Source organism: Nonomuraea thailandensis (assembly GCF_024172165.1).
GTDB classification, from domain to species: domain Bacteria; phylum Actinomycetota; class Actinomycetes; order Streptosporangiales; family Streptosporangiaceae; genus Nonomuraea; species Nonomuraea thailandensis.
This window is the reverse complement of the sequence record NZ_JAMZEB010000002.1, coordinates 7,926,612-7,970,000: the sequence shown is the minus strand read 5'-3', so window position 1 is coordinate 7,970,000 and position 43,389 is coordinate 7,926,612. Positions and strand designations below refer to the sequence as shown.

31 protein-coding genes and 2 rRNA genes (2 of these 33 running past the window's edge) are annotated in these 43,389 nt (G+C 71.2%); 16 read left to right on the top strand and 17 right to left on the bottom strand.

Annotated elements, in window-relative coordinates; translation table 11 throughout:
* The 3 genes from HD597_RS40305 to HD597_RS66170 all read left to right on the top strand — a co-directional run.
* Positions 1 to 2,668: ribosomal RNA gene (locus HD597_RS40305) — 23S ribosomal RNA — on the top strand (it extends 437 nt beyond the left edge of the window).
* 130 nt (positions 2,669 to 2,798) lie between these two features.
* A 5S ribosomal RNA gene (gene rrf, locus HD597_RS40300) occupies positions 2,799 to 2,915 on the top strand.
* A 1,046-nt stretch (positions 2,916 to 3,961) separates the two neighbouring features.
* Entirely contained in the window at positions 3,962 to 7,009 is a 3,048-nt protein-coding gene (locus HD597_RS66170) for a tetratricopeptide repeat protein (RefSeq protein WP_253749617.1), read from the top strand.
* A gap of 32 nt (positions 7,010 to 7,041) precedes the next feature.
* Here the strand turns inward: HD597_RS66170 and HD597_RS40290 are convergent, their stop codons facing one another.
* Entirely contained in the window at positions 7,042 to 7,671 is a 630-nt protein-coding gene (locus HD597_RS40290; RefSeq protein WP_253749615.1) for a LysE family translocator, read from the bottom strand.
* Between the two features lie 98 nt (positions 7,672 to 7,769).
* On the opposite strand from HD597_RS40290, the gene HD597_RS40285 reads away from it, so the two are divergent.
* Complete coding sequence (locus HD597_RS40285; RefSeq protein ID WP_253749613.1) at positions 7,770 to 8,228, top strand: Lrp/AsnC family transcriptional regulator; 459 nt, start codon at positions 7,770 to 7,772, stop codon at positions 8,226 to 8,228.
* Positions 8,229 to 8,265: 37 nt separating this feature from the next.
* Here HD597_RS40285 and HD597_RS40280 read toward each other — a convergent pair whose 3' ends face one another.
* Positions 8,266 to 9,735 (bottom strand): phosphodiester glycosidase family protein, encoded by a 1,470-nt coding sequence (locus HD597_RS40280; protein ID WP_253749611.1) that lies wholly within the window; start codon positions 9,733 to 9,735, stop codon positions 8,266 to 8,268.
* 261 nt (positions 9,736 to 9,996) lie between these two features.
* Between HD597_RS40280 and trpS the strand changes: the two genes are divergently transcribed.
* Positions 9,997 to 10,959 (top strand): tryptophan--tRNA ligase, encoded by a 963-nt coding sequence (gene trpS, locus HD597_RS40275; RefSeq protein ID WP_253749609.1) that lies wholly within the window; start codon positions 9,997 to 9,999, stop codon positions 10,957 to 10,959.
* A 26-nt stretch (positions 10,960 to 10,985) separates the two neighbouring features.
* On the opposite strand, the gene HD597_RS40270 is transcribed toward trpS, so the two are convergent.
* The 5 genes from HD597_RS40270 to HD597_RS40250 form a co-directional block, all read right to left on the bottom strand.
* Complete coding sequence (locus tag HD597_RS40270; RefSeq protein WP_253749607.1) at positions 10,986 to 12,017, bottom strand: methyltransferase; 1,032 nt, start codon at positions 12,015 to 12,017, stop codon at positions 10,986 to 10,988.
* A gap of 30 nt (positions 12,018 to 12,047) precedes the next feature.
* Positions 12,048 to 12,434, bottom strand: a complete 387-nt coding sequence (locus tag HD597_RS40265) for a cupin domain-containing protein (protein ID WP_253749605.1) — start codon at positions 12,432 to 12,434, stop codon at positions 12,048 to 12,050.
* An 18-nt stretch (positions 12,435 to 12,452) separates the two neighbouring features.
* Entirely contained in the window at positions 12,453 to 14,069 is a 1,617-nt protein-coding gene (locus HD597_RS40260) for a PucR family transcriptional regulator (RefSeq protein ID WP_253749603.1), read from the bottom strand.
* A gap of 66 nt (positions 14,070 to 14,135) precedes the next feature.
* The gene (locus HD597_RS40255) at positions 14,136 to 15,764 is read right to left on the bottom strand and encodes an AMP-binding protein (RefSeq protein WP_253749601.1); all 1,629 of its coding nucleotides are present in this window, start codon (positions 15,762 to 15,764) and stop codon (positions 14,136 to 14,138) included.
* 13 nt (positions 15,765 to 15,777) lie between these two features.
* Positions 15,778 to 16,479 (bottom strand): TetR/AcrR family transcriptional regulator C-terminal domain-containing protein, encoded by a 702-nt coding sequence (locus HD597_RS40250; protein WP_253749599.1) that lies wholly within the window; start codon positions 16,477 to 16,479, stop codon positions 15,778 to 15,780.
* A gap of 55 nt (positions 16,480 to 16,534) precedes the next feature.
* Here HD597_RS40250 and HD597_RS40245 point away from each other — a divergent pair, with 55 nt between their 5' ends.
* The gene (locus HD597_RS40245; protein ID WP_253749597.1) at positions 16,535 to 17,983 is read left to right on the top strand and encodes an MFS transporter; all 1,449 of its coding nucleotides are present in this window, start codon (positions 16,535 to 16,537) and stop codon (positions 17,981 to 17,983) included.
* Here HD597_RS40245 and HD597_RS40240 read toward each other — a convergent pair.
* Complete coding sequence (locus tag HD597_RS40240) at positions 17,980 to 20,103, bottom strand: NACHT domain-containing protein (protein ID WP_253749595.1); 2,124 nt, start codon at positions 20,101 to 20,103, stop codon at positions 17,980 to 17,982. The genes HD597_RS40245 and HD597_RS40240 overlap by 4 nt on opposite strands.
* Before the next feature lie 138 nt (positions 20,104 to 20,241).
* On the opposite strand from HD597_RS40240, the gene HD597_RS40235 reads away from it, so the two are divergent.
* The 3 genes from HD597_RS40235 (at position 20,242) to HD597_RS40225 (ending at position 24,243) form a co-directional block, all read left to right on the top strand.
* Entirely contained in the window at positions 20,242 to 21,522 is a 1,281-nt protein-coding gene (locus HD597_RS40235) for an aspartate aminotransferase family protein (protein ID WP_253749593.1), read from the top strand.
* Positions 21,519 to 23,027: a CoA-acylating methylmalonate-semialdehyde dehydrogenase gene (locus HD597_RS40230; RefSeq protein WP_253749591.1), complete on the top strand. Its 1,509-nt coding sequence runs from the start codon at positions 21,519 to 21,521 to the stop codon at positions 23,025 to 23,027. The genes HD597_RS40235 and HD597_RS40230 overlap by 4 nt, the downstream gene beginning before the upstream one ends.
* Before the next feature lie 67 nt (positions 23,028 to 23,094).
* Entirely contained in the window at positions 23,095 to 24,243 is a 1,149-nt protein-coding gene (locus HD597_RS40225) for an extracellular solute-binding protein (RefSeq protein WP_253749589.1), read from the top strand.
* A gap of 67 nt (positions 24,244 to 24,310) precedes the next feature.
* On the opposite strand, the gene HD597_RS40220 is transcribed toward HD597_RS40225, so the two are convergent.
* Positions 24,311 to 24,562, bottom strand: coding sequence for a hypothetical protein (locus tag HD597_RS40220; RefSeq protein ID WP_253749587.1), 252 nt, complete (start codon positions 24,560 to 24,562; stop codon positions 24,311 to 24,313).
* Positions 24,563 to 24,718: 156 nt separating this feature from the next.
* Positions 24,719 to 26,047, bottom strand: coding sequence for a 4-aminobutyrate--2-oxoglutarate transaminase (gabT, locus tag HD597_RS40215; protein ID WP_253749585.1), 1,329 nt, complete (start codon positions 26,045 to 26,047; stop codon positions 24,719 to 24,721).
* A gap of 92 nt (positions 26,048 to 26,139) precedes the next feature.
* Here gabT and HD597_RS40210 point away from each other — a divergent pair, with 92 nt between their 5' ends.
* Positions 26,140 to 27,855 (top strand): PucR family transcriptional regulator, encoded by a 1,716-nt coding sequence (locus HD597_RS40210; RefSeq protein WP_253749583.1) that lies wholly within the window; start codon positions 26,140 to 26,142, stop codon positions 27,853 to 27,855.
* On the opposite strand, the gene HD597_RS40205 is transcribed toward HD597_RS40210, so the two are convergent.
* A complete protein-coding gene (locus HD597_RS40205) occupies positions 27,821 to 28,447 on the bottom strand; it encodes a TetR/AcrR family transcriptional regulator (protein ID WP_253749581.1) in 627 nt (208 codons plus the stop codon). The genes HD597_RS40210 and HD597_RS40205 overlap by 35 nt on opposite strands.
* Positions 28,448 to 28,739: 292 nt before the next feature.
* Here HD597_RS40205 and HD597_RS40200 point away from each other — a divergent pair, with 292 nt between their 5' ends.
* On the top strand, positions 28,740 to 30,167 hold the full coding sequence (locus tag HD597_RS40200; protein ID WP_253749580.1) for an aldehyde dehydrogenase family protein: 1,428 nt from the start codon (positions 28,740 to 28,742) through the stop codon (positions 30,165 to 30,167).
* Positions 30,168 to 30,209: 42 nt separating this feature from the next.
* Here the strand turns inward: HD597_RS40200 and HD597_RS40195 are convergent, their stop codons facing one another.
* Positions 30,210 to 31,301, bottom strand: a complete 1,092-nt coding sequence (locus HD597_RS40195; protein ID WP_253749578.1) for a trypsin-like serine peptidase — start codon at positions 31,299 to 31,301, stop codon at positions 30,210 to 30,212.
* Positions 31,302 to 31,356: 55 nt separating this feature from the next.
* Positions 31,357 to 32,325 (bottom strand): trypsin-like serine peptidase, encoded by a 969-nt coding sequence (locus tag HD597_RS40190; protein ID WP_253749576.1) that lies wholly within the window; start codon positions 32,323 to 32,325, stop codon positions 31,357 to 31,359.
* 197 nt (positions 32,326 to 32,522) lie between these two features.
* Between HD597_RS40190 and dxr the strand changes: the two genes are divergently transcribed.
* Both dxr and ispG read left to right on the top strand, forming a co-directional pair.
* Positions 32,523 to 33,713, top strand: coding sequence for a 1-deoxy-D-xylulose-5-phosphate reductoisomerase (dxr, locus tag HD597_RS40185; protein ID WP_253749574.1), 1,191 nt, complete (start codon positions 32,523 to 32,525; stop codon positions 33,711 to 33,713).
* Positions 33,714 to 33,752: 39 nt separating this feature from the next.
* A complete protein-coding gene (ispG, locus tag HD597_RS40180) occupies positions 33,753 to 34,919 on the top strand; it encodes a flavodoxin-dependent (E)-4-hydroxy-3-methylbut-2-enyl-diphosphate synthase (RefSeq protein WP_253749572.1) in 1,167 nt (388 codons plus the stop codon).
* Between the two features lie 100 nt (positions 34,920 to 35,019).
* On the opposite strand, the gene HD597_RS40175 is transcribed toward ispG, so the two are convergent.
* Complete coding sequence (locus HD597_RS40175; protein WP_253749570.1) at positions 35,020 to 37,188, bottom strand: fibronectin type III domain-containing protein; 2,169 nt, start codon at positions 37,186 to 37,188, stop codon at positions 35,020 to 35,022.
* A gap of 343 nt (positions 37,189 to 37,531) precedes the next feature.
* On the opposite strand from HD597_RS40175, the gene HD597_RS40170 reads away from it, so the two are divergent.
* The 3 genes from HD597_RS40170 to HD597_RS40160 all read left to right on the top strand — a co-directional run bounded on the left by HD597_RS40170 (position 37,532) and on the right by HD597_RS40160 (position 40,850).
* Complete coding sequence (locus tag HD597_RS40170) at positions 37,532 to 39,103, top strand: alpha/beta hydrolase (protein WP_253749568.1); 1,572 nt, start codon at positions 37,532 to 37,534, stop codon at positions 39,101 to 39,103.
* Positions 39,104 to 39,175: 72 nt separating this feature from the next.
* Positions 39,176 to 40,018: a GNAT family N-acetyltransferase gene (locus HD597_RS40165; RefSeq protein ID WP_253759674.1), complete on the top strand. Its 843-nt coding sequence runs from the start codon at positions 39,176 to 39,178 to the stop codon at positions 40,016 to 40,018.
* 10 nt (positions 40,019 to 40,028) lie between these two features.
* Positions 40,029 to 40,850 carry an NAD(P)H-binding protein gene (locus HD597_RS40160; RefSeq protein WP_253749566.1) on the top strand — a complete coding sequence of 274 codons (822 nt, stop codon included), beginning with the start codon at positions 40,029 to 40,031 and terminating at the stop codon, positions 40,848 to 40,850.
* Between the two features lie 59 nt (positions 40,851 to 40,909).
* Here HD597_RS40160 and HD597_RS40155 read toward each other — a convergent pair whose 3' ends face one another.
* The 3 genes from HD597_RS40155 to HD597_RS40145 form a co-directional block, all read right to left on the bottom strand.
* Positions 40,910 to 42,592 (bottom strand): SpoIIE family protein phosphatase, encoded by a 1,683-nt coding sequence (locus tag HD597_RS40155; RefSeq protein WP_253749564.1) that lies wholly within the window; start codon positions 42,590 to 42,592, stop codon positions 40,910 to 40,912.
* 98 nt (positions 42,593 to 42,690) lie between these two features.
* Positions 42,691 to 43,068 carry a DUF3037 domain-containing protein gene (locus HD597_RS40150; protein ID WP_253749562.1) on the bottom strand — a complete coding sequence of 126 codons (378 nt, stop codon included), beginning with the start codon at positions 43,066 to 43,068 and terminating at the stop codon, positions 42,691 to 42,693.
* On the bottom strand, positions 43,065 to 43,389 hold the 3' end of the coding sequence (locus HD597_RS40145) for a HipA family kinase (protein ID WP_253749560.1). It continues 488 nt past the right edge of the window; 325 of the gene's 813 nt are visible here — the last part of the coding sequence; the start codon falls outside the window, past its right edge — the gene reads right to left on this strand; it ends in the stop codon at positions 43,065 to 43,067. The genes HD597_RS40150 and HD597_RS40145 overlap by 4 nt, the downstream gene beginning before the upstream one ends.

Below are 43,389 nucleotides of genomic sequence, written 5' to 3'. Positions count from 1 at the left end.
CTTCCTGAGGGGATCCCAAGTAGCACGGGGCCCGAGAAATCCTGTGTGAATCTGCCAGGACCACCTGGTAAGCCTAAATACTCCCTGATGACCGATAGTGCACGAGTACCGTGAGGGAAAGGTGAAAAGTGCCCCGGTGAGGGGTCGTGAAATAGTACCTGAAACCGTGTGCCTACAAGCCGTAGGAGCTTAGCTGATTTTCGGATCGGCTGTGATGTGACTGCGTGCCTTTTGAAGAATGAGCCTGCGAGTTATGGTGTGTGGCGAGGTTAACCCGTGTGGGGGAGCCGTAGCGAAAGCGAGTCTGAAGAGGGCGTTTGAGTCGCATGCTGTAGACCCGAAGCGGAGTGATCTACGCATGGGCAGGTTGAAGCTCAGGTAAGACTGGGTGGAGGACCGAACCCACCAGGGTTGAAAACCTGGGGGATGATCTGTGTGTAGGGGTGAAAGGCCAATCAAACTCCGTGATAGCTGGTTCTCCCCGAAATGCATTTAGGTGCAGCGTCGCGTGTTTCTTGCCGGAGGTAGAGCACTGGATGGCCGATGGGCCCGACAAGGTTACTGACGTCAGCCAAACTCCGAATGCCGGTAAGTGAGAGCGTGGCAGTGAGACTGCGGGCGATAAGGTTCGTAGTCGAGAGGGAAACAGCCCAGATCACCGACTAAGGCCCCTAAGCGTGTGCTAAGTGGGAAAGGATGTGGAGTCGCAGAGACAACCAGGAGGTTGGCTTAGAAGCAGCCACCCTTGAAAGAGTGCGTAATAGCTCACTGGTCAAGTGATTCTGCGCCGACAATGTAGCGGGGCTCAAGTACACCGCCGAAGTCGTGGCATTGATCCCCATGTGGGGTTGATGGGTAGGGGAGCGTCGTGCAGCCGGTGAAGCAGCAGAGTGATCTAGTTGTGGAGGCTGTGCGAGTGAGAATGCAGGCATGAGTAGCGAATCGAGGGTGAGAAACCCTCGCGCCGGATGACCAAGGGTTCCTGGGCCAGGCTAATCCGCCCAGGGTAAGTCGGGACCTAAGGCGAGGCCGACAGGCGTAGTCGATGGACAACGGGTTGATATTCCCGTACCCGCTTCAATGCGCCCATACTGAACCTCGTGATGCTAAGAGTCCTTAACTCGGGTTGTCCTTCGGGACGACCGTCAGAGTGAACGCTCGGTCCGATCGGGTAGTAGGTAAGCGATGGGGTGACGCAGGAAGGTAGTCCAGCCCAGGCGATGGTTGTCCTGGGGTAAGCATGTAGGGCGGGACGTAGGCAAATCCGCGTTCCTTCAGCCTGAGATGTGATGCCGAGCCGATTGTGGTGAAGTGGATGATCCTATGCTGCCGAGAAAAGCCTCTAGTGAGTGTTGTGGCGGCCCGTACCCTAAACCGACTCAGGTGGTCAGGTAGAGAATACTAAGGCGATCGGGTGAACTGTGGTTAAGGAACTCGGCAAATTGCCCCCGTAACTTCGGGAGAAGGGGGACCTCTGCTGGTGATGAGTCTTGCACTCGGAGCTGGTGGGGGTCGCAGTGGCCAGGGGGAAGCGACTGTTTACTAAAAACACAGGTCCGTGCGAAGTCGTAAGACGATGTATACGGACTGACGCCTGCCCGGTGCCGGAACGTTAAGGGGACCGCTTAGCTGTGGTAACGCAGCGAAGGTGAGAACTTAAGCGCCGGTAAACGGCGGTGGTAACTATAACCATCCTAAGGTAGCGAAATTCCTTGTCGGGTAAGTTCCGACCTGCACGAATGGCGTAACGACTTCCCCGCTGTCTCAACCGCAGACCCGGCGAAATTGCACTACGAGTAAAGATGCTCGTTACGCGCAGCAGGACGGAAAGACCCCGGGACCTTCACTACAGCTTGACATTGGCGTTTGGAGCGTCTTGTGTAGGATAGGTGGGAGACTGGGAAGCTCGGACGCTAGTTCGGGTGGAGTCATTGGTGAAATACCACTCTGGTCGTTTTGAACGTCTAACTCTGGTCCGTGATCCGGATCGGGGACAGTGTCTGGTGGGTAGTTTAACTGGGGCGGTTGCCTCCCAAAGAGTAACGGAGGCGCCCAAAGGTTCCCTCAGCCTGGTTGGCAATCAGGTGTTGAGTGTAAGTGCACAAGGGAGCTTGACTGTGAGACTGACGGGTCGAGCAGGAGCGAAAGCTGGGACTAGTGATCCGGCATCGGCGTGTGGAAGCGGTGTCGCTCAACGGCTAAAAGGTACCCCGGGGATAACAGGCTGATCTTCCCCAAGAGTCCATATCGACGGGATGGTTTGGCACCTCGATGTCGGCTCGTCGCATCCTGGGGCTGGAGTAGGTCCCAAGGGTTGGGCTGTTCGCCCATTAAAGCGGTACGCGAGCTGGGTTTAGAACGTCGCGAGACAGTTCGGTCCCTATCCGCTGCGCGCGCAGGAGACTTGAAAGGGGCTGTCCCTAGTACGAGAGGACCGGGACGGACGAACCTCTGGTGTGCCAGTTGTACCGCCAGGTGCACGGCTGGTTGGCTACGTTCGGAAGGGATAACCGCTGAAAGCATCTAAGCGGGAAGCTCGCCTTGAGATGAGGTCTCCCACCACGAGAGTGGGTAAGGCTCCCGGTAGACGACCGGGTTGATAGGCCGGAGGTGGAAGCACGGTAACGTGTGGAGCTGACCGGTACTAATAGGCCGAGGACTTGACCACAAAGCATTGTGCTTGGTGTGTGCTGCGCTCTGTTACTCTTCGCCGGGTCCAGAGCTGCGCCGCATCAAGGTACTTCTTGCTCGCGTCCACTACGCAATTCTGAGACAGCAAACAGGCTGTTTCGCAGGGTTACGGCGGTTATGGCGGGAAGGAAACACCCGGTTACATTCCGAACCCGGAAGTTAAGCTTCTCTGCGCCGATGGTACTGCACTCGGGAGGGTGTGGGAGAGTAGGTCACCGCCGGACAATCTTTATAGGGAAGAGCCCCGACCAGTACTGGTCGGGGCTCTTTTCATTTCACCGTGCATAGGGCGCTTTCCGGGCATGACGGAGTTCCGGTGGCGACCCTCTGAGGTGCGGGTCACTCTGGAACAGTGACGGCTTCGCCCCCTTCAAGAGACACCTCCGGGCCGGCTCGGCGTAATCGCCGGCGCCGGAGTCTTCTCGTCTGGACCCTTACCCCGATTTCGCTCACTTTGGTGGCAGCGGGAGTGACCGACTATGTCGCCGACATGTATGGGATGCCTGGCTCGTTGTTAATGGTGCTGGGTGAGCAGGACAGCCTGATCAGTGTCTCCTTGGGGATGTTCGGGCTGTTCCTGGCGGCTGTGCTGGTCCTGGTGCGGCGCCGGATCGCCGCGCGGTCGTCGCCGCGAGGGGGCGCGCTCGTCGGATGCGGCATGGGGCGGCCGGTCGATCCTGCGCTGGCGGGAGGGGCCGGCATGACAGGGGAGGCGGCGACGCCGGCGGGGCCAGGGGTCGCGGTCGGCGGGGATGGGGCATCCGGAGCGACAGGTGACGCTCCGGCAGGCACATCCTCTCTGAGAGGCGACGCCGCATCATCAGCCACCCCCGCCGCGCAGGCAGGTTCCCCTCCGGTACAGGCCGGCGTCCCCGTCGAGCATGCGGGCTTCCTGGCCGCTCAGGCTGGGGCATCTCCCGCGCAGGCGGACTCTCACCCCGCTCAGGCTGGGGAGCCGTCCGCGCACGCGGGCGCTGATGCCGATCCGGTTGGGGCATCCGATCCGGCTGGGAAGGCTTCTGGGCAGGCGGGCTCGGATGCCGATCCGGCTGGGGTGCCTCCCGGGCAGGGGGGCTCTGGCGGCGCGCAGGCTGAGTCGCCCGCGGCCGGGAGCGGGTCGCCCGCCGGGACCGGGTCGCCCGCCGGGACCGGGTCGCCCGCCGAGACCGGGTCGCCCGCTGGGCAGGAGGGGCGCCACGCCACGCAGGGCGGGTCGGTTGGTCCGCCGGTTGTGCGGAATCCCGGGCGGAGGGAGCGGCGCCTCGGACGGGTGGAGCGTTCCATCGAGGTGGGGGGTGACAACACCGGGGTGGCGATGACCGGTGACAGGGCCACGGCCGTGAACGTCGGGCACGTGGACGTCGCCGGGGATGTGCGGCTGCCGCCACGCCCCCAGGTCCCCACCCGCCCGGTGCAGCTCCCGCCGCGCCCTCCGAGCCTGCTCGGGCGGGACGAGACGGTGGCGGAGCTGCGGGCGCGGCTGGCCGGGGGCCGGACCCAGCCGTGCGTGGTGGCCGTGCACGGGCTGGGCGGGGTGGGAAAGACGAGCCTGGTCCTGGAGTACGCCCACCGCAACCTGCGGGAGTACCAGCTCGTGTGGCAACTGCCGGCCGCCGACCCGGCCGTGTTGTCCGCCGCGTTCGCCCGGCTGGCGGCGCTGCTGGGGTTACGGGACAGCGTGGACGCCGCCGACCCCGTCGACCAGGTGCACGCCGCGCTGGCGGCCCGTACCGACCCCTGGTTGCTGATCTTCGACAACGCCCCGGAGGCTGATGCCCTGCGCCCTTTTCTACCCCCGGCGGGGCCGGGGCACGTGCTGGTCACGAGCAGGTCCGGGAGCTGGCCGCGCGAGCAGGGGCTGGAGCTGCCGGTGCTGGAGCCGGAGCCGGCGGTGGCGCTGGTGCTGGCCCGGTCGGGGCAGGACGACGCCGAGGCGGCCTCGGCCGTGGTGGCGGAGCTGGGCGCGCTGCCGCTGGCGCTGGAGCAGGCGGCGGCGTTCATGGCCGAGACCGGGCTGGCCCTGGGCGAGTACCTCGACCTGCTTCACGACCAGCGGGCCGGGCTGCTCGCGCAGGGGCAGGCCTGGGGGTACGAGGAGCGGATCACCACGACGTGGCAGCTCGCGTTCAGGAACCTGGCGGGCACCAGCCGGCAGGCGATCGCGTTGCTGCGGGTGCTGGCCTGCTACTCGCACGAGGCCATCCCGTACCATCTGCTGCTGTCGCCGCTCGAAGGGCGTACAGCGCGGGAGCTGTTCGCCGACGACGTGCAGCGGCAGCGGGCGTACGGACGGGTGGCGGGCTCGCGGGTGCGGCTGTTGCGGGACTTCCGGCCCTGGATGAGCGCGGTCGCGGTGCTGCAGGAGCTGCCGCGCGACCCGCTCGCGATCAACGCCGCCGTCGGCGCGCTGCGCGGCCACAGCCTGATCGGGCAGCCGATGGAGGGCACGGTGTCGGTGCACCGCCTGGTCCAGGCCGTCACCCTCGACCAGCTCGCGCCGCACGAGCAGCAGCGCTGGCGGGACGCGGCCGCGGTGCTCCTGGAGTCGGTGCTGCCCGACGATCCCACCCGGCTCAGGTCCTGGCCCCGGTACGCCCTGCTCCTGCCGCACATCCTGGCCGCGCTGACGCCGATCTCGCCGGGCATGGACAAGACCGCCCAGTACCTGGGGGCGAGCGGCGACTACCGTACGGCGAGGTCGTTGTCCCGGGAGATCTGCGACGCGCTGACCGTGAAGCTGGGGGCCGAGCATCCGTCCACGCTGACCGCGCGGCACGAGCTGGCCCGCTGGACGGGGGAGCTGGGCGACGCGGTGGCGGCGCGCCGGCAGTACGCGGAGCTGCTGCCCATCCGGATGGGCCAGCTGGGCGCCGAGCATCCGATCACCCTCACCATCCGGCACGAGCTGGCCCGCTGGACGGGCGAGCTGGGTGACGCGGCGGCGGCCGGGGACCAGTACGCCGAGCTGCTGCCGGTGAGCGAGCGGGTGCAGGGGCCCGAGCATCCGAACACGCTGACCATCCGGCACGAGCTGGCCCGCTGGACGGGCGAGCTGGGGGACGCGGAGGCGGCCAGGGACATGTACGCCGAGCTGGTGCCCATCAGGGAACGCGTCCAGGGCCCCGACCACCCTGACACCCTGGCGGCCAGGGCGAACCTGGCGCAGTGGACGGGGCAGGCGGGCGACCCGGCGGCGGCCCGCGACCAGTACGCGGCGCTGCTGCCGATCCGCGAGCGCGTCCAGGGCCCGGAGCACCCGTCCACGCTGATCAACCGGCACGAGCTGGCGCGGTGGACGGGCGAGCTGGGCGACGCGGAGGCGGCCAGGGACCAGTACGCGGCGCTGCTCGTCGTGCGCGGGCGCGTGTCCGGCCCCGAGCATCCCGACACGCTGACGATCCGGCACGAGCTGGCGCGGTGGACGGGCGAGCTGGGCGACGCGGAGGCGGCCAGGGACCAGTACGCGGCGCTGCTGCCGATCAGGGAACGCGTCCAGGGCCGCGACCACCCGGACACTTTGATGGCCAGGGCGAACCTGGCGCAGTGGACGGGGCAGGCGGGCGACCCGGCGGCGGCCCGCGACCACTACGCGGCGCTCCTGCCGATCCGCGAGCGCGTCCTCGGCCCCCAGCACCCCGCCACCCTGATCACCCGGCACGAGCTGGCCCGCTGGACCGGCGAGCTCGGCGACACCGTCTCCGCCCGCGACCAGTACGCCGAGCTGCTCATCCGCCGTGAGCACGCCTCGGGCGGCGAGCATCCGGACACCCTGACCACCCGGCACAATCTCGCCTACTGGACCGGCCAGGCGGGTGACGCGGTGGCGGCCCGCGACCAGTGCGCGAGCCTCCTGCTCACCAGGGAACGCGTCCTCGGGCCCGAGCACCCGGACACCCTGATCACCCGGCACAACCTGGCGTACTGGACGGGGCAGGCGGGGGACGCGGAGGCGGCCAGGGAGCAGTACGCGGCGCTGCTCGCCGTGCGGGAGCGGGTGCTCGGCCCCGAGCATCCCGACACGCTGACGATCCGGCACGAGCTGGCGCGGTGGATCGGCGAGCTGGGGGACGCGGGGGCGGCCAGGGACGCGTACACGGCCCTGCTGCCCCTGCGCGAGCGGGTCTCCGGGCCCGAGCACCCCGACACGCTGACCGCCCGCGCCAACCTGGCGTACTGGACGGGGCAGGCGGGGGATCCGGCGGCGGCGCGCGACCAGTACGCGGCCCTGCTGCCCATCAGGGAGAGGGTGCTCGGCTCCGGCCATCCGGCGACCCGCACCACCAGGGAGCAGCTCGCCTACTGGGGCGGGCGTGCCTAGCCCACTGATCAGCCGCTGCCCGAAGTGGCGGGTCAGTGGGCGCCGAGGGTGGCCGCGGCGACCACGAGCAGCAGCGTGCCCGAGACCGCCGAGATCCGGCGCGCCGCCTTCGGGGTGCCGGTCAGGGTGGTGCTCGCCCGCGCCGTGGCGACCGCGACGAGGCCGTAGAGCAGGGCGCAGTTGACGACGTGCAGCAGGCCGAGCGCGGTGAGCTGGAGCCCGAGCGGCACGCCGGTCCCGGTCGAGATGAACTGCGGCATCAGCGACAGGTAGAGCAGCAGGCCCTTCGGGTTGAGCAGGGCCGTGAGCGCGCTCTGCCGCAGCACCCTGCGGCGCGGCTCGGCGGCCGGCGCGCCGAGCGGCCGGGGCTCGCGGGAGCGCAGCGACATCAACGTCCTGACGGCCAGGAAGACCAGGTACGCCGCCCCGGCGTAACGCATCACGGGCAGCGCGGCGGGCACGGCGCGCAGGGCGGTGGCCAGTCCCGCGGCGGCCAGGGCGGTGTGCACGGCGTACCCGCAGCAGATGCCCGCCACCGCCGTCAGCCCGGTCCTGCGGCCCTGGCCGAGGGAGCGGGCCAGCACGTAGAGCATGTCCGGCCCCGGGGTGCAGATCAGCAGCAGATCCATGCCGAGGAACAGGAGCAGCAGCTCGGTGTCCATGATGTCTCTCCTCCTGCTTGCGACGGTAGCCGAGCAGGGGTGGCACACGATGGTGGATTCGTGCCGGTGGACCAGCATCCGTGGCACGATGTTGCGCCATGGACGCTATTGACCACAGGATCCTCCAAGAGCTCCAGCGGGACGGGCGGCTGAGCAACACCGAGCTGGCCGACCGGGTGGGGCTGACGCCGTCGCCGTGCCTGCGGCGGGTGCGGCAGCTGGAGGAGAGCGGGGTGATCCGCGGGTATCGGGCGCTGCTCGACGGTGACGCCGTGGGGCGGGGGTTCCAGGCGTTCGTCACCGTGGTGATGAGGTACGAGGATCACGACACGGTGGCTGAGTTCGAGCGGCGGGTGTCGGAGATGCGGGAGGTGGTGGAGGCGTACCGGCTGTTCGGGGATCCGGACTTCCTGCTGCGGGTCGCGGTGGCGGATCTGGCGGCGTACGAGCGGTTCTACTCCGAGACGCTGTCCGGGCTGCCGGGGGTGGCACAGGTGACCTCGCACCTGGCGATGAAGGCCGTGAAGGCGGACGTCGGGCTGCCGGTGACCGGCTGACCGGCGAGGGCTCGCTGGAGCCCCCGCCGGACCTGTGTTACTGCGGCAGGACGAGCAGGGCGTCGCCGACTGCGCGCTCCGCGCCGTCGGACGGGCGGTTGACGACCTTGTTGCCGACGACCATGGCCGTGGAGCCGCCGCCGTCCAGGTTGATCGCCTGCGTGGCTCCCATCCACCGCATGAACTGGGCCGCCTCCACGAAGTTGGCGCCCACCGTCACCCCGGGCTGGCGCCCGTCGATGGTGGCCAGGATCAGGCTGCCGTTGCGGGTGGTGCCGAGCAGCGTGCGCGGGTGGCGGCGCAGGATCATGTTGATCGAGTCGTGCCCGTCGAGCTTGGCGGTGATCTTCACCTTGCCGTTGCGTACGAGGCCGACGCCGCCCGCGACCACGTTCAGCTCAGGGGTGAGCTGGAGCGCCCGCTTCGTCCGCAGGTCCACGAGCTTGGTGTCGATCTCGACCTTCCAGTCCTGCCACGCGTGCTCGTTGAGCCAGTCGGCGGCCACGCCGTTGCCGTGCAGCACCCGCATGCCGGCGGTCACCGCGCCGCCCGAGGCGCGCAGCCCGACGACCTTGTTGCTCGCGTCGATGACGGCGTCGACCCCGCCGGTGGGCGTCTTGGCGCCGTACTCCTCCGTGTAGAGCACCAATTCGTCCGTCGTGGCGGCTCGGTTGATGCCGTTGACCTCGACCTTCTCGCCGTCCTGTGAGATCGCCGTCACGGTCGACCTCAGCTCGGTGATCTTCGCGGTACGGCCCTTCAGCACGACGGCGGAGCGGCCGGGCACGGCCTCGCTGAGCAGCTTGCCGCCCACGACGGACGCGCCGAGGGGCTCGCCGCGCAGTGCCGGGGAGGTGTGGATGTTGAAGAAGCCGCCGTTGACGCCGAGCAGGGCCTTGCGGCCCTTGACCATCGAGGAGACGGTCTCCCGCTTGGCCACGCTGGCGCCGAGCGAGGCGGCGTACGAGCCGCGGAACGTCCTGACGTCGATCAGCGCGACCTTGACGTTCCACGGGCCGGTGGTCTTGACCCCGTCGTCACCCAGGTAGTCGACCTTGACCTTCAGGCCCGCGTCCTTGAGCTTCTTGCCCATCTCGTCGGCCTTCTTCTTGTCCCTTAACGGCCACAGGCCGACGCGGACCATGTAGACGGTCTGGGAAGGGGAGTCGGCCACCGCCGGCCGCACCACCTCCTGCACGCTGGGCGTCTCGCCGGCGGCCTCCACCTGCGCGGCCACGGACTCGGCCGTCGAGAGCGACCCGGCGTCACGGCCGTTGGGCATCAGGATGCTCACCGTGTAGCCGTCGGTGGACGTGCCGGCCTTCACGTCGTACAGGTCGACGCCCTGCGCCACGGTGGTCATCGTCTTGGTCGGCACGGGCCGCGCGCCCAGCGGGAACTTCGCCGACGGGAACCGCACCGACTGCTGCTCCGCTGTCGCGGGCAACGCGGTGAGGGTGAGCGCCGCGGCTATGGCCAGGCCGCCGGCGAGGGTGCGTCGAGACATGAACTCTCCAGAGGGCGGAAAAGGGACCGCACCATAGTGGCGAGATCAAGGTCTCCGGGGCAGCCGAACGCGCCAAAGGAGTAAAGAGGTTACGGAATCGTCACAAGAACCGGGTAGCCTACGAGCATGACTCGCTTCCGCATGTGGTGGCGGCCGGCAGACGGCCGCTGATTTCCCCTGTGCGGGCCGTCCCTGAGACGGCCCGCGGAAGCGAAGGGTCTCCTCTCCGGGACGGTCGTGATCCCGAAGGAGAGAGACCTGATGAACGACGTGGTGCTGACCGGTGACCGGCCGACGGGGCCGCTGCATCTGGGCCACTATTTCGGCTCGCTGGCCAACCGGGTCCGGCTGCAGGACCTCCACCCCATGTACGTGCTGATCGCCGACTACCAGGTGATCACCGACCGCGACCTGCCGGGCGAGATCCGGCGGTACACGACCGAGCTGCTGCTCGACTACCTGGCGGTCGGCCTCGACCCCGCCAAGGTCACGATCTTCCAGCACAGCGCGATCCCCGAGCTGAACCAGCTGCTGCTGCCGTTCCTGAGCCTGGTGTCGGTGGCGGAGCTGCGGCGCAACCCCACGGTGAAGGACGAGATCGCGCACAGCTCCCAGTCGGCCGTGAACGGCCTGATGTTCACCTATCCGGTGCACCAGGCGGCCGACATCCTGTTCTGCAAGGGCACGCTGGTGCCCGTCGGGAAGGACCAGCTCCCGCACCTGGAGGTGGCCCGGCTGGTGGCGCGCCGCTTCAACGAGCGCTACGGCGAGGTGTTCCCGCTGCCCGAGGCCATGATGGGCGCGCAGCCGCTGCTGAGGGGCCTCGACGGCGGCAAGATGAGCAAGAGCCGCGGCAACGCGATCGCGCTGTCGGCCACGGAGGACGAGACCGCCGCCCTCATCCGCAAGGCCCGCACCGACGCGGAGCGCCTGATCACCTTCGACGAGGAGCGCAGGCCCGAGGTGGCCAACCTGCTCACGCTGGCCGGGCTGTGCCTGGGGCGCGGGCCCGCCGAGCTGGCCGGGGAGATCGGCGACGGCGGGGCCGTCACGCTCAAGCGGGTGGTCACGGAGGCGGTCAACGAGTTCCTGCGGCCGATCAGGAAGCGCCGGGCCGAGCTCGCCGGGGGCGATGTCAGGCGGATCCTGGCCGAGGGGAACGAGCGGGCCCGCGAGCGCGCGGTCCGCACGCTGGAGGAGGTCCAGGCAGCGATGGGCTTCTGACGGCGACGTACGCGGCCCGGGGGGCTTCAGCGGTGCCCTGGGCGCCAGGCCACGGCCAGCTCCGTGGTGGGGGAGCCGAGCGGGCGGCGGTGGCGGATCCGGTGGAAGCCCGCCGCCCGCAGCAGCCCGGCCACCTCGTGCAGCCCGCGCACCCTGCCGCCGACCGCGGCCAGGTAGTTCAGGTCCAGCAGGCGCAGCAGGGTGCGGCTGGCCCGGCCGGGCATGAGGCTGTCGGCGAACTGGTCGCCGACCACGAGCACGCCGCCCGGCCTGAGCGCCGCCGCCAGGCGGCGGAGCAGCCGGGCCGCCTCCTCGTCGCTCAGCCCGTGCACGATGTTGAACAGCAGGATCACGTCGTGCCCGGCGCCCAGGTCGTCCTCCAGGAACGAGCCGGCCCGCAGCGTCAGGCGGGGGTGGGCGGCGGCGGCTTCGAGCGCGTCCGGCAGGTCGATCACGGTGGCGCGCAGGCGGGGATGGCGGCGCAGCAGGGCCAGGCTGAACAGGCCGTGCCCGCCGCCCACATCCAGCACGTGCCGGGCGCCGCGCGGCACGGGCACGCCGCGCGCCGCGGCCGGCGCCTGCCGGGCGGCCATCGCCGCCGTCCACGCGTGGAACGAGCGCGACAGCTCGGGATCGGCCGCCAGCGACGCGTAGAACGGCGTGGCCGGGGTGCCGTCCCGTACCGCCTTCTCCAGGCCGGGCCAGATCACGCAGGCCGTGCGCTCCCAGAACGCCAGGCCGGGCAGCAGCGACGCCGGCGAGCCGGTGGTGAGCCAGCGCCGCGCGGTGCGGGTCAGGCGGTAGCGGCCGTCCCTGACCCGCAGGTAGCCGAGGCCGGTCAGGGCGCGTAACAGCACGCCGGTCGCGTGGGGTTCGAGGTCGAGCGCGGCGGCCAGCTCGCCGCCGGTGGACGGGCGCTCCCCGAGGGCGTCGAAGATCCCCGTCCTGGCCGCCGCGACGATCGCGTGCAGGCCCATGGCGCCGAAGTAGTCGAACATCGGAGGCACGATCGACAGCCGGTGGGCCGCGGCTTCGAGAGCGTTGAAGAAGAGGGGCACACTTGCGACGGTAGGTCGCCCATGGCTCGCCTACGCGGCGCCCGCCCGCGTCTGGTACACCTTGCGCAGCGTCTCGTGCACGATCCAGGTGGTCTTCGCGCCCTCGGCCAGCAGGCACACGTCGCCGGGGCCCACCTCGATCGTGGCGCCGCCCTCGACGGCGATCGTGGCGCGCCCCGACAGCACGACGAAGATCTCGTCGCTCTCCACGTCCGTCACGACGCCCGGCGTGATCTCCCAGATGCCCCGGCCGTCGCTCAGCTCCAGCGAGGAGGTGACGGGGTCGCCCGCGACGATCTGCGCGGGGTCGAGCTCGTCGGGGGTCAGCCGTACGTCGTGGACGGGCACGGCGAAGGCTCCCGCGGTGGCGAGCATCCGGCTGAGATCGGCCACGTCGGGCACCAACACATCAGACATATCGCCCATTCCAGCACATCAGCGGCTCTCCCGTCGGAACGACTCCAGCGCCAGCAGTGCCACGTGCAGCGACAGGCACGACTCGACGTCGTCCAGATCGGTGTCGAGGATGCGTTCGAGGCGGCGCAGGCGGTCGTAGAAGGCGGGCCTGGACAGGTGGGCCTTCTGCGCCGCGACGGCCTTGTTGCGGCCCGAGTCGAGGTAGACGCGCAGGATCCGGGTCAGGTCGCCGCCGCGCTGCGCGTCGTGGGCCAGCAGCGGGCCCAGCTCGCGCTCGGCGAACGTCTGCAGCCGCGCGTCGTCGCGCAGCAGGTGGAGCAGGCCGCGCAGGCGCAGGTCGGGCAGCCGGTAGAAGGGGCGGCCGTCCGGCTGGCGGACCGCCACGTCCGCCACCTGCTCGGCTTCGAGGAAGCTGCGGCGTACGTCCCTGATCGACTCCACCACCGAGCCCGCCGCCAGCACGAACGCCGAGCCGGGGCCCCACAGCACGCGCAGCCGCTCGGCCAGCGAGGTGAGCGCGGGCTCCGCCTGGGTGCGCGGCGGCAGCGGCAGCAGCACCCCCACCCGCTCCTGGTCGAGCGCGCCCACCAGGGCGGGCAGGCGGGCGTCGCGGCAGGCGGCGGCGGTCGCCTCGGCCAGCTCGCCGAGCTGCGCCTGGCCGTCGAGGGCCTGGTCGATGTGCTCGGTCGGGCGGATGACCACGCTGATCAGCTTGCGCCCCGTGAGCGGCACGCCCACCGCGCGGGCACGGGCGGCGGCCTCGTCGGGGTCGGCGTAGGCGTGGGTGAGGATGCCGGTGATGATCGTGCCGTGCGCCTGGCGTTCGAGCGACTCCTGGTGGCGCTCCAGCAGGCGGCCCAGCGCGAGCGTGGTGGCGGCGCGCTCGGCCAGCACCATGTCGCGCGGCGACGGCGCGGCGTCGCAGAGCAGGATGAGCCGCCCCCAGTCCTGCCCGCGCGCGCCGACCGTGGTCACCAGCCAGCCGGAGGCCGGGTCGTACGCGGTGCGCTCGGCCGGGGCCACCGTCCGCGACCTGGTCTCCCAGCCCGCCAGCAGGGCCCCCGCGTCGCGCCCCGCGGACTCGGCGGCGAGCACCTGGTGCGCGAGGTTCTCCAGCAGCACGGGACGCCCCGACAGGCGCGCCACCTGGGCCAGCACCTCGGCCGGCGAGGCGCCCTCGACCGACAGCTCGGTGAAGACCTCGTGCAGTTGCTCGGAGGCGCGCAGCTCTTCGAGCTGGATGTCGATGATCCGCTCGTGCACCGACTCGGTGATCTGCACGAACGGCGTCTCGCGGGTCAGCACGATGACCGGGAACCCGAGCTCCTCGGCCGACTTGACCACGGCCCGCGGCAGCTCGCGGACGAACCTGCGGCCCAGCTCCACGATCAGCCCGGACGCCCCGACGGAAGAAAGCTCGCCGATGTAGTCGGCGAGCTTCTCCGGGTCCTCCGGCAGGGCCACTCCCGTGGTGAGCACCAGCTCCCCGCCGCGCAGCAGGTGGGCGATGTCGGCGATCTCGCCCACGTGCACCCACCGCACCTTGGTGTCGAGCCGGTCGGCGCCCGCGACCACGCGCGGGCTGCCCCGGCGCACGGTGTCCAGGGCGAGGACGTCGGCGATGGTGGGCAACACGGGGCAGAGCCTAGCCGATCAGCCTGTAAGAACGGCCATGGGTCAATTTACACTTTGCGCCCCTTGTCATGGATTGAGGTCCTCCTCGCGGTACTCCTTGCGGGGCTCGCGTACGCGCAGCTCAACGCGGCGGATCTTGCCCGAGATGGTCTTGGGCAGCTCGTCGAACTCCAGCCGCCGCACCCGCTTGTACGGCGCCAGCTCCCTGCGGCAGTGCTCGAAGATGGACCGGGCCGTCTCCTCGCCCGGCTCGAACCCCGGGGCGAGCGTCACGTACGCCTTCGGCACGGCCAGGCGCACCGGGTCGGGCGCGGGCACCACGGCGGCCTCGGCGACGGCGGCGTGCTCAAGCAGCACGCTCTCCAGCTCGAACGGCGAGATGCGGTAGTCGGAGGCCTTGAAGACGTCGTCGGTCCTGCCCACGTAGGTGATGTAGCCGTCGTCGTCGCGGGTGGCGACGTCGCCCGTGTGGTAGAAGCCGTCGCGCATGGCCTCCGTCGACCCGCCGACATATCCGGACATGAGGCCCAGGGGGCGGCGGTCGTCCAGCGGCAGGCAGATCTCACCGTCGTTGCCCTGCTCGCCCGTGATCGGGTCGATCAGCACGACGTCGTACCCGGGCAGCGGCAGCCCCATGGAGCCCGCCTTGACCGCCTCGTCAGGGACGTTGCCGATCTGCGCCGTCGTCTCCGTCTGGCCGTAGCCGTCCCTGATCGTGATGCCCCACGCCTTGGCCACCTGGTCGATGATCTCGGGGTTCAGTGGCTCGCCGGCGGCCACGGCCGTGCGCAGGGGCAGCTTCCAGGCGGCCAGGTCCTCCTGGATGAGCATCCGCCACACCGTCGGCGGCGCGCAGAACGTGGTCACCCGCTCCTCGCGCAGCACCTCCAGCAGCGCGGGCGCGGAGAAGCGCCGGTAGTCGTGGACGAGCACGGTGGCCCCGGCGTTCCACGGGGCGAACACGTTGCTCCACGCGTGCTTGGCCCACCCCGGCGAGGACACGTTCAGGTGCACGTCGCCGGGCCGCACCCCGATCCAGAACATCGTCGACAGGTGCCCGGCCGGGTAGGAGGCGTGCGTGTGCTCGACCAGCTTGGGCTGCGAGGTGGTGCCGGAGGTGAAGTAGAGCAGCAGCGTGTCGCCCGCGCGGGTCTGCTCGGCCGGGGTGAACCGGTCGTGCGCGTGATAGGCGTCGTGGTACGGCAGCCAGTTGTAGGCGTCGCCCACGGCGATCCGGGTGTACTCGCCGGCCGGGAACTTGCCCGCGTCGGAGGCGTTGGCGATGACGTGGGCCACGCGCCCGCGCTCGATCCGCTCCACGATGTCCTTGCGGGTCAGCAGCGTGGTGGCCGGGATGACGACCGCGCCCAGCTTCATCACGGCCAGCAGCGACTCCCACAGCTCGGCCTGGTTGCCCAGCATCAGCAGGACCCGGTCGCCCCGGCGCACCCCCTGCTCGTGCAGCCAGTTGGCGACCTGGTTCGAGCGCTCCGACAGCTCGGCGAAGGTGTAGACGGCACTGCTCTCGCCCACGATCCTGAGCGCGACGGCGCCGGGCGTCTCGGCGGCCAGCACGCCGTCGAACCAGTCGAGCGCCCAGTTGAACGCGTCCAGCTCGGGCCAGCGGAAGTCGCGGCGGGCGGTGGCGGCGTCGGCGCCGAGCAGGAAGTCACGGGCGGCACGGAAATCGCTCATGTCGTGGATCCTGCTACGTCGGCAGCCGCCGCTCAAGACCGTCGAGCACCGACACGAGCCCGAAGTCGAAGGCGACCTCCCGCACGACGCGCGGATCCTCCATCTCGGTCATCTCGAAGCTCTCCCGCATGTGCGGGTACCTCCCGGCGACCTGGGTGACCGCCGACTTCATCTGCTCGACGTCGAACTGCTCGGCGCCCGACTTGGCGGCCCAGGCGATCTCGGGGATCGTCATGCCGAAGATGAAGGCCGTCAGCGTGGCGATGGCGTAGTCGGTGTCCAGCCCGGTGAACCCGGCCTGCTTGAACATCCTGCGCATCTCGCTGGCGACGTGCATCGCGTTGGGGCCGAGCGCGGGCAGGCGGCCGATCAGGTCGGCCGACCAGGGGTGGCCGAGGATCACCTGGCGCATGCTGTGGGCCAGGACGGAGGCGGCCTCCCGCCAGCCCACCTCGTCGGGGTCGGGGACCATCATCTCGCCCCACACCTCGTCGTAGACCAGCTCCAGGAGCTCGTCCTTGTTGGCGACGTACCAGTAGAGGCTGGTGGCGCCCGCGCTCAGCTTCGCGCCGAGCTTGCGCATGCTCAGCCCGGACAGCCCCTCCTCGTTGAGCAGCTCGACGGCGGCTCTGACGATCTCCTCCCGGGTGCGGCCGGGACTGGCGGCCTTGCGGGGTTCGCGCAGCCACACCGAGGAGAACGTCTTGCCTGTCATCCTCCAAGGATAAATCCACTCGCACAGTGTTCGAGAGCTGTCGTACGCTGTGCGAGTGAACTCGAACACCGTACGAGACCCCCGTCGATGGTGGATCCTCGCCGTTCTCTGCCTGGCGCTCCTGGTCCTCGGCATCGACAACACCGTGCTGAACCTGGCCATCCCCTCGCTGAACCAGGAGATGGGCGCGACGCCGTCCGACATCCAGTGGATCATCGACGCCTACGTGCTGGCCTTCGCCGGCCTGCTGCTCACCTCGGGCAGCCTGTCCGACAAGTACGGCCGCCGCCGCTTCCTGATCATCGGCCTGGTCTTCTTCGGCGGCGCGTCCCTGCTCGCCGTGCTCGTCACCGAGCCCTGGCAGCTCATCGCCGCCCGCGGCCTCATGGGCGTCGGCGGCGCGCTCGTCATGCCCTCCACGCTGTCGATCCTGATGACCGTGTTCGACGAGGAGGAGCGGCGCAAGGCCATGGCGGCCTGGAGCGCCGTGGCCCTGATCAGCCTGGTCTCCGGGCCGACCGTGGGCGGTTTCCTGCTGGAGCACTACTGGTGGGGCTCGGTCTTCCTGCTGAACATCCCCATCGCCGCGGTCGCCGTCGTGGCCGCCGTCGTCCTCATGCCGGAGACCCGCAGCGAGGGCAGGAAGATCGACCCGGTGGGCGTGGTGCTGTCCATCGTCGGCCTGACCGCGGCCGTCTACGTGATCATCGAGCGGGAGTGGAACATCCCCGTGATCGCGCTGGCCGTCGTGGCCCTGCTGGCGTTCGTGGTCTGGGAGCGCCGCCAGGCCGAGCCGATGTTGCCGCTCTTCCTGTTCGCCAGCCGCAACTTCAGCGGCGCGTCGTTCTCGATCCTGCTCATGTCGTTCGGCGCCGGCGCCGTGATGCTGATCCTGACCCAGTACCTGCAGTTCGTGCTGGGGTACGGGGAGATGCAGGCCGGCCTGGCCATGCTGCCGTACGCGGTGGCCGCCGCGATCTTCAACGGCGTGGGCGCGGGGCTCGGGAAGAAGGTGAGCAACCGGGTGCTGGTGTCCTCCGGGCTGCTGCTGATGGCCGGTGGCTTCGTCGTCATGGCGCTGACGACGGGCTTCCTGCCTCTGGCCACCGGACTGGTGATCATGGGGATGGGCGGCGGCCTGGCCGGTCCCGCCGCCTACACCTCGCTCATGGCGGCGATCCCCGTGGAGCGCGCCGGCGTCGGCTCCGCGCTCAACGACACGGTCCAGCAGGTCGGCATGGCGCTCAGCATCGCCGTCCTGGGCAGCGTGCTGGCCACCCGGTACACCTCCGAGATGCCCGCCGGCCTGCCCGCCCTGGCCAGGGAGTCGATCGGCGGCGCCCACACCCTGGGCTTCGCCGAGGCCGGCAACCAGGCCTTCACCTCGGCCATGCACCTCGGCTCGTGGGTGGGCGCCGCCTTCTGCGTGGCCGCCGCGCTGCTCGCCGTCACGGTGCTGCGACCCACGCCGGCTCCCGCGATGCCCGAGCCGGTGAAGGTCTAGGGCTCGGCGAGACGGTCCTGCAGGGCGGCGTGCCGGAACTGGTAGAGCCGCCCTGTCTGCCGCAGGAGGCCGACGCGGTGCATGTCCGACAGGAAGGCCATCAGCCGCCAGGGCAGGCGCCGGGACAGCGCCAGCAGCGCGCACGTGACGGTGAAGGCCGGCCAGGCGACGTTGGCGAAGGCGAAGACGGCGGCGGCCATCACGGTGACGACGATGCCTCCCACGGCTCCGCCCGCCGCCGCCCGCGGCGTCGCGTCGAGGTCGGAGAGGAAGAACAGCGCGCCCAGCCATCCGGCGATCGCGCAGGCGGCGGCGAACAACACTGCCAGCGCGAGCGTGAGCAGGCCCTGTCCCCTGTACGAGGCGGCGGGACGCAGGAGCACGCTCACCCGGTAGAGCCAGAGCAGGAACGCCATCGCCAGCGGCACGGCGAGAAGGATGGGCAGGCAGAACGCCGAGGCGAAGGCCATGGCGTCGGCCAGGCTCATCAGTGCGGCGCCGCCCAGCCACCCGCCCAGCAGCCCGCCCGCCCAGATTCCGACGCCGCCGAACGTCCCCAGCGCCGCCCAGGCCGCGAAGGCGCGCGCCGCGTTGCCGAGCAGGCCGGAGCGCAGGTCGCCGACCTCGAAGTCGTCGTAGTCCTCGAATTCGAGGATGTCGCCGGCATCGTCCAGCGACACGGTCCCCCTCTCCCTGGACAGGGCCACGCCGCTGGCAGCCCCCACCAGGAGCCCCAGGCCGGTGCTCACGGCGATCGACGAGCCGGGACCGCCGCCCGCGGCCCACCAGCCGGCGCCGGCGGCCACCGCGGCCAGCAAGCCGGACGCCAGCCCGAGACCGGCCGCGACCCTCCTGCGGGGAACCAGGTCGTGGAGCTTCCACCACGCCAGGTCGCGGCTCTCCCAGACGGACAGGAACGCGGCGAGCAGGGCGAGCCACCGCAACACCCGCCGCACCGGCCAGGCCCGGCGGGAGCGGAACGGCCCGGGTGCGGGGTCGGTGGCGAGCAGCGCGGGCACCGCGTGGTCCAGGAGGTGCAGCCGCACGGCCCGGGCGTCGGGCAGCTCCAGCAGCCGCGCCGGGTCCTCGCCGGGATCCACGTACCCGACGCGGACCAGCCAGACCGTCAGGGCGGTGTCGACGCTCCCGTACAGGACGTCATCGGGATCGCCCAGCCTGCGCAGCAGTTCGGGCCAGCTTCCGCCGGGGTCGGGCGGGAGGCAGGAGGCGAGGTAGCTCACGACCTCCCCTGGGCCGAGCTCCTCGGGCTCGATCACCGCGGCGGCGCTGAGCACGTGGGCGCCCTGCTCCTTGACGGTCTCCCTGAACTCGGACGTGCGGCAGGTCAGCACGAAGCCGTCCCGGTCGGTCAGGGTCGTGTTGAGCGCCCGGACCACCAGGTTGCGCTCGTGCACGAGCAGCTCGTCCAGCCCGTCGAGGACCGGCAGCACCCGTCCTCCCTCCACCAGGTCCTTCACCGCCGTGGGGCCGAACTCCTCGGTGCGCAGCTCCGGATAGTCCCTGGCCAGCCGGCGGGTCAGCCACCCCGGGAACTGCTCGCCCGACCGCTCCCAGCCGGACAGCGTGAGCAGCACGGGGACCGGCTCGCCCGGCTCGCGATCGAGCAGGAGGCGGCGCAGCAGCAACAGGGCCAGCGTGGTCTTGCCGGTGCCCGCCTCCCCGAGCACGACCAGCCGTGGCCGCCGCAGCCCGCGCAGGGCCGTCACCATCTCGCCCACCTGGTCGGCGGCCCCCGTGAAGTGCAGCCGTTCGCCGGTCGTGATGTGCCGGGCGTGGTCCATGAGGCCCGGCTCGCCCAGCCGCCACCGCACCGACAGCGGGTCGGGCGAGAACAGGCCGCGGAGCTTGGCCTCCTCCTCCCACTGCCGCAGCACCCGATCGGCCAGGAGCTGCTGGGCGGCCTCCACCTGCTCGGGGGTGGAGACGCCGAGGGCGGGCGGGCGGCGGGCCCAGCCGACGATCGCCGCCACGATCGCGGCCGCGCCGACGACCGCCGCCACCCAGCTCGCCGCCTCCAGTCCGTCGGGGGAGAGCCAGGCGACGACGATCGAGGTGGCGATCACCGCGATGGCCAGGCCGGCCAGGAGTTTGCGAAGCACGCGGACATGGTGGCGTGCGCCGCGCGCTCATGGGAAGGTGTATCACCAAGATCGCGTTGACATCATGTAAGGCATGCTGCCTCCTCGCCGACAGTTTGCAGGTAGGAGGCTTCGGAGCGAAAAGGGATACTCGGTAACATGTCGGAGCTTCTCGCGCGCCACCGGGCAGTGATGCCGAACTGGCTGGCCCTCAACTACAACGACCCCATCGAGATCGTCAGCGGCAAGGGCAACCGCGTCATCGACGCTGACGGCAAGAGTTACCTCGACTTCTTCGCCGGGATCCTGACCAACATGATCGGGTACGACGTCCCCGAGGTACGTGAGGCCGTCGAGCGCCAGCTCGCCACCGGCGTGGTCCACACCAGCACCGTCTACCTGCTGCGCGGCCAGATCGAGCTGGCCGAGAAGATCGCGCGCCTGTCCGGCATCCCCGACGCCAAGGTGTTCTTCACCAACTCCGGCACCGAGGCCAACGAGACCGCGCTGCTGCTGGCCACGTACGCGCGCAAGAGCGACCAGGTGCTGGCCATGCGCCAGAGCTACCACGGGCGCAGCTTCGGCGCGATCAGCGTCACCTCCAACCGGTCCTGGAAGAACAACTCGCTCTCCCCGCTCAACGTGCACTTCCTGCACGGCGCCGACCGGCACCTGACCCAGTTCAAGGGCCTGTCGGACGCCGACTACATCCAGGCCTGCGTGGACGACCTGCGCCACGTGCTGGCCACGTCCGTCTCCAACGACGTGGCGGCGCTGATCGCCGAGCCGATCCAGGGCGTGGGCGGCTTCACGATGGCCCCCGACGGGCTGTTCGCCGCGTACAAGGAGGTGCTGGACGAGCAGGGCATCCTGTTCGTCTCGGACGAGGTGCAGACCGGCTGGGGCCGGACCGGCAGCGCGTTCTTCGGCATCGAGAACCACGGCGTGACCCCCGACATGATCACGTTCGCCAAGGGGCTCGGCAACGGGTTCGCCGTCGGCGGCATCGTCGCGCGCGGCGACCTCATGGACGCGCCGCACGCCGTCGGCCTGTCCACCTTCGGTGGCAACCCGATCTCCATGGCCGCCGCCAACGCCACCCTCGACTACGTGCTCGACCACGACCTCCAGGCCAACGCCGCCAGGACCGGTGAGATCATCATCGGCGGGCTCAAGGCCGCCGCCGAGCGGCTGGCCGTCGTCCAGGACGTGCGCGGCAAGGGCCTGATGTTCGCCGTCGAGCTGCAGAGCCCGGCCCAGGCCGCCCGGTTCATGGAGCTGACCAAGCGGGCCGGCCTGCTGGCGGGCAAGGGCGGCCTCTACGGCACCGCCATCCGCATGGCCCCGCCCCTCACGCTCTCGGTGGACGAGGCCACCGAGGGCCTGGGCATCATCGTGACCGCCCTCGAAACGATCGACGCAGAGGCAGCAGCGCAGTGAAGTCCGTCAAGCACTGGATCAACGGAGCCCTCGCGGACGGCGACGCCGCCCGTACCGCGGAGCTCTTCAACCCCGCCACCGGCGAGGTGAGCGGCGCCGTCGCGCTGGCCTCCGCCGCCGACGTGGACGCCGCCGTGGCGGCGGCCGCCGCGGCCTACCCCGGCTGGCGGGACGCGTCGCTGACCAAGCGGGCGAGCGTGCTGTTCCGCTTCCGCGAGCTCATGTACGCCCACCGCGACGAGCTGGCCGCGCTGATCTCCGCCGAGCACGGCAAGGTGCACTCCGACGCGCTCGGCGAGGTGGCCCGCGGGCTGGAGGTGGTGGAGTTCGCCTGCGGCATCCCGCACCTGCTCAAGGGCGGCTACTCCGAGGGCGTCTCGACCCGCGTCGACTCCTACTCGATCAGGCAGCCGCTGGGCGTGGTGGCCGGGATCACGCCGTTCAACTTCCCGGCGATGGTGCCGATGTGGATGTTCCCGGTCGCGATCGCGTGCGGGAACACGTTCGTGCTCAAGCCGTCCGAGCGCGACCCGTCGGCCTCGCTGCTCATGGCGCGGCTCTGGCAGGAGGCCGGGCTGCCCGACGGCGTGTTCAACGTCGTGCAGGGCGACAAGGTGAGCGTGGACCGGCTGCTGGAGCACCCCGACGTGCGCGCCGTGTCGTTCGTCGGCTCCACCCCCATCGCGAAGTACGTCTACGAGAGCGGCACCGCGCACGGCAAGCGGGTGCAGGCGCTCGGCGGCGCCAAGAACCACATGCTGGTGCTGCCCGACGCCGACCTCGACCTGGTGGCCGACTCGGCCGTGTCGGCCGGGTTCGGCTCGGCGGGCGAGCGGTGCATGGCGATCTCCGTCGTGCTGGCCGTGGAGCCGATCGGCGACGAGCTCGTCGAGAAGATCGTCGAGCGGGTCGGCCGGCTGACCGTCGGCCCCGGCGACGACTCCAGGTCCGAGATGGGGCCGCTGGTGACCGGGCCGCACCGCGACAAGGTGGCCTCCTACCTCGACCTCGGCGTCGAGGAGGGCGCCAAGCTGGTCGTGGACGGCCGCGAGACGCCCGTCCTGGGCGGCGGCAAGGCCGCGCGGACGCCGGGCTTCTGGCTCGGCCCGACGGTGCTCGACCACGTGCCCGCCGGCTCCCGCACGCACACCGAGGAGATCTTCGGCCCCGTGCTGTCGATCGTCCGGGTCCGCTCGTACGAGGAGGGCCTGGAGGTGATCAACGGCGGCGCGTACGGCAACGGCACCGCCATCTTCACCAACGACGGCGGCGCGGCCCGGCGCTTCCAGAACGAGGTCGAGGTCGGCATGGTCGGCATCAACGTGCCGATCCCGGTGCCGATGGCCTTCTACAGCTTCGGCGGCTGGAAGTCCTCCCTGTTCGGCGACACGCACGTGCACGGCACCGAGGGCGTGCACTTCTACACCCGCGGCAAGGTCGTCACCTCCCGCTGGCTCGACCCCTCGCACGGCGGCGTGAACCTGGGCTTCCCCACGAACGGATGACCACGCGCGGCGTCCCCCCTTGTCCTGTCACCGGTAAGCTCCAGCAGACAGGACAAGGGGGGACGACGTGAACCGTCGGCGCACGTACGCACTGGCGCTCGCCGCGACCGCGCTGGTGACCGGCACCGCGGCGGTGACGGACCCGGCGCCGACGGCGACCGCGAGGACCGTCCCCTCCGCCACGGTCACGCCGACGCCCACCCCCACGCCGACCGCGACGCAGAGCGACGGCACCCTGCAGATCCTCACCTACCGGGGCTACGCCGAGTACGGCGGCGTCAGCACCAAGGTCAACTGGGTGGGCAACTTCGAGAAGGAGACGGGCTGCCGCATCGCCCGGCTCGACACCGTGCAGACCGCCGAGGAGATGGCCACCAGGGTCACCCAGCGGCCCTACGACGTGATCACCGCCGGGCCGGTGCTGGCCGCCGGCCTGATCGCGGCCAAGCAGGTGCAGCCCATCGACCCGGCCAAGGTCAGCGACTACAAGGACCTCACCGAGCGCTTCCGCGACATGACAACGGTGTCGGGCAAGGCGTACGGCGTGCCGTACCTGTGGGCCTACCACGAGTTCGTCTACGACTCGGCCAAGGTCAGGGGCGGCGGGCTGGAGCAGGTGTTCGCCTCCGACCGGGCGGCGCTGCGGGACACCCCGCTGACGATCGCCGAGGCGGCCCTGGCCGAGGGGTCGGCCAAGGAGCCGTACGAGCTGAGCGAGGCCGAGCTCGGCAAGGCGATGGCGCTGCTGGAGCGCAACAAGGACCGCGCCTACTGGAAGAACCCGGTCGAGCTGGTCAGGGGCTTCGCCACCGGGGCGCTCGACTACGCCCAGGTCACCCCGTACTACCGGATGCTCCTGCAGCAGACGGGCAAGCCGGTCAAGGCGGTCTCGACGCCGCGGACGACCGGCTGGGTCGACTCGTGGATGCTGGGCGCGAACGTGCCCGACACCACCTGCGCCTACCGCTGGCTCAACTGGGTGACGGCGGCCGGCGCGCAGCGCGACGCGGCGGCGTGGGTGGGCATGGCGCCGGCCAATCCCAAGGCGTGCAAGGGGCGGGCCAGGGCGATGTGCGAGGCGTACGGGGTGGGCGACGCCAAGCGGTTCGACCGCGTCGTGTTCGCGGCGCGTCCGCCCGGGGATTGCCGGGCCGAGGACGGGGAATGCCCTGACTACAGCGTGTGGGCCGAACGCTGGGCCGCGCTGCTCAAGTGAGCGGGGCCGGGCGGCGTCGTGGCACGCGCCCGCCCGTCACCCGCCGCCCAGGTGGCCTGGAGGGCGGCTAACGCGACGGGAAGGCCACGACGGTGGCCATGGGCGCGGGCACGAGCGCGTCGGCGCAGTCGGCGCAGGCCAGCACGGGCGCGTCGTCGGGCAGGCGGCCCACGCGCACGCGCGGCCGCGGCCACCTCTTGTGGCAGACGACGCAGGCGTCGCCGTCGCGTTGGGCCCAGGTCAGGCCCTCAGGGTCGAACGTCAACATGTCCCGCGCCGTTCTGGTCGGACCCCAGTTCATCACGCTCCCAGCTGCCATCGCCCCACCGTATGTCGGAACCGTTATAACCCTGACCGCGGCCGTGAGCGTCCAGCTGAGCGTCAAGTCAGGGTGAATTCTCTACCCGCATGACGCCGTTTACACCACAAAAACGGGCATCCAGTGCAAGCTGGATGCCCGTTTCGTTGGTTTACGTCAGAGCTCGGCGATCGCCTTCTCCAGGATCCCCAGCCCCTCCTCCAGGAGGTGCTCGGGGATCACCAGCGGGGGCAGGAAGCGCAGCACGTTGCCGTACGTGCCGGCCGTCAGCACCAGCAGGCCCTCGGCGTGGCAGCGCTTGACGATCTCCTGGACGGCGGTCGGGTTCGGCTCCTTGGTGCCGGGCTCGACCAGCTCGATCGCGATCATCGCGCCGCGCCCGCGCACGTCGCCGATCACGTCGAAGCGCTCCTTGAGCGCCTCCAGCCGGGGCAGCATGATCTCGCCGATGCGGCGGGCCCTGGCGACCAGGTCGTCCGCCTCGATCGTCTCCAGCACGCCCAGCGCGGCCTCGCAGGCGAGCGGGTTGCCGCCGTACGTGCCGCCGAGGCCGCCGACGTGCACCTTGTCCATGAGCTCCGCGCGCCCGGTCACCGCGGCCAGCGGCAGGCCGCCCGCGATGCCCTTGGCGGTGGTGATGATGTCCGGCACGACGCCCTCGTCCTCGCAGGCGAACAGCGTCCCGGTCCGCGCGAAGCCCGTCTGCACCTCGTCGGCCACGAACACGATCCCGTTGGCCCGGCAGAACTCGGCGATCCGCGGCAGGAAGCCCCTGGCGGGCACGATGAACCCGCCCTCGCCCGCGATGGGCTCGATCACCACGGCCGCCACGTTCTGCGCGCCGATCTGCTTGGCGATCAGGTCGATGGCCTGCTCGGCGGCTTCCTCCGCGCAGTTCTCAGGGCCGGTGGGCCAGCGGAACGGGTACGCCAGAGGCACCCGGTACACCTCCGGCGCGAACGGGCCGAACCCCTGCTTGTACGGCATGTTCTTGGCCGTCAGCGTCATCGTGAGCAGCGTGCGGCCGTGGTAACCGTGGTCGAACACCACCACGCCCTGGCGGCCGGTCGCGTGCCGGGCGATCTTGACGGCGTTCTCCACGGCCTCGGCGCCGGAGTTCACCAGGAACGTGCGCTTCTCGTGGTCGCCCGGCGTGAGCTCGTTGAGCTTCTCGCAGACCTGCACGTACGACTCGTACGGGGTGACCATGAAACAGGTGTGGGTGAAGTCCGCGACCTGCTTCCGGACCCGCTCGACGACCCTGGGGGCGGCGTTGCCCACGTTCGTCACGGCGATGCCCGAGCCGAAGTCGATCAGCGAGTTCCCGTCGGCGTCCTCCACGACGCCGCCGCCGGCGCGGGTGACGAAGACCGGCAGCGTGGTGCCGATGCCGGGCGGGACGGCCGCCTGCTTGCGGGCCAGCAACTCCTGGGACTTGGGGCCTGGGATCGCGGTCACGACGCGCCGCTCCTGGGGAATGCTCATGGCTTCGACGGTACGGCGGGCTCCCACCAGCTCCGATACGTCGATATGTCACACTAGGAGTGCTCGTCTTTGCCGGAATGGACAAATAGCTCATGCCGCCTTCGCTGCAGACCGTCGTGCGCCGCATGAACCTCCGGCCGGTCGCCGGGACCATGCGGCCGGGAGTGCTGGACGCGGCGGTGCGCTGGGTCGCGGTCAGCGAGCTCGCGGACCCGACACCGTACCTCGAAGGCGGGGAGCTGCTGCTCACCACCGGCATGCGGATGGAAGGCGACCTGACGGGCTACGTGGCGCGCCTGGTGCGCCGGGGCGTGGCCGGGCTCGGCTTCGGCGTCGGCGTCTCGCACGAGGAGGTGCCGTCCGCCCTCGTCGAGGCGGCGGAGTCGGCCGGGCTGCCGCTGCTGGAGGTGCCGCGCGAGACCCCGTTCATCGCGGTCGGCAAGGCGGTCAGCGAGCTGCTGGCGGCCGAGCAGTACGAGGAGATCAGCCGCGCCTTCGCAGCCCAGGGGCGGCTGACGCGGGCGGCGCTGCGGCCGGAGGGCATGCACGCCGTCATCGACCGGCTGGCCAGGGAGGTCGGCGGCTGGGCCGCGCTGCTGGACGAGTCGGGCGAGGTCCGCCACGCCACGCGCGGCGCCGGCACGGACGCGGTCACGGCCGAGCTGACCCGCCTGCGCGTGGACCGGATGCCGAGCAGCCTGGCGCTGTCCGGGCCCGGCGAGCACGTCGTCGTGCAGCCGCTCGGCGGCGGGACGCGCCCGCGCGGCTTCTTCGCCGTCGGCGCCCCGCACGCCTTCACCCCCGTCACCCACACGGTGATCAACGCGGCGGGCTCGCTGCTCACGCTGGCCATGGAGCAGGGCAGGGCCCAGCTCGCCGCCGAACGGCGCGTCCGCACCGCGGTGCTGGAGCTGCTGCTGGCAGGGGAGGGGGAGCGGGCCCGCGCCGTGCTGGGAGCGCTGGGCGGGCGGCTGCCCGAGGCGCCGCTGGTCGCGCTGGCGGTGGGCGCCGAGGCACTGGAGGCCCTCGAAGCACGCGCCTTCGCCGCACAGCTCAGCGCGAGCTCCGGCAGCGCGGGCTCCGGCAGTGCTGGTTCCGGCAGTGCTGGTTCCGGTGGTGCGGGCTCCGGCAGCGCCGCGGGCGCCGGGCCGACCGGCGCCCGCGATGTCGTCGCGCTGGTGGCCGGGAGCGTGGCCGAGAGCGTGGCGGAGGAGGTGGCGCTGGGCGCGGAGGCACCCGTGGGCGTCAGCCAGCCGTGTGACGGCGCCGCCGCCGGCCTCCGCAACGCGCTCGACCAGGCCGCACGCGCCCTGGAGGCGGCGAGGAGCCGGGGCGGAGCGGGACGCGGGGGCGCGGGGCGGGACGAAGGAGGCGCGGGGCGGGGCGGAAGAGACGGGGTGCGGGCGGAGGAGGCCGGGCCGCGCGGGGCCGGTCGTGTCGTCAGGTTCGCCGAGCTGGCCGGGCAGGGCCTGCTCGGGCTGCTCGAACCCGCCGCCGCCCAGGCGTTCTCGGCGGCGGTCCTGGCCCCGCTGACCGCGTACGGCTCCCGGGCCGACCTGGTCGAGTCGCTGCGCGCGTACCTAGAGAGCAACGGCCACTGGGACGCGGCGGCGCAGAGGCTGGGCGTGCACCGCCACACCCTGCGCTACCGGATGAGACGCGTCGCCGACCTGCTGGGCCGCGACCTCGACGACCCGGGCACCCGCGCCGAGCTGTGGCTGGCCCTGGAGGCGGCCAGGGCAGGCGCCGTTCCCGCCTCCCCGCGAGGAGGCGCTATTCCTGCTTCTCCACGAGGTAGCAGCAGATGATCGCCGTAGTGACCGCCTCGTACGTGCGCCCGTCGCGCAGGTGCCCGGCCCGCTCCAGCGAGATGGCCCCCTGCGCGGCCGCCCACAGCGCGTCGGCGATCTTCCGGGGCTGGGTCGGGATCAGGTAGCCGGCCGAGATGCAGTCGGCGATGACGCGGTCGAGGATGTTCAGGGCGGCGCGGGCCAGTGTCCTGGCGCGCTCGCTGGGCTCGAAGCCGGGGATGGCCCGCTCGAACATCAGGCTGTAGTAGCCGGGCTCCGCCAGGCACGCCTGCCGGTACGCGGGGCCGAGCGCGTTGAGCTGCTCCAGCGGGTTGCGGCGCGGCGGCACCGCCTCCAGAAAGCGGCGGAACCGCTCGAACCCCTCCAGGTAGAGCGCTTCGGCCAGGCCCTCCCGGTTGCCGAACATCGTGTAGATCACGGTCGTCGTGCAGCCCGCCTCCGCCGCGATGCGGCGCATGGTGAGGCTCTCGGGGCCGTCGGTCCGCAGCAGGTTCACCGCGACGTCGAGAAGGCGGGAACGCAGCTCGTCGTGGCCGGCGCGCTCGCCCATGAGGTAGGCGCCCTGCAGCCCCAGAGGCGCCGAGGTCATCTGACCTCCCTTGTGGCCAAGGAACTCTGCGTCCTTGTGACCTCACGCTGTTCGGTCACGGGGCCCACGCCTTTCTGAGTCGGGGGCCCACCGCGCTGGAGACCCGCACCCGATGACTTAGCCATAGCGGAGATCGCTCAAACCACTCCGCATGGTAAACATCCCGAATTGGGTCTACTTCTGTTACATCATGGGTATACAACGGGGCTTGTACTTAACGGTGAGCCCTCGTGGGTGTGTTGTGCATCGTGGTGTAAATCCCCGGTCCATGCCTTGGCATAACGTCGGAGACATGGACGTGCGTACCTTCTGGCTGGCCGGCCGCGCCGCGACCGGGGACACCGAGCTCACTGTCACCAACCCCCATGACGGCCGGGAGGTCGGCAGGCACTCCGTGCCGACCGACGCCCAGGTCGAGGAGGCCGTCGCGGCCGCCTCAGCGGTGGCCGCGCAGGCCGCCGCGCTGCCCGTCCACGTACGGGCGGAGGCCCTGGCCCACGTGTCGCGCCGGATCGCCGAGCGGGCCGACGAGATCGCCCACCTGATCACCGCCGAGAACGGCAAGCCGATCGTGTGGGCCCGGGGCGAGGTCGCGCGGGCGGTGGCCACGTTCCGCTTCGCCGCCGAGGAGACCCGCCGCTGGTCCGGCGGCGTGCAGCGGCTCGACACCGAGCCTGCCGCGGCCGGGCGCCTGGCCTACGTCTCCCGCGTGCCCAAGGGCCCCGTCCTGGCGATCACCCCGTTCAACTTCCCGCTGAACCTGGTCGCCCACAAGGTCGCCCCGGCCATCGCCGTCGGCGCTCCTGTGATCGTCAAGCCCGCCCCCGCCACGCCGCTGTCCTCGCTGCTCCTCGGCGAGATCCTGGCCGAGACGGACCTGCCCGCGGGCATGTTCTCGGTGCTGCCGATCGAGAACGACCGCGCCTCCGCGCTGGTCCAGGACCCGAGGCTGCCCGTGGTGTCGTTCACCGGCTCCGCGCCCGTCGGCTACGCCATCGCCGACCAGGTGCCGCGCAAGCACGTGACGCTGGAGCTGGGCGGCAACGCTGCCGCCGTCGTGCTGGCCGACGCCGACCTCGACTGGGCGGCCCGGCGCATCGCCCTCTTCTCCAACTACCAGGCCGGGCAGAGCTGCATCGCCGTGCAGCGGGTGATCGTCGAGCAGCCCGTGTACGACGCGTTCGTCGAGCGCCTGCTGCCCGCCGTGTCCGCGCTCGTCACCGGTGACCCCGCCGACGAGAAGACCCAGGTGGGCCCGCTGGTCTCGGAGGCCGCCGCCGAGCGGGTCGAGCAGTGGGTGCGGGAGGCCGTCGCCGCCGGGGCGCAGGTGCTGGCGGGCGGCACGAGGCAGGGCGCGACCGTCGCCCCGACGGTGCTGGCCGGCGTTCCGCACGATGCCAAGGTGGCGTGCGAGGAGGTCTTCGGGCCCGTCATGATCCTCCAGCCCGCGGCCTCGATCGACGAGGCGTACGCGATGGTCAACGACTCGAAGTACGGCCTGCAGGCCGGGGTGTTCACCCGCTCGCTGGACGCCGCCTTCCGGGCGAACCGGGAGTTGGAGGTGGGCGGCGTGATCATCGGCGACGTGCCCTCGTACCGGGCCGACCAGATGCCGTACGGCGGGGTCAAGGACTCCGGGATCGGCCGCGAGGGACTGCACTCGGCGATGGAGGACTACACCTACGAGAAGGTCATGGTGCTGACCGGCCTGACGCTCTGACCGCCGGCAGGGCGCCCCGTCCAGGACAGGGCGCCCGCCGGATCAGGCGCGCTGCGCGGTGTCGAAGAGCGCCTTGACGGCGTCGCCGAAGTACGGGCCGTACATCGTGCGCTCGTCGTCGCTGTACTTGAAGCTGCTCAGGGACGTGATCGTGCCCTTGCCGCTGGCCGTGTCGAACCCGGTCATCCACGGCCCGCCGCTGGCGCCCGCCGTCATGTCGCAGCCGAGGCCCTGGTCGCGGGTCTGGCCGTACGGGTCGTTCTTCAGCCGGCCCGCGCAGTAGACCAGGTGGTCCCCGTCGTACGGCGGGTCGGCCGGGTAGCCGAAGCCGAACGCCTGGCCGCCCCGCCCCGCGTTGAACGCGATCTTCTGCGTGCCCACCACGTCGGCCACGTGCCTGCCGTGCGAGGTGGCCAGGGCCACCATGCCGACGTCGTGGTTGTCGTCGCCGCTGCGGGACCAGGGGCCGGCGACGAACATGCGGCGGGCGGTGTACTGGCCGTACGGGCGCAGGCCGCTCGTGCCGTACCCGGGGACGAACGTCCAGTTCGCCGCCCACTCGCCGGCCCCGTCCTTGACGCAGTGGCCGGCGGTGACCACGACGTCCCTGTTGGCGCTGTTCACCGTGCTGGCCGAGCAGACGAAGTCGGCCCCCGCCACGGTCAGGAACACCCGGCCCGTGGTCCTGGCCACCTGGCCGCCGGTGATCCAGCGGGAGCCGATCGTGCTGGTGTCGGGCCTGGCCGCGGTCAGGTGGTGGGAGCCCATGAGCTTGCGCGGCAGCGTCAGGTCGGCCTTCTTGCCCGTCAGGTCGGGGGTGGTGCGGATGCCCCCGCCGCCCGTGACGCCGCCCAGCAGGTCGCCGCCGTCGGTCACGTCCGTCACGATGTCGAGCAGGCCGATCGGCAGGGCCTTGGCCATGCGCTCGGGCGTCCAGTAGTCGAGCACGCGCCGGTGGTCGGCGGCGCTGCGGGCGGCGACGTGCTCGACGATGTCGCTCCGCTTGGCCGTGTGCGCGGGCACGACGGCCGGTTGGTCGGCCTGCTGGCGGCCGGGTGCCGCGCCGAGGAGCGCGGGGCCGATCAGCCCCGCGAGGAGCGGGGCCGCCGCAAGCAGGGGGGTGCTCAAGGTCATGTGCCCCGAGTGTGCACCACGTGATGTGTTCTTGTGACTACTTTCGGTAAATTGCTCAGAGTGCGTTGGCCGTTTGGGCTGATTGGTAGACGGCCTGTGCCTCGTTCCCGAAATAGGGGCCGAGCATCCAGTTCGGGGCGAAGCTGTATTTGAAGCTGTTCACCGAATTCAGGGTGCCGAGCCCGGTCGGCTCGGCGAAATTCAGCATCCACGGCCCGCCGCTCGATCCGCCCGTCATGTTGCAGGTCAGGCCGAGGTCGTCGGTGCCCACGAAGTCGTCGAACGCCCTGCCGCTGCAGTAGATCAGCTTCGAGCCGTCGTACGGGGCGAGCGCCGGGTAGCCGAAGGCGTACATCTGCCGGCGTCGGGGCTGGTTGAAGGCCACGCCCTGGCCGCCGACGACGTCCACCAGCGTCCTGCCGTCGAGCGGCGCCACCACGGCGGCGGCGACGTCGAAGCCGACGTCCTCCCTGGCGTTCCACTGCGGCGTGGTCAGCAGCCTGGTCGCCGGCCAGGTGCCGAACGGGCGGGCGCCCCTGTCGTAGCCGGGCACGAAGACCCAGTTCGTGTGGAAGGCGCCGCTCATCTTCACGCAGTGGCCCGCGGTCAGCACCACGCTCTTGTTGGCACTGGTCACGGCGGTGCCCGAGCAGGAGGAGTTGCGGCCCGCCTGGGTGGTGAAGAAGATCCGGCCGGTCGTGCGCGTCACCGCGCCGCCGCCGGTCCACGCCTCACCCGGGGTCCTGGCCGCCTGCAGGTCGAGGGTGGGCGGGGCGGTGAACGAGGCGCCCCGCTCCGGCTCACCCGCCGTCTCCGCCTTCGGGGCCGGGGCCTTCAGCGGCTGGGCGGCCTCCATGCGGCTCTCGGTCCAGTACGTCAGCACCTGCCGCCGCTCGGCGGCCGTGTCGGCGGCGGCCCGCTGGGCGGGCTTGGGGCGCAGCGTGTGGGCGTCAGCCGTGCTGGCGGGGGTCAAGGTGACGGAGAGCATGGTGGTGACGGAAATCAGGACGAAGCGGCGGCGCATTACGAACCTCCCTAAACCGGACGGTGAGCTTGGAAGGTAGCCGTAGCAATATCCAGATTTCTCAAGATTTGCGCATTCCGATATGGCGATATTCAGTCATAAATTCACTGGGTTCTCGGGTGTCACATAAGCAGGGGAATTCATGGGCACCCGGTCCCGCGTGCCTGAGCGCGCCGCACAGCGGGGAGAATGGACCCGTGCATGAAGAGACCCTCCGCTCCGTCGTCGTGCTCGGCTCCACCGGCTCGGTCGGCACCCAGGCCCTCGACGTCATCGCCGCCGACCCCGGCGGCTTCAAGGTCGCCGCGCTCGCGGCGGGGGGCGGCAGGGTCGAGTTGCTGGCCAGGCAGGCGGCGCGGTTCGAGGCCGAGGCGGTGGCGGTGGCCGACGCGTCGGCCGTCCCGGCGCTGAAGGAGGCGCTGGCCGCGCACGGCGCCAAGGCCACCGTGCTGGGCGGCCCCGAAGGGGTCGCCGAGGCGGCCGGGTGGCCGTGCGACGTGGTGCTCAACGGCATCACCGGCGCGCTCGGCCTGACCTCCACGCTCGTCGCGCTGGAGGCGGGCAGGGCGCTCGCGCTGGCCAACAAGGAATCGCTGATCATCGGCGGGCCGCTGGTCAAGCGGCTGGCCCGGCCGGGGCAGATCCTCCCGGTCGACTCCGAGCACTCGGCGGTGCTGCAGTGCCTGTGGGCCGCCGGGCCGGACGGCTACGACCCCTCGTGCGTCAAGCAGCTCGTGATCACCGCCAGCGGCGGGCCGTTCAGGGGCATGAAGCGCGAGGAGATGGCCGGCGTCACACCCGAGATGGCCCTGGCCCACCCCACCTGGTCCATGGGCCCCTACATCACCATCAACTCCGCCAACCTGGTCAACAAGGGCCTCGAGGTGATCGAGGCGCACCTGCTCTACGACATCGGCTTCGACCGCATCGAAGTCGTGGTGCATCCCCAGTCGATCATCCACAGCATGGTCGAGTACGTCGACGGCTCCACCATCGCCCAGGCGAGCCCGCCCGACATGCGGCTGCCGATCGCGCTGGCGCTCGGTCATCCCCGGCGCGTCCCCGGCGCCGCCCGGCCCATCGACTGGGCCAAGGCGCACACCTGGACGTTCGAGCCGCTCGACGACCTGGCGTTCCCCGCGGTCGCGCTGGCCAGGCACGTCGGCGGGGAGGGCGGCACCGCGCCCGCCGTCTACAACGCCGCCAACGAGGTGTGCCTCGACGCGTTCCTGCAGCGCGGGCTGCCGTTCCTGGCCATCGTCGACACCGTGGCCAAGGTCGTCGAGGAGCACCAGGTCACCCCCGCCGACACCGTTGAAGAGGTGCTGGCGGCCGATGCCTGGGCCCGTGCCCGTGCGGCCGAACTCACAGCCGGGCAGTCCCGCTAGCTACCTAGACTGGATAGCGTCGTCACAGTAAGGGTTGAAATGTCTCCTGTAGCTCTCGGCATCCCGACGGTGCGTCCCAAGCCGCTCGCCGTACGCCGCCACTCCCGCCAGATCATGGTCGGCAGCGTGCCCGTGGGCGGCGACGCCCCCGTGTCGGTGCAGTCGATGACGACGACGGTGACCGCCGACGTCAACGCCACCTTGCAGCAGATCGCCGAGCTCACCGCGTCCGGCTGCCAGATCGTCCGGGTCGCCGTGCCGTCCCAGGACGACGCCGACGCGCTGCCCATCATCGCCAAGAAGTCGCAGATCCCGGTGATCGCCGACATCCACTTCCAGCCGAAGTACGTCTTCGCCGCCATCGACGCGGGCTGCGCGGCGGTCCGGGTCAACCCCGGAAACATCAAGAAGTTCGATGACAAGGTCGGCGAGATCGCCCGCGCGGCCGCCGCCGCCGGCACCCCGATCCGCATCGGCGTCAACGCCGGCTCCCTCGACAAGCGCCTGCTGGAGAAGTACGGCAAGGCCACCCCCGAGGCGCTGGTGGAGTCCGCGCTGTGGGAGTGCTCCCTGTTCGAGGAGCACGGCTTCCGCGACATCAAGATCTCGGTCAAGCACAACGACCCGGTCGTGATGATCAACGCCTATCGCCAGCTCGCCGCCCAGTGCGACTACCCGCTCCACCTCGGCGTCACGGAGGCCGGCCCGGCCTTCCAGGGCACGATCAAGTCCGCCGTCGCCTTCGGCGCCCTGCTCGCCGAGGGCATCGGCGACACCATCCGCGTCTCCCTGTCGGCCCCTCCGGTGGAGGAGGTCAAGGTCGGCGCCCAGATCCTGGAGTCGCTCGGCCTGCGCGAGCGCGGCCTGGAGATCGTCTCCTGCCCGTCGTGCGGCCGCGCCCAGGTCGACGTGTACACCCTGGCCGAGCAGGTCCAGGCGGGCCTGGAGGGCATGAAGGTGCCGCTGCGGGTGGCCGTCATGGGCTGCGTCGTCAACGGCCCCGGCGAGGCCCGCGAGGCCGACCTCGGGGTGGCCTCAGGGAACGGCAAGGGGCAGATCTTCGTCAAGGGCGAGGTCATCAAGACCGTCCCCGAGTCCCAGATCGTCGAGACGCTGATCGAAGAGGCGCTGCGGCTGGCCGAGGAGATGGGCGTCGAGGTCGACCTCGACGACGAGAGCACGGGGCCGACGGTCACGGTCGGCTGAGGTCGCTGCGTGCGGGTGCGGGCCTGTAGCCGGGCCCGCACCCGGTGGCCCCTGCACGGGGCAGGGCTCTGTGACCCGATCGCGCAGGGGCGGAGGGCGGTCAGGCGCAGGCGTAGCCCGACGGGACCGCCGTGCTGCCGCTCGGGCGGGTCACCTGGAAGCCGGCGCTGCTGTTGCTCGCGCCGGCGGCGATCGTGCCGTTGTGGGCGACGTTCCTGATGGTGACGGTCTGGCCGCTGGTGGTGACGGTGCCGTTCCAGGAGCCGGAGAGGGTGTGGCCGGCGGGGAGGGTGAAGGTGACCGTCCAGCCGGTGATGGCCGAGGTGCCGGTGTTGGTGATCGTGAGCGGCTGGATGACGTAGCCGGTCGACCACTGCGTCTGCACGGTCCCGGTGGCCGCGCAGGCGCCGGTGGACGTGCCGGGCTGGGTGGTGATCTGGGCGGTGCCGGAGACCGGTGAGGTGTTGCCCGCGGCGTCGCGCGCCCTCACCTGGTAGCGGTACGTGGTGCTCGGGGTCAGTCCCGTGTCGGTGTACGAGGTGGTGGCCGAGGTGCCTGCCTGGGTGAACGTGCCGCCCGTCGCGCCCGCGGCGCGCAGGATCTCGTAGCCCGCGACTCCGGTGTCGTCCGTCGAGGCCGTCCAGGTCAGCGTCGTGCCCGTGGAGGTGGTCGCCGAGGCGGCCAGGCCGGCCGGGGCCGTCGGCGGTGAGGTGTCACCGCCGGCGCCGGTCGTGGTGAAGGTGACCGGCGAGGAGCTCGCCGACAGGTTGCCCGCGCCGTCGCGGGCCCGTACGTAGACCTGGTACTGGGTGTTCGCCGTCAGCCCCGTGAGGGTGATCGAGTTGGTGGCGGACTGGCCGAGCCGTGGGTCGGTGGCGCCCTGCTCGTGGTGGACGTCGTAGCCGGCCAGGCCGGAGCCGCCCTGGTCGGTGGAGGCGGCCCAGGTGAGGGTGGCGCCGGTGGCCGTGACGCCGGAGGCGGCCGGGGTGCCGGGGGTGCTGGGCGCGGTGGTGTCGCCGCCGCCGTCGGTGAGGGCAGGGGTCGTCCAGTCGCGCCATTCGGCCAGGTTGCCGCTCTTGTTGGACGCGATCCGCATCGAGCCGGTGTAGCTGCCGGTGTTCAGGAGGAACTTCTGGATGTTCTGCTGGAGCGGGGTGCGCCATTCCGGCCTGCCGGCACAGTGGGTGCCGTCCTGGACGGCCGACCAGTACGTGATGTTGCCGCCGGCGCCGAGTGCCTTGTAGACCTCCGCGCCGCCCAGGGCCCCGACGCTCGCGGATCTGGCGGCGAGCCAGTCGATGTGCGGGTTGTCCATGATGAACAGGCCGCGCGGCGCGATCATGCCCACCACCGAGTGCGTGTCCACGGGCAGCCTGCCCGGGCTGCCCGTGAAGGAGCTGAACGCGTCGCCGAGCCACGGCTGCTCGGAGTAGGCGCTGCTCAGCGGCTGGGCGCCGCTCTCGCCGGGGATCGAGCGGAACGCGGCGACCCCGCCGCTGCCGGACTCGATGGGCATGGTCAGCGCGATGCGCTGGTCGAAGGCGCCGACCACGAAGGCGCCCTTGCCGTACCGGGAGCAGCCGGTGACGCCGGTCGCGTCCGCCCGCAGGATGGTGCCGCCCGACTGCTCGATGACGTCGATGATCCGGCTCACGCCCCACGCCCAGGCGGCCAGGACGCCCGTGCCGCTGGAGGCGCCGTAGATGTTGTAGAAGGCGCCCTGCTTGTTGTTGCGCGGCGTGCCCTCCCGGCCGACCGCGAGGGGGTCGTAGCTGATGACGGCGGCGCCGGCCGCCTTGATCGTGGCCGTGTCGGCGCCGAGCCCGCCCAGGACGACGACGGCGGGGAAGGGGCCCGTGCCGCTGGGCAGGTCCACGCCGGCCGAGAAGCCGGCGGTCCTGCCGTTGTGCGAGACGTTCACGCTGATGCCGGTCCTGGTGACCGTGCCCGTGACGCTGGACGGCTTGGGCGGCTTCTCGCCGTAGACGAACTTCTCCGCCAGCTTCTTGATCTCCTGCCACCTGCATCGCCAGTCGGCCCTGGTGGCGATGCGGGTGCCGGTCAGCTTGGTGAAGGGGTCGGGGAGCCTGGAGACGGTGGGTAACGAGCCCGCGTCGGGCAGGCCGGGCACGGCGCAGTCGGCGCCCTCGTCCTCGACTCCGGCCGCCGCCGCGGCCTCGGTGGATGCAACCGTCATCGCTCCGGTGATCGAGAGCGTCGTCGCCACCGCCAGCGCGACGAGTCTGGAGCGGGCCAAGCCGATGATCACAGGGCTCTCCCTTCCGAGTGGGGTGCTGGCGATCAGTTTGGGAAGCTCCTCGAAATATGTCAATAATGTCTCGAAATATTTCGGAAGCGGCGGCACCTTTCCGGTCTTTGTCCTGCTGAGATGGCGGAGGCAGAGCCGAAAGTATCGGAAAATAGCTGAAATAAGAGTGCTGGAAGCCGCGGTGAGTGCAGTTTCCCGAAAGTTTTCAATCCGGATCCGTCACACACTGCCACGGTGACATCACAGAACGGCAAGCATTTCCCCATACTCCGAGTCATCGGCCGGTCGCTCGCGGGAGCATCGCAGGGCCTATGACAAGGAAGGGGGCCGAGTGAAGCGGGTTATGGGGGTTGTCGCCGGGCTGGCGGTGCTCGTCGCGGGGGTCGTGAGCGCGGACGGGGCTGCGGTGGCCGGCAGGAAGGCGCCTGTGGTGTGGGAGGCCTGTCCCAAGGTGGCGGGGAAGACGGCCTCGGTCACCCTCGAATGCGCCACCGTACGCGTGCCGCTCGACTACCGCCACCCCATGGGGCAGTCGATCAAGATCGCGATCAACCGGATCAAGGCCAAGGTCTCCAGGGACGCCGGCCATCTGGGCTCGCTGCTGATCAACCCCGGAGGGCCGGGGTCGTCGGGGCGTGACCTGACCGAGTACGTCGCCACGTCACTGCCCGCGGACGTGGCCGAGCGGTACGACATCATCGGGTTCGACCCGCGCGGCGTCGGCGCCAGCGAGCCGTCCGTGCACTGCGTGGACCCCGCCACGTACTACAAGGCCCCGCGGCCCGACGCGGTGCCGCACGGCAAGGCGGAGGAGAAGGTGCTGCTCGCCAGGGCCGCCGAGTACGCCTCCCGCTGCGGCCAGCGGTGGGCCTGGCTGCTGCCGCACCTCACCACCGAGAACTCCGCCAGGGACATGGACACCATCCGCGCCGCCCTGGGCGAGGGGAAGATCAGCTACCTCGGCTACTCGTACGGCACCTACCTCGGCGCCGTCTACGCCACCCTCTTCCCGGGCCGCGTCAAGCGCATGGTCATGGACAGCAGCGTCGACCCCACAGGCGTCTGGTACGACTCGAACCTCGCGCAGGACCGCGCCTTCGAACGTCGGCACCGCCAGTTCCTGGCCTGGACCGCCAAGCACCACGACGCCTACAAGCTGGGCACCACGCTCAAGCAGACCTCCTTCGCCTACTACGCGATGCGCGACCGGCTGCGCGCGAAGCCGGCCGGGGGCATCGTGGGGCCGAGCGAGCTCGACGACACCTTCACCGTGTCCGGCTACAGCGACAAGGTCTGGCCGCAGTTCGCCCAGGCCTGGTCCGCCTACGTCCGGCAGGGCGACGTCAAGGGTCTCACCGACATCTACGCCAAGCACGGCAAGAACGACGCCGAGGACGAGAACGGCTACGCCATCTACCTCGGCGTCCAGTGCCGCGACGCGCGCTGGCCGCGCCAGTGGGAGGAGTGGCGGACCGACATGAAGGCCCTGCACCGCGACGCGCCGTTCCTGACCTGGCCGAACGCCTGGTTCAACGCCCCCTGCGCGTTCTGGCCGGTGCGGGGCGGCAAGCCGGTGGAGGTGCGCTCCTCGCCGAAGCTGCCGCCGTTCCTCATGCTGCAGTCCCGCTACGACGCGGCGACCCCCTACCAGGGCTCGCTGCAGATGGCCCGGCTCTTCCCCCGCTCCCGCATGGTGCTGGAGCGCGGCGGCAACCACGGGGTGTCGCTGTCGGGCAACAAGTGCCTGGACGGTCACCTGGCCGCGTACCTGCGGGACGGCACCCTGCCGCGCCCCGACACGACCTGCGCCGCCATGCCCGAGCCACGCCCGGCCGCGCGCATGACGTCGGAGAGCCCGCGGCCTCCCGGTCTGCTCGGGATCCTGGGCGTGCTCGAAGGGCTGCCCATCGGCTGACGTCAAGAAAGGGTTACCGTGGGCAGCGCCGGATGCCGCATTCGGTAACCCTTCGCGTAGTCTGACCATGTGATGCTGCGTACATCGGCGTCGCGCGTGCTCGACGACAACGACCGGGACGAGGTTCTCGCCCTTCTGGACTCCGATCCGGTCGCCAACGTCTTCGTGTCCTCTCGGGTGCGGGCCGTCGGACTCAATCCGGCGAGGCTCGGTGGGCAGATGTGGGGGTTCGGGCCGCGCGGTGGCCTTGTGTCACTCTGTTACGCCGGGGCCAACATGGTGCCGGTCAACGCCGGCCCGGAGGCCGTGCACGCGTTCGCCGACCGCGCGCGCAAACAGGGTCGGCGCTGCTCGTCCATCGTCGGGCCGGTCGACGCCGTCTCGCTGCTGTGGGAGCGGCTGGAGCCGCACTGGGGGCGGGCGCGGGCGATCCGCTGGGCCCAGCCCGTCATGGCGACCTCCAGCAAGCCGCCCGTGTCGGCCGACCCGCTGGTGCGGCGGGTGCGGCCCGACGAGTTCGACGTCCTGCTGCCGGCGTGCGTGGCGATGTTCACCGAGGAGGTCGGCGTCTCGCCGAACCTCGGCGACGGCGGCGCCCTCTACCGCACGCGGGTGGCCGAGCTGATCAGGATCGGGCGCTCGTACGCGCGGATCGACGACGGCCGGGTCGTGTTCAAGGCCGAGGTGGGGGCCGTCACGCCGCAAGCCTGCCAGATCCAGGGCGTCTGGGTCGCTCCCGAGCTGCGGGGCAGGGGGTACGCCGTGGCGGGCATGGCCGCCGTGGTGGAGGCGGCGATGAGCTGCTTCGCGCCCGTCGTCTCGCTGTACGTCAACGACTACAACCACCCCGCCAGGGCGGTCTACCGGAAGGTGGGCTTCCGCGAGATCGACACCTTCATGTCCGTGTTGTTCTAGCATCCCGGGCATGATCCTTGTCACGGGTGCAACGGGGAACGCGGGCGGCGCGCTGGTGCGGACGCTGGCCGAGGCGGGCGAGCCGGTGCGGGCACTGGTGCGGCGCGAGGTGGAGCTGCCCGCCGAGCTCGCCATGGGCGATCTGAACGATCCCGAGTCGGTGGCGGGCGCCCTGGCCGGGGTGCGCGGGGTGTTCCTGCTGGCCGGGTACGACCGCATGGACGAGACGCTGGCCGCCGTGGCGCGGGCCGGGGTCCGGCACGTGGTGCTGCTGTCGGCGAGCGCGGCGGAGGCCGCCGACCTGGACAACCCGATCTCGAAGTACCACGTGGAGTCCGAGGCGCTGGTGCGGGCGGCGGGGGTGCCGTGGACGGTGCTGCGGCCGCGCACGTTCATGTCGAACACGTTCCGCTGGGCCGGGCAGCTCAAGGACGGAGACGTCGTACGCGACTCCTGGCCGGGCGCGGCCGTCGCGACCGTCGATCCCCTCGACATCGCCGCCGTGGCCGCCGCGGCGCTGCTGGAGAAGGGGCACGACGGGCAGGTGTACGGGCTGACGGGCCCGCGGGCGCTGCGGCCCGCCGAGCGGCTGCGGATCCTCGGGGCGGCGCTGGGCAGGGAGCTGCGGTTCGAGGGGCTGAGCGACGCCGAGGCCAGGGCCGAGATGCTGGACGGCGGGATGCCCGAGGCGTACGCGGAGGCCTTCTACGGGTTCTTCGCCCGCGGCGAGCTGGACGAGTCGGCGGTGCTGCCCACGGTCGAGCAGGTCACGGGCCGCCCGCCGGGCACGTTCGAGCAGTGGGCGGCGGCCAACGCCGACGCCTTCCGGTGACGGGGACGCGCGGGCGAGCGGCCTCGCTGACCGGGTGACGCGCGAGGCGAGCGGCTGCGCTACCCGGGGACGCGCAGGGTCAGCAGGGCGACGTCGTCGTCGTTGTCGGCGGGGCGGACCCGGGTGAGCAGCCGGTCGCAGTAGGCGCTGAGCGGGTGGCGGGTCAGCGCCGCGGCCTGCCGCCGCAGCCGGTCGAGCCCCTCGTCCAGGGAGTGGCTGGGCGACTCGATCAGCCCGTCGGTGTAGAACAGCACGGTGGAACGGGGCGGCAGGTCGACGACGGCGTCCTCGCGGACCGGCGCGAAGCCGGTGCCCAGCAGCAGGCCGCTCGCGCCCTCCAGGTAGCGGGTACGCCCGTCGCCCTCGACCAGCAGCGGCGGCGGGTGCCCCGCGTTGGTCCAGCGGAGCTGCCAGCCCCCGTCGCCGGGCTCGGCCCTGGCGAAGACGACGGTGGCCATCGTGGTCTCGGCCATGCGCGCCACCGCCTGGTCGAGCCGGTCCACGATCACGCTGGGCGGCTCCTCCACCTCACCGGCGTACGCCCGCAACATGTTGCAGACCTGCGCCATGCCGGACGCGGCGTCGAGGTCGTGGCCCACCACGTCGCCGATCACCAGCCCGGCGGCGCCGCCCGACAACATGAACGCGTCGTACCAGTCGCCGCCGACCTGCGAGGCGCGCGGCGCGGGCACGTAACAGGCGCCCATCTCCAGGCCCGGCACCACCGGCAGCCGGGGGAGCAGATGGCGCTGCATGGTCTCGGCGACCCGGCGTTGCCGCTCGAACAGGCGGGCGTTGTCCAGCGCCAGCCCCGCCCGTCGGGCGATGTCCTCGACGAGCAGGAGGTCGTCGGTGGTGTACGGCTGAGGTTGCTCCGAACGCCCCAGCGTCATCGCGCCGACCACGTCGCGGACGCCGCGGATCGGCGCGGTGCACGCCGACCGGATGCCCGTCGCCTCGAACAGCTCCCGCTGGACGGCCGCCAGCCGCGAATCGAGCGGCCCCTCGTAGTCCCTGGGGCCCACCAGCGCCGCCGTGACGCCGCGCAGCGCCCGCGCCAGCGGCATCGGGGACTCGTGCGGCAGCGGCGGCATCGGCCGCTCCAGGTCGGCGCGGTGCGCCAGGACACCGTTCTCGTGGTGGACGACGGCGGCGCGGGACACCTCGCCCTCCTCGGTCAGCAGGTCCACCACCGCCCAGTCGGCCAGCAGCGGCACCACCAGGCGGACGAGCTGGCGCAGCGTCTCGCTCACGTCCAGGCTGGCGGTGAGCGTCGTGGTCGTCTCCGCGAGCAGCGCCAGCCGTTCGAGCTCCGACATCGACGGGGCGGGGCGCGCCCGCTGCCGCTCGCCGAGCCCGGCCGAGCCGGTCTCGTGGAAGAGCACCAGGGCGCCCGACCCGGCCTCGCCGACCCGGCACGGCGTGACCATCCAGGCGATCTGGACGAGCGAGCCGTCGCCCCGCTCCAGCCACACGTCCTCGCCGTGGGCGGAGTCGCTGGTCAGCAGGGGCTGCCTCATCACGCACCGGCTGCGCGGCAGCGGCTCGCCGCGCTCGCCCCGGTGCAGCAGGTCGTGGGCGTCACGGCCCAGCAGCTCTCCCGCGCTGCGCCGCAACATCCGCTCGGCCCGCGGGTTGACCTCGACGATCCGCCCGCGGTCGTCCACCACGTACGTGCCCGCGTGGGCCAGATCTCCGAGCTGGAAGGAACGCGGCACGGCAGACCGCTCGATGTCCTCCACGGCCGGCCCTCCTTCCCCCTCACCGCACCTCCTACCCAGCGTCACCGCTGGTCAAGGGCCTAAAAGGGGACGAGCTTGGCGAAAGACGGGCCGACGGCCTAGAGGCGCACGAGCTTGTCGAAGAGCCTGGCGAGCTCGGTGCCGGGGTCGGCGGTCAGACCGGCGTGCACCGGGCCGGCCTGCACGATCGTGCTGCGCGGCGCCGTCAGCCAGCGGAAACGGCCGCCGAGCGACTCTCCCGCCAGCGGCCCGCAGTCGGGCCCGCAGGCCAGCTCGTACGCGGCCAGCGCCCTGCGGATCCCGTCGACGTCGGCCTGCGGATCCAGCGCGCGCAGCCGCCCGGGATCCACCTCGACGCGGGCGCACAGGTAGTCGCGGGGCTGGCAGTAGAGCAGCACGCCCGCGTTGATCAGCTCGCCCCGCTCGACCTTGGGCATCACGCGGATCACCGCGTACTCGTAGACGTCCCTGCTCACCGGCCGCCGCCTCCCCGCCAGAACTCGCCGACCGACCCCGGGCCCGCCTTGTGGCCCTCGGGCCGCTGGAACCTCAGCCACTCGCGCGGCCCGTGCGCCCGCTGCAGGAGATGCTCGACGTAGGCCTCGCGGACCTCGCCCGGAGAGCCGAAGCCCGGCTCGCCCGCCAGCCACTCGTCCGGCACCAGCGCCGTCACGCCCTCCAGCAGCTCCCGCGTGATCTTCCCGGACAGCTCCGCGCCCGCCGCCTCGACGTCGCCCGCGTACGGCGCCAGCACGTGGTCGCCCGCGTCGAACGGCCGCTGGGGGTCGGCGGTGCGC

Coding starts and splice junctions, on each gene's coding strand:
- HD597_RS40160 (WP_253749566.1), top strand. CDS start 40,029: ATGATCCTTGTCACGGGTGCAACGGGGAACGCGGGCGGCGCGCTGGTG.
- HD597_RS40200 (WP_253749580.1), top strand. CDS start 28,740: ATGGACGTGCGTACCTTCTGGCTGGCCGGCCGCGCCGCGACCGGGGAC.
- HD597_RS40205 (WP_253749581.1), bottom strand. CDS start 28,447: ATGACCTCGGCGCCTCTGGGGCTGCAGGGCGCCTACCTCATGGGCGAG.
- HD597_RS40285 (WP_253749613.1), top strand. CDS start 7,770: ATGGACGCTATTGACCACAGGATCCTCCAAGAGCTCCAGCGGGACGGG.
- HD597_RS40280 (WP_253749611.1), bottom strand. CDS start 9,735: ATGTCTCGACGCACCCTCGCCGGCGGCCTGGCCATAGCCGCGGCGCTC.
- HD597_RS40170 (WP_253749568.1), top strand. CDS start 37,532: ATGGGGGTTGTCGCCGGGCTGGCGGTGCTCGTCGCGGGGGTCGTGAGC.
- HD597_RS40195 (WP_253749578.1), bottom strand. CDS start 31,301: ATGACCTTGAGCACCCCCCTGCTTGCGGCGGCCCCGCTCCTCGCGGGG.
- ispG (WP_253749572.1), top strand. CDS start 33,753: ATGTCTCCTGTAGCTCTCGGCATCCCGACGGTGCGTCCCAAGCCGCTC.
- trpS (WP_253749609.1), top strand. CDS start 9,997: ATGAACGACGTGGTGCTGACCGGTGACCGGCCGACGGGGCCGCTGCAT.
- HD597_RS40165 (WP_253759674.1), top strand. CDS start 39,176: ATGCTGCGTACATCGGCGTCGCGCGTGCTCGACGACAACGACCGGGAC.
- HD597_RS40220 (WP_253749587.1), bottom strand. CDS start 24,562: ATGGCAGCTGGGAGCGTGATGAACTGGGGTCCGACCAGAACGGCGCGG.
- gabT (WP_253749585.1), bottom strand. CDS start 26,047: ATGAGCATTCCCCAGGAGCGGCGCGTCGTGACCGCGATCCCAGGCCCC.
- HD597_RS40190 (WP_253749576.1), bottom strand. CDS start 32,325: ATGCGCCGCCGCTTCGTCCTGATTTCCGTCACCACCATGCTCTCCGTC.
- HD597_RS40265 (WP_253749605.1), bottom strand. CDS start 12,434: ATGTCTGATGTGTTGGTGCCCGACGTGGCCGATCTCAGCCGGATGCTC.
- HD597_RS40250 (WP_253749599.1), bottom strand. CDS start 16,479: ATGACAGGCAAGACGTTCTCCTCGGTGTGGCTGCGCGAACCCCGCAAG.
- HD597_RS40290 (WP_253749615.1), bottom strand. CDS start 7,671: ATGGACACCGAGCTGCTGCTCCTGTTCCTCGGCATGGATCTGCTGCTG.
- HD597_RS40210 (WP_253749583.1), top strand. CDS start 26,140: ATGCCGCCTTCGCTGCAGACCGTCGTGCGCCGCATGAACCTCCGGCCG.
- HD597_RS40235 (WP_253749593.1), top strand. CDS start 20,242: ATGTCGGAGCTTCTCGCGCGCCACCGGGCAGTGATGCCGAACTGGCTG.
- HD597_RS40255 (WP_253749601.1), bottom strand. CDS start 15,764: ATGAGCGATTTCCGTGCCGCCCGTGACTTCCTGCTCGGCGCCGACGCC.